This is a genomic window from Bradyrhizobium sp. Kon37 (assembly GCF_055807535.1).
This window is the reverse complement of the sequence record NZ_JBVVOY010000010.1, coordinates 163,469-214,460: the sequence shown is the minus strand read 5'-3', so window position 1 is coordinate 214,460 and position 50,992 is coordinate 163,469. Positions and strand designations below refer to the sequence as shown.

Annotated in this window: 55 protein-coding genes, 1 tRNA gene and 1 pseudogene (1 of these 57 only partly in view); 21 read left to right on the top strand and 36 right to left on the bottom strand. The window is 64.2% G+C overall.

The features are described 5' to 3' along the window. Nucleotides 1-510: 510 nt before the first annotated feature. Nucleotides 511-2,376 carry an alkaline phosphatase family protein gene (locus AC0L3J_RS20735; protein WP_473348222.1) on the top strand — a complete coding sequence of 622 codons (1,866 nt, stop codon included), beginning with the start codon at nt 511-513 and terminating at the stop codon, nt 2,374-2,376. Between the two features lie 88 nt (nt 2,377-2,464). On the opposite strand, the gene AC0L3J_RS20730 is transcribed toward AC0L3J_RS20735, so the two are convergent. Continuing rightward, nucleotides 2,465-3,037, bottom strand: coding sequence for a hypothetical protein (locus tag AC0L3J_RS20730; RefSeq protein WP_473348221.1), 573 nt, complete (start codon nt 3,035-3,037; stop codon nt 2,465-2,467). A gap of 392 nt (nt 3,038-3,429) precedes the next feature. Here AC0L3J_RS20730 and AC0L3J_RS20725 point away from each other — a divergent pair, with 392 nt between their 5' ends. After that, nucleotides 3,430-4,089 (top strand): peroxiredoxin, encoded by a 660-nt coding sequence (locus AC0L3J_RS20725; protein ID WP_473348220.1) that lies wholly within the window; start codon nt 3,430-3,432, stop codon nt 4,087-4,089. A 56-nt stretch (nt 4,090-4,145) separates the two neighbouring features. On the opposite strand, the gene AC0L3J_RS20720 is transcribed toward AC0L3J_RS20725, so the two are convergent. Then, nucleotides 4,146-5,876, bottom strand: coding sequence for a methyl-accepting chemotaxis protein (locus AC0L3J_RS20720; protein ID WP_473348219.1), 1,731 nt, complete (start codon nt 5,874-5,876; stop codon nt 4,146-4,148). 121 nt (nt 5,877-5,997) lie between these two features. Here AC0L3J_RS20720 and AC0L3J_RS20715 point away from each other — a divergent pair, with 121 nt between their 5' ends. Next, nucleotides 5,998-7,464 (top strand): cryptochrome/photolyase family protein, encoded by a 1,467-nt coding sequence (locus AC0L3J_RS20715; RefSeq protein ID WP_473348218.1) that lies wholly within the window; start codon nt 5,998-6,000, stop codon nt 7,462-7,464. A 66-nt stretch (nt 7,465-7,530) separates the two neighbouring features. After that, nucleotides 7,531-7,860, top strand: coding sequence for a histone (locus tag AC0L3J_RS20710; protein WP_473348217.1), 330 nt, complete (start codon nt 7,531-7,533; stop codon nt 7,858-7,860). A gap of 54 nt (nt 7,861-7,914) precedes the next feature. Here the strand turns inward: AC0L3J_RS20710 and AC0L3J_RS20705 are convergent, their stop codons facing one another. The 3 genes from AC0L3J_RS20705 to AC0L3J_RS20695 all read right to left on the bottom strand — a co-directional run bounded on the left by AC0L3J_RS20705 (nt 7,915) and on the right by AC0L3J_RS20695 (nt 10,176). Then, nucleotides 7,915-8,658: a hypothetical protein gene (locus tag AC0L3J_RS20705; protein WP_473348216.1), complete on the bottom strand. Its 744-nt coding sequence runs from the start codon at nt 8,656-8,658 to the stop codon at nt 7,915-7,917. A gap of 97 nt (nt 8,659-8,755) precedes the next feature. Beyond that, the gene (locus AC0L3J_RS20700) at nt 8,756-9,628 is read right to left on the bottom strand and encodes a DMT family transporter (protein WP_473348215.1); all 873 of its coding nucleotides are present in this window, start codon (nt 9,626-9,628) and stop codon (nt 8,756-8,758) included. Nucleotides 9,629-9,729: 101 nt separating this feature from the next. Further along, on the bottom strand, nt 9,730-10,176 hold the full coding sequence (locus AC0L3J_RS20695; protein WP_007603109.1) for a hypothetical protein: 447 nt from the start codon (nt 10,174-10,176) through the stop codon (nt 9,730-9,732). Between the two features lie 288 nt (nt 10,177-10,464). Between AC0L3J_RS20695 and AC0L3J_RS20690 the strand changes: the two genes are divergently transcribed. Further along, nucleotides 10,465-10,728, top strand: a complete 264-nt coding sequence (locus tag AC0L3J_RS20690; protein ID WP_027567447.1) for a hypothetical protein — start codon at nt 10,465-10,467, stop codon at nt 10,726-10,728. A 26-nt stretch (nt 10,729-10,754) separates the two neighbouring features. Here AC0L3J_RS20690 and AC0L3J_RS20685 read toward each other — a convergent pair whose 3' ends face one another. Further along, entirely contained in the window at nt 10,755-11,216 is a 462-nt protein-coding gene (locus AC0L3J_RS20685; RefSeq protein WP_473348214.1) for a host attachment protein, read from the bottom strand. A 313-nt stretch (nt 11,217-11,529) separates the two neighbouring features. Here AC0L3J_RS20685 and AC0L3J_RS20680 point away from each other — a divergent pair, with 313 nt between their 5' ends. The 3 genes from AC0L3J_RS20680 to AC0L3J_RS20670 all read left to right on the top strand — a co-directional run bounded on the left by AC0L3J_RS20680 (nt 11,530) and on the right by AC0L3J_RS20670 (nt 13,516). Further along, a complete protein-coding gene (locus AC0L3J_RS20680; RefSeq protein ID WP_473348213.1) occupies nt 11,530-11,802 on the top strand; it encodes a hypothetical protein in 273 nt (90 codons plus the stop codon). Between the two features lie 437 nt (nt 11,803-12,239). Further along, the gene (locus AC0L3J_RS20675; protein WP_473348212.1) at nt 12,240-13,205 is read left to right on the top strand and encodes an AraC family transcriptional regulator; all 966 of its coding nucleotides are present in this window, start codon (nt 12,240-12,242) and stop codon (nt 13,203-13,205) included. Nucleotides 13,206-13,363: 158 nt separating this feature from the next. Continuing rightward, nucleotides 13,364-13,516, top strand: a complete 153-nt coding sequence (locus AC0L3J_RS20670; RefSeq protein ID WP_473348211.1) for a hypothetical protein — start codon at nt 13,364-13,366, stop codon at nt 13,514-13,516. 50 nt (nt 13,517-13,566) lie between these two features. On the opposite strand, the gene AC0L3J_RS20665 is transcribed toward AC0L3J_RS20670, so the two are convergent. From AC0L3J_RS20665 to AC0L3J_RS20655, 3 genes are all read right to left on the bottom strand, one after another. Next, nucleotides 13,567-13,643: transfer RNA gene (locus tag AC0L3J_RS20665), tRNA-Arg, on the bottom strand. Between the two features lie 152 nt (nt 13,644-13,795). After that, entirely contained in the window at nt 13,796-14,344 is a 549-nt protein-coding gene (locus AC0L3J_RS20660; protein ID WP_473348210.1) for a hypothetical protein, read from the bottom strand. A gap of 160 nt (nt 14,345-14,504) precedes the next feature. Then, a complete protein-coding gene (locus tag AC0L3J_RS20655) occupies nt 14,505-15,074 on the bottom strand; it encodes a hypothetical protein (protein WP_456769474.1) in 570 nt (189 codons plus the stop codon). 179 nt (nt 15,075-15,253) lie between these two features. Between AC0L3J_RS20655 and AC0L3J_RS20650 the strand changes: the two genes are divergently transcribed. Next, nucleotides 15,254-15,637, top strand: a complete 384-nt coding sequence (locus AC0L3J_RS20650; RefSeq protein WP_473348209.1) for a VOC family protein — start codon at nt 15,254-15,256, stop codon at nt 15,635-15,637. A gap of 50 nt (nt 15,638-15,687) precedes the next feature. On the opposite strand, the gene AC0L3J_RS20645 is transcribed toward AC0L3J_RS20650, so the two are convergent. Further along, nucleotides 15,688-16,185, bottom strand: coding sequence for a hypothetical protein (locus tag AC0L3J_RS20645; RefSeq protein ID WP_473348208.1), 498 nt, complete (start codon nt 16,183-16,185; stop codon nt 15,688-15,690). 257 nt (nt 16,186-16,442) lie between these two features. Between AC0L3J_RS20645 and AC0L3J_RS20640 the strand changes: the two genes are divergently transcribed. After that, on the top strand, nt 16,443-16,793 hold the full coding sequence (locus AC0L3J_RS20640; protein ID WP_085395594.1) for a GrlR family regulatory protein: 351 nt from the start codon (nt 16,443-16,445) through the stop codon (nt 16,791-16,793). A 103-nt stretch (nt 16,794-16,896) separates the two neighbouring features. Here the strand turns inward: AC0L3J_RS20640 and AC0L3J_RS20635 are convergent, their stop codons facing one another. From AC0L3J_RS20635 to AC0L3J_RS20595, 9 genes are all read right to left on the bottom strand, one after another. Further along, nucleotides 16,897-19,584, bottom strand: a complete 2,688-nt coding sequence (locus AC0L3J_RS20635) for a PAS domain S-box protein (RefSeq protein WP_473348207.1) — start codon at nt 19,582-19,584, stop codon at nt 16,897-16,899. Nucleotides 19,585-19,708: 124 nt separating this feature from the next. Further along, nucleotides 19,709-20,623 (bottom strand): DMT family transporter, encoded by a 915-nt coding sequence (locus AC0L3J_RS20630; RefSeq protein ID WP_473348206.1) that lies wholly within the window; start codon nt 20,621-20,623, stop codon nt 19,709-19,711. A gap of 80 nt (nt 20,624-20,703) precedes the next feature. Continuing rightward, nucleotides 20,704-21,501, bottom strand: a complete 798-nt coding sequence (locus tag AC0L3J_RS20625) for an NUDIX hydrolase (protein ID WP_473348205.1) — start codon at nt 21,499-21,501, stop codon at nt 20,704-20,706. Nucleotides 21,502-21,505: 4 nt separating this feature from the next. Further along, the gene (locus tag AC0L3J_RS20620; protein WP_247396731.1) at nt 21,506-22,459 is read right to left on the bottom strand and encodes a dihydrodipicolinate synthase family protein; all 954 of its coding nucleotides are present in this window, start codon (nt 22,457-22,459) and stop codon (nt 21,506-21,508) included. 28 nt (nt 22,460-22,487) lie between these two features. Beyond that, complete coding sequence (locus tag AC0L3J_RS20615) at nt 22,488-23,366, bottom strand: SDR family oxidoreductase (RefSeq protein WP_018455294.1); 879 nt, start codon at nt 23,364-23,366, stop codon at nt 22,488-22,490. A 74-nt stretch (nt 23,367-23,440) separates the two neighbouring features. After that, nucleotides 23,441-24,301 (bottom strand): MaoC family dehydratase, encoded by an 861-nt coding sequence (locus AC0L3J_RS20610; RefSeq protein ID WP_473287531.1) that lies wholly within the window; start codon nt 24,299-24,301, stop codon nt 23,441-23,443. Between the two features lie 216 nt (nt 24,302-24,517). Continuing rightward, the gene (locus tag AC0L3J_RS20605) at nt 24,518-24,907 is read right to left on the bottom strand and encodes a Zn-ribbon domain-containing OB-fold protein (RefSeq protein ID WP_473348204.1); all 390 of its coding nucleotides are present in this window, start codon (nt 24,905-24,907) and stop codon (nt 24,518-24,520) included. Further along, nucleotides 24,907-26,064, bottom strand: coding sequence for a thiolase domain-containing protein (locus AC0L3J_RS20600; protein WP_473348203.1), 1,158 nt, complete (start codon nt 26,062-26,064; stop codon nt 24,907-24,909). Before AC0L3J_RS20600 ends, AC0L3J_RS20605 begins: the two co-directional genes overlap by 1 nt. A gap of 395 nt (nt 26,065-26,459) precedes the next feature. After that, nucleotides 26,460-29,951, bottom strand: coding sequence for an indolepyruvate ferredoxin oxidoreductase family protein (locus tag AC0L3J_RS20595; protein ID WP_473348202.1), 3,492 nt, complete (start codon nt 29,949-29,951; stop codon nt 26,460-26,462). Nucleotides 29,952-30,231: 280 nt separating this feature from the next. Between AC0L3J_RS20595 and AC0L3J_RS20590 the strand changes: the two genes are divergently transcribed. Continuing rightward, nucleotides 30,232-31,458, top strand: coding sequence for a c-type cytochrome (locus AC0L3J_RS20590; RefSeq protein ID WP_473348201.1), 1,227 nt, complete (start codon nt 30,232-30,234; stop codon nt 31,456-31,458). A gap of 1 nt (nt 31,459) precedes the next feature. Here AC0L3J_RS20590 and AC0L3J_RS20585 read toward each other — a convergent pair whose 3' ends face one another. Next, entirely contained in the window at nt 31,460-32,110 is a 651-nt protein-coding gene (locus AC0L3J_RS20585) for a trimeric intracellular cation channel family protein (RefSeq protein WP_473348200.1), read from the bottom strand. A 164-nt stretch (nt 32,111-32,274) separates the two neighbouring features. Between AC0L3J_RS20585 and AC0L3J_RS20580 the strand changes: the two genes are divergently transcribed. Further along, the gene (locus AC0L3J_RS20580) at nt 32,275-32,667 is read left to right on the top strand and encodes a hypothetical protein (RefSeq protein ID WP_473348199.1); all 393 of its coding nucleotides are present in this window, start codon (nt 32,275-32,277) and stop codon (nt 32,665-32,667) included. Between the two features lie 59 nt (nt 32,668-32,726). On the opposite strand, the gene AC0L3J_RS20575 is transcribed toward AC0L3J_RS20580, so the two are convergent. The 3 genes from AC0L3J_RS20575 to AC0L3J_RS20565 are packed head-to-tail and all read right to left on the bottom strand — an operon-like array spanning nt 32,727 to nt 34,284. Next, entirely contained in the window at nt 32,727-33,536 is an 810-nt protein-coding gene (locus AC0L3J_RS20575; RefSeq protein WP_473348198.1) for an isocitrate lyase/PEP mutase family protein, read from the bottom strand. Between the two features lie 51 nt (nt 33,537-33,587). Beyond that, nucleotides 33,588-33,938, bottom strand: coding sequence for an antibiotic biosynthesis monooxygenase family protein (locus tag AC0L3J_RS20570; protein ID WP_007603077.1), 351 nt, complete (start codon nt 33,936-33,938; stop codon nt 33,588-33,590). Nucleotides 33,939-33,975: 37 nt separating this feature from the next. Beyond that, nucleotides 33,976-34,284 carry an NIPSNAP family protein gene (locus AC0L3J_RS20565; protein ID WP_473348197.1) on the bottom strand — a complete coding sequence of 103 codons (309 nt, stop codon included), beginning with the start codon at nt 34,282-34,284 and terminating at the stop codon, nt 33,976-33,978. A 148-nt stretch (nt 34,285-34,432) separates the two neighbouring features. Here AC0L3J_RS20565 and AC0L3J_RS20560 point away from each other — a divergent pair, with 148 nt between their 5' ends. From AC0L3J_RS20560 to AC0L3J_RS20550, 3 genes are all read left to right on the top strand, one after another. Then, entirely contained in the window at nt 34,433-35,131 is a 699-nt protein-coding gene (locus tag AC0L3J_RS20560; RefSeq protein WP_473348196.1) for an ArsR/SmtB family transcription factor, read from the top strand. Between the two features lie 159 nt (nt 35,132-35,290). Continuing rightward, on the top strand, nt 35,291-36,298 hold the full coding sequence (locus tag AC0L3J_RS20555) for an alpha/beta fold hydrolase (protein WP_473348195.1): 1,008 nt from the start codon (nt 35,291-35,293) through the stop codon (nt 36,296-36,298). A gap of 206 nt (nt 36,299-36,504) precedes the next feature. Further along, entirely contained in the window at nt 36,505-36,756 is a 252-nt protein-coding gene (locus tag AC0L3J_RS20550; protein ID WP_007603074.1) for a GCG_CRPN prefix-to-repeats domain-containing protein, read from the top strand. Nucleotides 36,757-36,899: 143 nt separating this feature from the next. Here the strand turns inward: AC0L3J_RS20550 and AC0L3J_RS20545 are convergent, their stop codons facing one another. Both AC0L3J_RS20545 and AC0L3J_RS20540 read right to left on the bottom strand, forming a co-directional pair. Beyond that, nucleotides 36,900-37,178: a twin-arginine translocation signal domain-containing protein gene (locus AC0L3J_RS20545; RefSeq protein WP_473348194.1), complete on the bottom strand. Its 279-nt coding sequence runs from the start codon at nt 37,176-37,178 to the stop codon at nt 36,900-36,902. Between the two features lie 137 nt (nt 37,179-37,315). Then, nucleotides 37,316-37,630, bottom strand: a complete 315-nt coding sequence (locus AC0L3J_RS20540; RefSeq protein ID WP_473348193.1) for a hypothetical protein — start codon at nt 37,628-37,630, stop codon at nt 37,316-37,318. 130 nt (nt 37,631-37,760) lie between these two features. Here AC0L3J_RS20540 and AC0L3J_RS20535 point away from each other — a divergent pair, with 130 nt between their 5' ends. Further along, a complete protein-coding gene (locus tag AC0L3J_RS20535; protein ID WP_473287542.1) occupies nt 37,761-38,411 on the top strand; it encodes a glutathione S-transferase family protein in 651 nt (216 codons plus the stop codon). 178 nt (nt 38,412-38,589) lie between these two features. Further along, entirely contained in the window at nt 38,590-38,742 is a 153-nt protein-coding gene (locus AC0L3J_RS20530; RefSeq protein WP_018456483.1) for a hypothetical protein, read from the top strand. Between the two features lie 10 nt (nt 38,743-38,752). On the opposite strand, the gene AC0L3J_RS20525 is transcribed toward AC0L3J_RS20530, so the two are convergent. Then, nucleotides 38,753-39,100 (bottom strand): hypothetical protein, encoded by a 348-nt coding sequence (locus tag AC0L3J_RS20525; RefSeq protein WP_106944298.1) that lies wholly within the window; start codon nt 39,098-39,100, stop codon nt 38,753-38,755. A gap of 121 nt (nt 39,101-39,221) precedes the next feature. Continuing rightward, nucleotides 39,222-40,754, bottom strand: coding sequence for an acyl-CoA carboxylase subunit beta (locus AC0L3J_RS20520; protein WP_007603066.1), 1,533 nt, complete (start codon nt 40,752-40,754; stop codon nt 39,222-39,224). 148 nt (nt 40,755-40,902) lie between these two features. Between AC0L3J_RS20520 and AC0L3J_RS20515 the strand changes: the two genes are divergently transcribed. The 3 genes and pseudogenes from AC0L3J_RS20515 to AC0L3J_RS20505 form a co-directional block, all read left to right on the top strand. Beyond that, nucleotides 40,903-41,307 carry a DUF4260 domain-containing protein gene (locus AC0L3J_RS20515; RefSeq protein WP_473348192.1) on the top strand — a complete coding sequence of 135 codons (405 nt, stop codon included), beginning with the start codon at nt 40,903-40,905 and terminating at the stop codon, nt 41,305-41,307. A gap of 149 nt (nt 41,308-41,456) precedes the next feature. Beyond that, nucleotides 41,457-42,050, top strand: a complete 594-nt coding sequence (locus tag AC0L3J_RS20510; RefSeq protein ID WP_473348191.1) for a hypothetical protein — start codon at nt 41,457-41,459, stop codon at nt 42,048-42,050. A 153-nt stretch (nt 42,051-42,203) separates the two neighbouring features. Then, nucleotides 42,204-42,311: pseudogene (locus AC0L3J_RS20505) on the top strand (dienelactone hydrolase family protein); the annotation flags it as partial. 138 nt (nt 42,312-42,449) lie between these two features. On the opposite strand, the gene AC0L3J_RS20500 reads toward AC0L3J_RS20505, so the two are convergent. The 5 genes from AC0L3J_RS20500 to AC0L3J_RS20480 all read right to left on the bottom strand — a co-directional run bounded on the left by AC0L3J_RS20500 (nt 42,450) and on the right by AC0L3J_RS20480 (nt 46,766). Further along, nucleotides 42,450-43,106 carry a carboxymuconolactone decarboxylase family protein gene (locus tag AC0L3J_RS20500; RefSeq protein WP_473348190.1) on the bottom strand — a complete coding sequence of 219 codons (657 nt, stop codon included), beginning with the start codon at nt 43,104-43,106 and terminating at the stop codon, nt 42,450-42,452. Between the two features lie 62 nt (nt 43,107-43,168). Further along, the gene (gene blaOXA / locus AC0L3J_RS20495) at nt 43,169-43,987 is read right to left on the bottom strand and encodes a class D beta-lactamase (RefSeq protein ID WP_473348189.1); all 819 of its coding nucleotides are present in this window, start codon (nt 43,985-43,987) and stop codon (nt 43,169-43,171) included. A 68-nt stretch (nt 43,988-44,055) separates the two neighbouring features. Next, nucleotides 44,056-44,316: an EscU/YscU/HrcU family type III secretion system export apparatus switch protein gene (locus tag AC0L3J_RS20490; protein WP_473348188.1), complete on the bottom strand. Its 261-nt coding sequence runs from the start codon at nt 44,314-44,316 to the stop codon at nt 44,056-44,058. Further along, nucleotides 44,313-45,917 carry a flagellar hook-length control protein FliK gene (fliK, locus tag AC0L3J_RS20485; protein WP_473348187.1) on the bottom strand — a complete coding sequence of 535 codons (1,605 nt, stop codon included), beginning with the start codon at nt 45,915-45,917 and terminating at the stop codon, nt 44,313-44,315. The genes AC0L3J_RS20490 and fliK overlap by 4 nt, the downstream gene beginning before the upstream one ends. 54 nt (nt 45,918-45,971) lie before the next feature. Beyond that, on the bottom strand, nt 45,972-46,766 hold the full coding sequence (locus AC0L3J_RS20480; protein ID WP_473348186.1) for an ATP12 family chaperone protein: 795 nt from the start codon (nt 46,764-46,766) through the stop codon (nt 45,972-45,974). A 73-nt stretch (nt 46,767-46,839) separates the two neighbouring features. Between AC0L3J_RS20480 and AC0L3J_RS20475 the strand changes: the two genes are divergently transcribed. Next, nucleotides 46,840-47,286 carry a hypothetical protein gene (locus AC0L3J_RS20475; protein WP_473348185.1) on the top strand — a complete coding sequence of 149 codons (447 nt, stop codon included), beginning with the start codon at nt 46,840-46,842 and terminating at the stop codon, nt 47,284-47,286. Nucleotides 47,287-47,838: 552 nt separating this feature from the next. Here the strand turns inward: AC0L3J_RS20475 and AC0L3J_RS20470 are convergent. The 4 genes from AC0L3J_RS20470 to AC0L3J_RS20455 form a co-directional block, all read right to left on the bottom strand. Beyond that, nucleotides 47,839-49,056 carry an RluA family pseudouridine synthase gene (locus AC0L3J_RS20470; protein ID WP_473348184.1) on the bottom strand — a complete coding sequence of 406 codons (1,218 nt, stop codon included), beginning with the start codon at nt 49,054-49,056 and terminating at the stop codon, nt 47,839-47,841. Continuing rightward, nucleotides 49,053-49,370 carry a HigA family addiction module antitoxin gene (locus tag AC0L3J_RS20465; RefSeq protein WP_473348183.1) on the bottom strand — a complete coding sequence of 106 codons (318 nt, stop codon included), beginning with the start codon at nt 49,368-49,370 and terminating at the stop codon, nt 49,053-49,055. Before AC0L3J_RS20465 ends, AC0L3J_RS20470 begins: the two co-directional genes overlap by 4 nt. Nucleotides 49,371-49,448: 78 nt before the next feature. Further along, nucleotides 49,449-50,783 (bottom strand): replication-associated recombination protein A, encoded by a 1,335-nt coding sequence (locus tag AC0L3J_RS20460; protein WP_027518575.1) that lies wholly within the window; start codon nt 50,781-50,783, stop codon nt 49,449-49,451. Further along, nucleotides 50,780-50,992 carry the final stretch of a DegQ family serine endoprotease gene (locus AC0L3J_RS20455; protein WP_027567482.1) on the bottom strand. The gene runs 1,194 nt beyond the window's last position, so only the last 213 of its 1,407 coding nucleotides appear in the window; the start codon falls outside the window, past its right edge — the gene reads right to left on this strand; it ends in the stop codon at nt 50,780-50,782. Before AC0L3J_RS20455 ends, AC0L3J_RS20460 begins: the two co-directional genes overlap by 4 nt.

Here is a 50,992-nt window from a genome sequence, read left to right as displayed (position 1 = left end):
TGTGTTGGGCTTCACCTGTATGCCGCTGTGCATTGTTCTTACGACAATCTCGCACAGTGGACCGCGGGTGCCAGCCGGCACCCGGTCTTCCCTGCGCCCTCTTTCAATTGAGGGTGAGACGACGAAGCAAAGCTCGGGCGAACAAGCCGCGAGATGGCGAGGTGTGTCTGCGAGTGAGATGCGAATTTAAAGAGCGACGCGCTTGCCTACACTCCGTCATTGCGAGCGCAGCGAAGCAATCCAGTCTGCCGCCGCGGAAAGATTCTGGATTGCTTCGCTGCGCTCGCAATGACGATGCTGAAGCAGCTGCCCGCCAAAACTCCTGTCTCGTGCCCCGGACGCTGCGCAACGCCTCTTGGCCGTGCGCTACAGCGCGTCCGGGACACGCGGACCGTCCCTACCCTTCTTTGCATGGCGCTCCGCTCTTGTAACAAAACCGTCATGCAGCGAAACTAAACGAAGCCGGGGGCCGCGGTTGGCGGCCAAGCCGCCTCGCAGGGAGAGATTTTGATGCGCCGTTCACTGGTGTTGCTGTCAGCCGGACTGACAGTGTTGTCCGCCGGGCTTTCGACCGGACCTGCCTCCGCAGAGAACAATACGCCCCGCAACCTGATCCTGTTCATTCCGGACGGTCTGCGGGCGCTGAAGGTCACACCCGAGACTGCCCCCGCAATGGCCGAAATCCGCGATAAGGGTGTCAATTTCAAGAACTCGCACTCGCTGTTCCCGACCTTCACCATGGCCAACGGCTCGGCGATGTCGACCGGCCATTATCTCGGCGATACCGGCGTGTTCTCCAACACGATCTGGACCAACTACACCTCGGTGCCCGCCGGCGACACCGTGGTCCCCTTCATCGAGAACGACGCCGTGCTCGGCGACATCGACGAGCATTTCAAGGGCGATTATCTCAACGAAGACACGATCCTGAAGCTGGCGCGGGACAAGGGCTACAGCACCGCCGCGCTCGGCAAGCATGGTCCGACCTATCAGTTCGACCACACCGACAAGCCCGAAAAGGCCGGCCTGCATTCGGTCGTGTTCGACGACGCCACCGGCGGCAAAAATGGCGTGGCGCTGTCGGACGAGATCAAGGCTGCTCTCACCAAGGCCGGCCTGCCCCTCGCCACGCCGCCGCGCGGCGACAACTCCAAGGCGGGCGATGCCAAGACGCCCGGCACGACCGTCGCCAACGTCGCCCAGCAGGCCTATTTCGCCGACGTCGCCGCAAAGGTCGTGCTGCCGATGTTCAAGGCCCGCAACAAGCCGTTCGTGCTGGTGTTCTGGTCGCGCGACCCCGACGGCAGTCAGCACAACACCGGCGACAGCCTCAACCAGATCATGCCCGGCATCAACGGGCCGACCTCGATGGCCGGCATCAAGAATGCCGACAACAACCTCGCCCAGCTCCGCAAGGCACTGGACGAGCTCGGCCTTGCCGCCAACACCAACATCATGGTTCAGGCCGACCATGGCTTCTCGACCATCTCGAAGGAAAGCAAGACCAGCCCCTCGGCCAAGCTCAGCTATGACGACACCCCGAAGGACTTTTTGCCGATGGGCTTTCTGGCGCTCGACCTCGCCAAGGCGCTCGACCTGCCGCTGTTCGATCCCAACGACAAGAATGCGAAGGTCGAGGGTAACAAGCATCCCAAGGCCGGCAACGGCGTGCTCGGCAAGGATCCGGAAAAGCCCGATCTCGTCGTCGCCACCAATGGCGGCTCCGATCTGATCTATCTGCCGAACAAGGACAAGAAGCTGGCGGCGAAGACCATCAAGACGCTGCTCGAGCAGGATTACGTCTCCGGCCTGTTCGTCGACGACTCGCTCGGCCGCTTCCCCGGTACCCTGCCGCTGTCGAGCATCAATCTGCGCGGCAAGGCGGCGACGCCGACGCCGGCGATCGTCGTCAACTTCCGCTCCTATGCCAGCGATTGCGGCGAGGCGCCGACCAACTGCTCGGTGCAGGTCGCCGACACCGTGCTGCGCCAGGGCCAGGGCATGCATGGCAGCTTCAGCCGCGGCGACACCATGAACTTCATGGCCGCGATCGGTCCGGACTTCAAAGCCGGCTATGTCAGCGATATCCCGGTCAGCAACGCCGACGTCGGCATGACGGCCGCCCAGCTCCTCGGCCTGCGCGGTTCGCAGAACGGCGGCCTCGTCGGCCGCGTGATGTCGGAGGCGTTGCCCAACGGCGTCGTTCCGAAGGCGTACAAGGGGGTCGAGAAGTCGAAGAAGTCCGAAAACGGCCTGCAGACCGTGCTGAACTTCCAGCGCGTCGGTAGCCAGCGCTATTTCGACACTGCCGGTTTCCCGGGCCGCACGCTCGGGCTGGAGCCGGACGCCGGCAAACAAAAAACGGCGGGGAAATAACCCCGCCGTTCAAATGCGTCCTCGTGAGAGGCGCAGAATTTTACATGCCCAAAATCTTACATGCCCAAAATCTTACATGCCCAAAATCTTACATGCCGATGTCGAACACGTTCGGCAATTGGCCCGCCAGAGGCAGCGCGGTGGCGCCCAGGAAAGTCGCCACCATCGCCATCAGGCGACGGTTGTTGTGGCGCTTGCCGCGCATCTGGCCGGCGATCCACTCCAGCATTTCGCTGTTGACCTTGGAGGCATAGGACGGCGCCCAGCTCTCGATGTCGGACTCGGCCGACAGCGCGACGCTGCGCGGCGGCACCTTCAGGCCGGAGGCGCTCGCCGCATAATGGGCGACCGCCTTGGCCAGCAAATCGTCGAACCGGCCACCATCGGTGCGTTCGGTCGCGGCTTCGTTGATCTCGAACAGCACTTCGGCTTCAGCACGGCTGACCGGCTGGTCGTTCACGGCTGTGGCGGTGAGAATGCGGGCGCACCACGCGGTGTCATCGGCATCGAGCGAGCGGGAGAAATGCACCCTTCCCTTGGTGGTCGGGCCTTCGCCCGTGATGACGCCGTCGCGCACGATGGTCAGTGCATGGGCCGAGGTATCGCGGCAGGACGGTTCGAGGGACGGCGACTCAACAGACTTATGCGCAGCGGCAGACATAGTTCACTTCCAGATTTCTTCTGATCGGCCAGCATTTTCATGCCGGCGTAAAGGGGTGGTTAATGATTCGGTACGGGGAGCGCGACTTTTTGAGATAGTTGCCAATTGGTCGCTGTCAGGACCAGTTTGGTTCTGGGAAGCGACGGGCGAGCGTGATGGAAGTCATAAAAGGCTTTCTCGGGGCAATCGCGCCCGTATAGCCCCGGTGGAGATGTTTCGCCGCAGGCGCCGCTGTAACAAAAAGGTGCTAGGAAATCAGGCCTTCAAAGAAGGAATTCACATTTTACTTGAAGCGGTTCAGTTAGCGTTCACTTGGGATCGCGGAGACCCTATAATGGTCACGACGGTCAAAGATGAATTCACAAGTAAATTCAATAACATGAGGTAGAACCATGACACTTCCGATCGGCGCCACCGCCCCCGACTTCGAAGCCGAGACCACCGAAGGGAAGATCAAGTTCCACGACTGGATCGGCAATAGCTGGGCGCTGCTGTTCTCGCACCCGAAGGACTTCACGCCGGTTTGCACGACCGAGCTCGGCGCGCTCGCCAAGCTCAAGCCGGACTTCGACAAGCGCGGCGTCAAGCTGATGGGCCTCTCGGTGGATCCGGTCGATCGCCATTCGAAATGGTCGGAGGACATCAAGGAGACGCAAGGCGCAGCGCCGAACTTCCCGATGATTGCTGATACCGACTACAACGTCTCCAAGCTGTACGGCATGCTGCCGGCTGCCATCTCAGGCGACCCCCTTGTCCGCACCGCCGCCGACAACCAGACCGTCCGCAACGTCTTCGTCATCGGGCCGGACAAGAAGATCAAGCTTGTGCTGGTCTATCCGATGACGACCGGCCGGAACTTCCAGGAGATCCTCCGCGTGATCGACTCGCTCCAGCTCACCGCCAAGCACCGCGTCGCGACCCCGGCCGACTGGTCGCAGGGTGACGACGTCATCATCGCGGGCTCGGTCTCCAATGACGAGGCCAAGACGATCTATCCGCAGGGCTGGAAAGAGCCGAAGCCCTACATCCGGATCGTGCCGCAGCCGAAATAACGGAACTGTCATTCCGGGCGATGCGTCAGCGCCGCCCGGGATGACGATGTCAGCTCTTACGCCGCGCGCACGCGTTCGAGGAAGCCCTCGACCTCGGCCTTCAGATGCAGGCTCTCGCCCGACAACGCCTGGGCGGAGGCAAACATGCGGCTCGACGTCTCACCCGTCTCGTTCGCACCCTCGGCGGCCTGACGGACGTTGACGGCGACATCGGCCGTGCCCGATACCGCCGCGCGAACGCTGGCGACGATGTTTTGGGTCGCGCTCTTCTGCTGCTCGACTGCCGCCGAGATCGAGCCCGCGATGCCGCTGATGCGCTCGATGGTCTGGCTGATCGCCTTGATGGCGACAACCGATTCCTCGGTCGCAAGCTGCATGCTGGCGATCTGGTTCGAAATCTCGTCGGTCGCCTTGGCGGTCTGGCCGGCGAGCGTCTTGACCTCCTGGGCCACCACCGCAAAACCGCGGCCGGCATCGCCGGCGCGCGCGGCCTCGATGGTCGCGTTCAGCGCCAGCAGGTTGGTCTGCTCGGCGATCGAGGTGATCAGCTTGACGACATCGCCGATGCGCGCGCCCGCCTCGGAGAGCTGCGCGATGCGCTGATCGGTCGCCTCGGCCTGCCGCACGGCCTCGGCGGAAATGACGTTCGATTCCTGCACCCGCCGGGTGATTTCGGAGATCGATTGAGACAGCTCGTCCGAGGCCGACGCCGCCGAACGCACGTGCTCGGAGGCATTTTCGGAAGCTCCCGCCGACCGCGCCGACAGATCGGCGGTGGAGCGCGCGGTGTCGGTGAGCTGCCGCGCCGCCCGCTCGAATTCGCCTGACGATGTCAGCACCTTGTCGAGAATGCCGCCGACGCCGCCGCGGAACTCCTCGACGAAATTGCGCAGGTCGGATTTGCGCTGCTCGACGGCTGCGGCCGAAGCCGCCGCCTGCTCGCTGCGCATCCGCGCCCGCTCCTGCGAATTGCTCCTGAACACCGCGACCGTGCGGGCGATCTCGCCGATCTCGTCGGCGCGATTCTCGCAATCGATCTCGACGTCGCTTTGACCTTCGGCGAGCGCCGTCAGCGAGCGCGTGACCGAGGTGAGCGGTTTGGTGACACGGCGGACGACCAGCAAGGTCAGGACCAGCACCAGCAGCGCGGCGAGCCCGGCGGCGATCGCCATACTTTCGATGGTGTGGGCCAGCATGCTCTCGAACTGCGCCATCGGGATGCCGACATAGAGGATGCCGGCGACCTTGCCGCTGGCGTCGGCGATCGGGAAATAGGCGGTCATGAAGGACTTGCCGAACAGGGTGGCCGGGCCCTTGTAGGCCTCGCCACGACGCAGCAGCGCCTGCGCCGGGTGATCGGCGGCAAGCTGGGTCCCGACGGCGCGGTCGCCATTTTCCTTCTTCACGTTGGTCGAACGCCGCACGAACTGCCCGCTCGCATCGTCGAACACGAACAGGGTGGCGTTGCCGCCGACATAGGACACCGCGCGATCGACGATGGCGTGATCCCTAAAGTCCGGCATCTTGGGAATCTCGGCGCGCGCCACCGCGCCATCCTTCATGGTGATCTTGGCATCGGGAACGATCTCGGCGAAGGCCAGCGCCAGCGTGCGCAAGCTCACCTCGATGTCGCGCAGCGCACGATCGTTGAAAGCGGAGCTGAGCGACCAATAGCCGGCGCCGACCACGAGCGCCGTATTCATGGCGATCAGCAGCACCGCGCACAGGAGCGCCTTGGTGCCAAGTTTGAATTGCGGCAGAAACTTCGCCGTTGCTCGTCCGTACATGAATGGATGACTCCTGTAATTCCTGCATATTCGTGCAATCGGCTTACGGCCACATTAACGCGGTTCCCATCGCGGCATGCTTTCCAAATCGTTAACGAGGACACCCCTGACCACGCCCAGAATGACGCTAAGGACTACGCCAGGCGCTCCGCCCATCATCGTCTGGTTTCGCGATGACCTCCGCCTGTCCGATCACCCCGCCCTCCACGCTGCCGCCAAGACCGCTGCGGAGACCGGCGCGCCGGTGATATGCCTCTATGTGCTGGACGACACGGCCGGGCGAGCGCCGGGCGCCGCGGCGCGCTGGTGGCTGGCGCAGTCGTTGCGGGCGCTCGGCGCCGACATTGCCAGCCGGGGCGGATCGCTGATCCTGCGTAAGGGGCCGGCGGCCAGGGTGATCGCGGAGGTGGTGCGTGAGAGCGGAGCGCGTTCGGTCTACTGGAACGGGATCGCACAGGCGCCGCATCAGGCGATCGAGCGGCAGCTCGAAGCGGCACTGGCAAAGAGCGGCGTGGACTCGCAAAGTTTCCAGGGCGACTTGCTCGTTCCGCCCGCGGCGATCCGCAACAAGGAAGGCCGCGGCTTGCGCGTGTTCACGCCGTTTTGGCGGCGCGTGCTGGCGCTCGGCGATCCGCCGAAGCCATTGCCGGCGCCGAAGGAGCTGCGTCCTGCGCCCACTGTCGCCAGCGAGGCGCTGGAGACCTGGAAGCTCGAGCCGGACAAGCCCGATTGGGCCGGCGGCCTGCGCGAGACATGGATCCCGGGCGAAGCCTCCGCCCGTGCCCGCCTGCGCGACTTCCTCAAGCACACCGCACAAGGCTATGTCGGCGATCGCGACCGCCCGGACCGCGAGGGCACCTCACATTTGTCACCGCATTTGAGGTTCGGCGAGCTCAGCCCGCGCCAAGTCTGGCACGCCGCGCGGTTCGCCGCGGCGGAAAATCCCGCGATCGGATCCGGCATCGACAAGTTCCTGAGCGAGCTCGGCTGGCGAGAGTTCTGCCAGCACCTGCTGCACGACCATCCCAACCTTGCCACCGAAAACCTGCAAGCGAACTTCGACGGCTTCCCATGGAAGCCCGACGCCAAGGCGCTCGCAGCCTGGCAGCGCGGGCGCACCGGCTATCCCCTCGTTGACGCCGGCCTACGTGAGCTCTGGCACACCGGCGTGATGCACAACCGGGTGCGAATGGTGGTCGCCTCGTTCCTGGTCAAGCACCTCCTGATCGACTGGCGCGACGGCGAGAGCTGGTTCTGGGACACACTGGTCGATGCGGATGCCGGCAGCAATCCCGCCAACTGGCAGTGGGTGGCCGGCTGCGGCGCCGACGCGGCGCCCTATTTCCGCGTGTTCAATCCGGTGCTCCAGGGCGAGAAGTTCGACCCGGATGGAGCCTATGTCCGGCGCTGGGTGCCCGAGCTAAAGGACGTGCCGGCCAAGCTGATCCACAAGCCTTGGGAGGCGACGCCGATCGAGCTTGCGAGCGCCGGCGTCACGCTCGGCAAGAGCTATCCGCAGCCGATCGTCGATCATGCCAAGGGACGAGAGCGCGCGCTCGCGGCCTACGCCAAGATCCGCAAAGGTTGAGCGTTGCTTTGACACAATTATGAAACGCGCTATCGTCATCGCTCCATGCAAACCGTGGGGGACAATATGGACGACGACAAGCCGATCACCGAACAGGCGATGGACACGATCACCGCCGCCGTGGAAGCGACCAAGGACGCCGCTGTCACTGCGGTGAAGAAGGTCAGGAAAGCCGCCAAGAAGGTCGCGAAGAACGTAGCGCCGAAGAAGGCTTCCAAGAAGCAAGCCAAGAAGGCTGCGAAGAAAACTTCGAAGAAGGCCGCCAAGAAGACTTCGAAGAAAGCTGCAAAGAAGTCGTCGAAGAAGGCGGCCAAAAAGTCGTCGAAGAAGACCGCAAAGAAGGCGACGAAGAAAGCTGCCAAGTCGAAAAAGAAGGCCAACAAGGCCAAGCGCTGATCGCAACGCCGAGGTCTCCGGGGGCGGACGCGCCCGGAGACCTCCAGCGATGCCCTACCCCCGCCGCTTAGCCGCGCGCCGGCCCGGGTGATGCTCGCCCTGCGGATCGCGGAATTCGCTGCGATGACCGCGCCGGTCCTCGGCGTTGAAGCGCCGCCGTTTCTCGGGCGAGCCGAACGCCTTGATCACCTTCCTGCCGTTGACCTTCTTGATGACGTAGCCGCCCTCGGTCATCGAGAACGGCTCTTTCAGCGTTCCCTTGTGGTCGAACTTGGTGCCCGGGCGGTGCTTGAACGGTTCGAACCAGGACGGATAGACGAAGTTCGACATCTCGAAGCCGGCGACGAAGAAGGTGTCCTCTTCCACGGCGTCACAGACCTCATAGGCATATTGGGTGTTCCGGTTTTTGTCGGCCCAGAGATTGGCCATGGGATCGAGCACCATCTCGAACAGCTCGTGCGAGGCCGCCACGCTGACCGGCTCCTCACCCAGCGCCTTGACGAAGATCTTTGAGATCGGCTGGCGGCGATGCGTCAGCTCATGGCGGCCGAGCATGTTCTTGTGGGAGGCCTCGTCAAAATAGACCAGCTGCCACTCGCCCGGCTTCGGCTTTTCGCTGACATAGAGGTCGACCGGATAGCCCCACACCGGCAGGAAGTGCTTGTCGTAGCATTTCTGGAGCGCCGCTGTGAGCCTGGCCATCTTGCGGCCGCTGATCGTCGGCTCCGCGTAGTTGATGCAGGCAATCCGGACCGGCTTCAGGGACCTACCAAGCAATGCGCGTCTCGCCTTCTTCATGGAAATCACCTGTGAAAGAGCCACTGAAATGCGCCGACCCTAGCACGATCTTGCCGCGCACGTCAGGGATGTATTCCGGCGGCCCGGCTCGCCGGTCCTAGAAGCGCCGGTTGACCACGAACACCGCGGCCGCGCATATCACCATGCCGGCGATCGCCAGCGCATCGAGCTTTTCTCCAAACAGCAGATAAGCCATCAGCGCCGTCACGGCGGGCACCAGGTAGAACAGGCTTGCAACAGACGTGGCGGCGGCATGGCGGATCAGCCAGTACAGCAGCCCGATCGACCCGATCGAGAGGGCTACGGCGAGCCAGGCCAGCGCGAGCATGAACTCGCGCGTCCAGTGCACCACGCGGTCCTCGAACAGGAAGGCGCCGATCGCAAAGAAGATCGTGACGGACACGTACTGCACGAGATTGCCGGCGCGCCAGTCGATGTGGTTGCAGTAGCGGCGCTGATAGAGCGTGCCGAGCGTGATGCTGATCAGCGAGACCACGGAGGCGAGCCAGCCGAGCCCGGCTTCGCCGGTCATGGGACGGCCGTGCAGGATCAGCACGACGCCGCCGAGGCCAAGCACGAGCCCCGCCCATTGCACCGGCGTCACCTTCTCCCCGAGCCAGCGGTTGGCGATGGTCGAGGTCAGGATCGGCTGAAGGCCCGGAATGAGCGCGGAGAGCCCGGCCGGAATCGAGTGCGCGATCGCGATTGCGGTGCCGCCGAGATAGAAGCCATGGACGAGAATGCCCGCGACGGCGCTGTGCGCGATGCCGATCCGGTCCGGCCATTTCGGCCGCGCAATCGCGACGATGATCGCCATCAGACCGACCACGAACGCCATGCGGATGGCGAGATAGGTCAGGGGATCGGCATTGTTGACGACGTATTTGGTGCCGATGAAGCCCGTGCTCCAGAGCAGGACGAACAGGATCGGCGCGGCGCGGGCGGTCAGGGTTTCTTGATTATGATTCATTGCCGCCTCATTGCCCCACCGGGGGCCAATGCGGCAATGCGAATTTCGGCCAATTTCGTCCGGACGATGCTGCGCTGCGACGGACCGGGCGGCTCAGCCGCTCACCATTCGTCCGGACAGGGATCGATGATCTTCCAGAGCTCGACGCCGTTCTTGATCTTTTTCATGTCGGTGGTGAGCCCGCCATTGCGACGGATCCAGTCCTTCACCGTGTCGGGGTAATAGGCCATCAGGTCGGACGTCCCCTCCGCGCTGGTGACCTTGATGCCGAAGGTGAAGGCCTTGTCGTAGTAGGCTTGATGGAAGCCGAGGCTGGCGCGCGGCGTCACGCAGATCTTGTTCATCGGCACGATGCCAAGCACCAGGGTGCAGGCCGAGTTGCAGATGCCGTCGATGATGACGCGCTCGCCCTTCTCGCGGACGCGCTTGTACTTGGCCTTGTACTCCTCGACATAGCCGCCGTGGTCGCGGGTAATGTGCAGCTCGGCCCGCGCCGGCGTGGCGGCGACGACCGAGAGCAACAGTAGGCTCAGAAGCGTGATGCGCATGGCGAGGTGACGGCGAAAGCCTTCGGAATGGACCGGCCTATGGACCCCAAGGAGCCGGCAACAGGAGTCTTGAGCTAATTCTCTTTGGTCACACTTGTGTGGGGAATTCGTTAAGCATCTCGAAAAGGCCAAAAATGGGCAAGTCCGGACCACAGAACCGGCAATTCTGTCACACCCACCCGGGAATCTGCGGGATTGGCCCCGATTTCCGGGCTGCAGACGGGTGTTCCGGCCGCCCGAACTGGCTATAAACGGCTGACCTATTCGTGCGGGTTCCGGAGATTCGAGATGAGCAAGTTGAAGCTTGTAGCCGCGATTGCTGCCCTGTCGGCCGCAATCCTTGCCCCTGGCCTCGCGGAGGCACGGGGACATCACCGGTACCACCGCTATACCACGAACCCGCTGCCCTACCCGATCAGCTATCTCCACAATTACGGGCCCGGCATGACTCCCGGGACGTTCGCCTTTTACGACGGCCCGTCGACCAACCATTGCTACCAGAGCGCAGCCGCCTATGTCGGTCAGGACCGCCGCCGGCACCCCTGCTACTGAGGGGCGCAGGCGCGTCCCGGGGGCCGCTATTTGGCGGCGCCCGACAGCAGCAATTGCTTCTCGATTTCGTAGACCGGCAGTTTGACGAGGTCCTTGCCGACCTCGCCCTGGAGTGCCTTGCGCACCACATCCGAATAGTCGGCGCGGATCATCCCAAGCGCACGCGGCGAGGCCACCATGGTCAAGGCCGAGGTCTCGCCTGAGCTGACGGCGGCATCGAGTCGTCCGGCCAGGCTGCGCAGGAAGGCGCGCTCGGCCTCGTCGTGCCAATTCGTCTGCTCCACCGAGCTGCGCGCGGTGCCGGCCGCACCATGGAGCCTGCCCGGCGCGTCGCTCCCTTGCGCGCTGGTCGAGGAATTGGGCTGCTCATGCACCTCCCTGGTGTGGAGGTTCGGAAACATCTCGTCGCCGAGGTTTTCGAGAATGAGCGCCTTGCGCCCGTCGCACACGACCAGCCAGTCACCCTTGTCGATTCTCATTTTGCCCATTGCACAGCTCCAAAGCGACCTCGCGAGCCTGCTCTTCGAATTGCTCGAAAGGCTGGCCACAAGGCTAGCTTAAGGACGAAGCCGCATCGGAGAATTGCGCGGGATCAAGGATGGTGGCGATGTCCTGCGGAGGCGCAAACGCAAGCGCAGCATTGGTCAAGAGCGCGAACCTGGGATAGTCTGCCGGAGCTAAAGGTCAGGCCTGCGGCGGGCTGGCTGAAGACCTGTTCATCAGCATTACATTTCGCCCCCGCCACAATTTGATCAGAACAAACTTCGATATCCCTGTATTGCGTAAGCGGAGAAAGACATCATGAAGCTTAGAATTGGCCTCGTCGCCGCGACCCTGCTGGGTGCGTTGGTCGCATCACCGGCGGCGTTCGCCATGCCCATCGCGCCTGCTCCTGCGACGCCGCAGGTTTCCGACGTCGAGCAGGTCCGCATGGTCTGTGACGCCTGGGGACGCTGTTTCTGGCGCCCGAACTACTATGGATACTACGCGCCGCGGCCCTACTACGGTCCCCGGTATGCACCGCGCTTTTATGGCGGGCCTCGCTATTACGGACCACGCTATCGCCGCTGGTGATTCTAAAGGGGCCCTCCGGGGCCCCTTCGCTTTTGCGAGATCAAGGATGTTGGTCTGGAGTCATTCCAAAACTGATCTAGATCAAAGACGAAATCCGCCACTCCGTCATTCTCCGACGATGGTCGATTTGATCGTTTTTCGATGTCCCCAGACGGGCATGAACGTGCAGACACATCTTGAGAAGCAACAGAGACAGGAGGCACAGAGCTTTGCCTCCTTCGCCTGTCCCGCCTGCACGCGGCTGCATTTCATCGACCTCGCCTCCGGCCAGCCGATGACTCGAGACCGTTGACGACGACATCGATCCGCCGGCTTCATGCCATGATGTCCGCAATACTACGGCCCGGAATCCGGTTTACTGAAGCGCGATGTTTCGCCATTGATGGCGATGTTCCGACGTTCATTTGATTGTCATATTGCGGCAGCCGGCCACACGCATGTTGTTCGACGCCCTCGCCCCATCCTCGGCGCTTCAATTGATCGGCTTTGCCGACATCGATGCGTTTCGGCCGATCGAGTCGATGGAGGATGCGAGAAGCATTCCGCTCGACGTCCGGAATTTCGCGGCGGCTCGCGCTATCGTCTCCCTGCCCGGCTGCCGCATCGTCATGATGCGCTCGTTCGCGCGCATCCTCGACGGCGCCTATCGGATGCCGGGCGGGATGGTGATCCTGCCCATGACGGACGACCTTCAGGTCAATTCCAAGGGCATGGATCTGGACGCGCGTTTCTTCATCGCGCTCCGCGGCAGCGATGAATGCCATTTCGTCGAGCGCCGGACCAATCATCATGCGATGATCATCTTCTCACCCGGCATGAGCGACCGGGGCTGGTTCGATCGGGCGGACGATTTGCGAGCCTATGGCGCGAACCGCCCCGCTTTGCTCCACATACGGCAGCTCCTGCTCGACATTCTGCGAACCGCGTCGGTGCAGCCGGCCCTGTTCGAAACGACCGAGGTCGCCGCCCATCTCCAGGAAGGCCTGCTGCTCGCGCTCGACGATCTGTTTCGCATCGATCAGCTCTCGGACCGGAGTGCCTCCGTCCGGGGCGAGCGGTCGATCAAACTTGTGCAACGGATCGACGATTACGTCGCAGCACATCCGACTGCTCCGATCTATACCGCCGATCTCGCCGGCGAGTTTGGCGTCTCGATCCGCACGCTCGGCGGCGCCGTCAGCAAGGTGCGTGGCATGAGCCTGCACCAGTACATTCGCCTGAAAAAATTGTGGGAGACTCGGTCTCGCCTTCTCAAGGGCAGCGGCGCCACGGTCGCCACATGCGCGCGCGCCCAAGGCTTTCACCATTTGGGAGAGTTTTCCGCAGCTTACCGCGCGATCTTCCACGAAGCGCCGTCCGACACGCTGGCACGAGGCCGGCAAGCCGGTCCGACGGCTGGTTGACCGGACACGGCTCCAGTCTTTTCCAGTGCGGCGCGCGCCTCAAGGGAACCAGTTCCCTTGAACTGCATTATCCGAGCGGTGCGCCGGCAGCGCACTGAAGCACCCCGCGCGTCCTCCGCGCGGGGTTTTTCTCGCCGTCAACAAGTGGTCCAGGAAAAATGCCTATTAGCCGCAACGTATTGTTTCTGATTATCGGTGCTCTGGTCGTCACGGCGGCCGTGCTCGGCTACAATCTCTACCAGACCAAGAAGCAGCCCGATGGCCTGCAAATCAATGTCGGTCCCAACGGACTGAAGATCCAGGGCAAATAGAGGCGGACCGCGGCCTCGCCGTCAGATCCGAAATACTCTGGCCTGATCATTGGCGCGCTCGGAGAGATTCGAACTCCCGACCCTCGGAATCGAAATCCGATGCTCTATCCAGCTGAGCTACGAGCGCCCTGGCCCAGATCTTGGGCTGTAACCGAGACGCCCCAGATCGCTGCTGGCGGGCCAGCAGGCCGGACGACGTTCGGATGGGTTCGAATTAGCAGAGAGGCCGTCCAATAAAAAGCCCTTCCCGCCCCGATTCGATACGGGTCAGACCCGCCCTTACCAGGTGCTGTTGAAGAAGCCGAAATGCGGCTGCTGCGCCATCACCATCATCGGCCGCCCTTGCTGCGGCACCGGATGCGTTCTGGCGACCTTGCGCTTGGGCTGCTGCGCCGAGATCTGGGAGGATTGGGTCTGAGCGGGCTGGGCCTCCAGAATCTGGGCTTGCACCTGAATCTGCGTCCTGGCTTCGGTCTTCTTGACCGCAGCGGTATCGGCCTTCGCAGCCGGCGTGAATTGGGCGAACGTCTCGCGGACCCGCGCCTTGGCTGATATCTCGGCCAAAGCGGGTGACATGCCCTCCACGGGCGGCTGGGGAGCCGCGACGGCGGCGATCTTCACCGCAGGGGCGGCAAGCGTCGGCTGACTGGTGTCGAGTACGACACGCTCCGGCAGGTGGCGATCGGACCGGATCCGAATCAACGGCTGTTCGTTGCTTGCGGTTGCGATAGCCTGCGTCACAGGCGAAGTCGGCAGAACGTAGTTCGCCGCGAACAGCAGTGCGAGCAAGGCTCCACCGACAAAGAAGAAATACCGAAAGATGGGCATTGGCCACGCTCCGCCCGCCGCATCCCCGCGTGGGCTCTCCGCCTTAACAGGCGATCATTTAATTGGTTCCTGGCCCAGCCGTTCGGTTCAAATGGCGACGCCAAGTTTTTCGGCCAAGCCCCCAAGACAGTAACTTTTCCGCTACCCGGCACTGCCGGCCTTATGTCCGATGTGCTGCCACAAGCGAGCACTTTGCCTGATCGGCATTCACGTTGACGAAGCCGACAGGAATGCGCGCAAAAGTCTTGCGGCTCTTCATGCTGACCGGATCCGCCAGAACGCGGGCGCGGTCGGTGAGATGACTGCCATCGCGCCGCGCAAAAGCGCAGACGATCTCGACATCCTTTACGGCATAGTCGTTGTCGTTGCGCAGCGTGAGCGTCACCAGCGCCTTCGAGCCAAGGCCGCCGCGGCGCCAGGTCTGAGATGAAATCCTGATCCGGCCGAGTTCTGCCATTGTCGGAATCGAAGCTTCGGAAGGCGGCGACACGGCGGTCGCATCGGCCGAAGGCGCCGTCTCCACCGCTGCCACGTCAGATCTCACCGGTTCGGCGCTGTTGCCTTTGGCAAGAGGGAGCAGCATCCAGATGCCGCAACCGACGATGATGGCCGCCAACAGCCACAGCAGGCCTCGCCCAAATGAAACGCTCGCGATCGTCACCGCCCTCGCCAGTCGCTCGCCGGTTCCGGCGAGACGCCCTATCCCGATGCGGTCAAACCCAGCGCTCATGGTTGCCTCACCGATCGCGGCGGAAGCACGTTCGACAACGGATTCGGCCACTGCTTACCTTAATCCGGAAGGCGAACTAAGGTTCCCGCGCAGCTGCCGAGTCGGCAAGAGCGGTGGCGGTCACGGGCCGAGGCCGCTAACATGCGCTGCAACATCAAAATCCGTCGGGAGAACACGAAATGCCAGTCGTCACTTGGGATCACGTCCATCTGCGCAGCCCCAATCCGGAGGCCACGGCGGCCTGGCTGCGGGACATCCTCGGTGGCGAGATCGTGCAAGCGCCCGGACGGATCGACGTGAATCTCGGCGGCGCAAGGATCTTCATTGCGCCACTCGAGGGCGACAACGCGGTCAACCCGCCGCCGCCGCACCCGCATCAAGGCCTCGACCATTTCGGTCTCACGGTGAAGGACATCGACGCCGTCGCCGCCGAGATCAAGGCCAAGGGCGTCACCTTCACGCGCGAACCGACCACGATCCGCCCCGGCGTGCGCATCTGCTTCATCCGTGGCCCCGAAGGCATCTCCATCGAGCTGCTCGAGCGCGACAAGAAATATACCTGAGACGGTGCGCGCCGCATCGGTTCGCCGGGCGACGTGCCGCCCGGCGTGCCTCAAGTCATGCTGCCGGGCATGAAGCAGCGGACGGCGACGCCCATGTAGCCGTAGATCGGCCAGACCATGGTGCGCCCCACCCGGTTCGGCTCCGAGATCACGGCCTCCTCGGGCACGTCGACCCAGACGAGCTCCTGCGGTCGGCCGTCGATCATGTAGCCATAACGCGGGACGCGGACCCGATAGTGCCCGTCCTTGCTATCCCAGTCGGTGTCCGAGAGCGCCGAGCCGTCGGCATCGGAGCAACAAGGCCCCTTGCCGCTTCGCAGTCCGTCGAACCAGGCCTTCAATTCGGCATTGGTGTTGACGAACTGGCCGCGGTCGCGCGCGTGGCCGAAGGGGGCCGCGAGTGCGATCAGGGCCAGGACGCATGCTAGGCTCGCCACGGTTCGCCACCGCGCCGCGCCGCCGATCCGCCGTTGTCGTGTTTCGCAAATCGTGGAACGCACTCTGTACAGACGCGGCTTCTCGCCGCCGGAATCGATCCAGTTGCTCACGTTTGTCTTGCTCCAGCACCCCGCGGCCAGTGCAACAATGGTTATGCATTTCGCGGGCCAACTTGATTCGCAACGACTGGCCTCGCTTCATGATCAGACCGTCATGGCGGTGTCACAGACAAGCCGGGACAACTACGGCTCACCGGCAGGCTCGCAAGGTCGGCGGCCAAACTGCCGCGTTGCGTGGGCGCATGCGCTTTGGCATAAATGCGCTACCGGTTACGCCATTGGGCGATGGCGGCCGGCCTCGGGACGTTATGAAGAACGGCCTCTATTCGATTCACGTGAACCTGCTCGATGGTCGGGTCGGCAAGGGCAGCGGCGTGATTCTGTTTCGCGACGGCAAGATTCTTGGCGGCGATGCCTACCTCTATTACACCGGCAGCTACACGGTGAAGGACAACACCTTCAAGGGCGAGGTGCTGGTCCAGCGTCACACCTCGCCGCGGGGTGACGACAATCCGCTGTTCGGCGGCCCTGCCGCGGTCGGCATCGGCCTCAGCGGCACCTTCACGGAGACGCGCGGGGACATGACGGGCACCGCGCTGGTCGGCAAGGCCAGCCAGATTTTCGGCGCGACACTGCACAAGCTTGCAGAGGCCGACTAGAGCATTTTCGGTTCTGATTGAATCAGAATCTCAGCTCTCAATTGTTGTTTCGACGTGTTTTCTTCACCCGAGCCGGCATCCACTTCGCTCGAAAACGCGTGAGCTATTCCGCGGCCTGCTCGAGCGGCGCCACGCGCGGCAGGATGATCTGGATACGTGTGCCGCTGCCCGGTTCGGAATCCAGATCGAGCCGTCCGCCGAGCCTGTTCGTGACGATACTGTAGACGATGTGCAGCCCGAGACCGGTGCCGCCCTGGTCGCGCCGCGTCGTGAAGAACGGATCGAAGGCACGGCGGCGGACATCGAGCGACATGCCGCAGCCATTGTCGGAGAAGATGATCTCGACATTGTCCTTGCCGGACTCGCGCACCTGGATGTCGATGGTCCCCGGGCGGCCGTCCGGAAAGGCGTGCGCCACCGCGTTGAGAAACAGATTGGTCAGCACCTGGCCGTACGGTCCGGGATAGCTGTTCATGGTCAGATCAGGCTGGCACTCGACATTGAGCGTCAGATTGTGCTTGCGAAGGCCCGGCCGCAGACTCATCACCACCTGCTCGGTGAGGTCACCGAGATCGAAGCTGCGCTGGTCCGAATAGTTGCGGTCGGCGGCGACCTGCTTGAACGACTGGATCAGCTCGGCGGCGCGATTGAGATTGGAGACGAGCTGCGAGGACGCATCGCGGCTGGTGTGGAGAAAGTCGTTGAGCGCAGAGCGGCGCAGCTCGCCACGCTCGACCTCGGCGGTGAACATCGAGGTCTTGCGTTCCAGTGCGGAGGCGACCGTGAGGCTGATGCCGACGGGATTGTTGACTTCGTGCGCGACGCCGGCGACGAGGCGTCCGAGCGCCGCCAGCTTCTCCGCCTCGATCAGCGAGGCCTGGGTCTCGCGCAGATTGCGCAGCGCGGTCTCGGCGGATTCCTTGGCTTTCCGCATCTCCTGCTCGCCGCGCTTGCGCTCGCCGATGTCGAGCGCCACGGTGACGATCCGCTCGATCTCGCCTTCGGCATCGAGCAGCGGCAGCTTGTTGACGAGCCATTGCCGCATGTGGCCGGACGAATCAATGTACTCCTCTTCGTAGAAGCCGAGACCTTTTCGCAGCGTCAGCACGCGCTTGTCGCTCTCGTCGGACTTGGCCGCGCCGTAGCGCGACATCAGGTCGGCCGTGGTGCGGCCGAGCGCATCGCCGGGCTCGATGCCGAAGATGCCGGCCATGTAGCGGTTCATCAGCACGTAGCGCAGGTCGCGGTCCTTGACGTTGATGACCGCGGGCACGGTGTCGATGACCTGCTGGAGCAGGCGCCGCCCTTCGGCGATGGCGTCTTCCGCGCGCTTCTGGTCGGTGATGTCGCGCAGCGTGCCCTCGTAGCGGACGATGTTGCCCGCCTCGTCGCGGACGCCGGTGGCACTGTCGGACAGCCACAGGATGTCGCCGCCGCGCTGGCGCACCTGATATTCGAACTCGCGCACCATGCCGTCGCGGGCCATCAGCCGCTGGTATTCGACGCGCGCCTCGGGATTGAGATAGATGGTGTGGGCGATGTCGTTGATGCTGTCGATCAGCTGCTGCGGACTGTCATAGCCCATCATCCGCGCCAGCGCCGGATTGGCGTTGAGGAGGTCGCCGGCCGGCGTCGTGACATAGATGCCGTCGACCGAGCCCTCGAACAGTTTCCGGTAGCTCTCTTCGGCGAGGCGCTGCTCGGTCAGCGCGCGCACCGCCGCCTCGCGTGCCGTGTCGGCCTCCTCCAGCGCGCGGCGGAACACTTCGGCAGCGCGTGCGATATCGCCGATCTCATTGTCGAGATCGGCGGACGGGATCGACGTGTTCTTCTCGCCGGCTGCGAGCGCGCGGATCGACCGCGCGATCTGGGCGAGCGGGCGGACCGTCCGCCGCACCACGAAGCCGGCCGCGAGAATGCCGATCAGCACGCCGATGGTACCGAGCACGATGCTCTGCCAGCGCGCCTCCGTCAGCGTGCGGGCGAAGTCGCGCGACAGCACGTGGCCGCGCCGGGCGCTGACCTCGCGCAGCAGCTCGGTGACGCGGCCGATCAGCCGGCCCTCGGTTCCCAGCACCTCGCGATCGATGTCGGCGATCTGCCGTTCACGGACCGCGACCGCGATGATCGCCTCGGCGTAATTGTTGACGGCCGATCTGAGATTGGGATCGGCGACGCCCATCGCCCGCATGCTCTGCGCCGCCTGCTCGGCCGCGGACGGGTTGCGCGCAAGCAAACCGAGCGCGATCCGGCTCTGCGCTTCCGACAGGCGGGACGCCAACTCTCGGTCCCCGGTGCCGGAGACAGCCGCGTCGAACTGGTCGCGGAGTGGCGGCAGGCCGGCAAGCAGCTGGGCGCGGCGGTCGATCAAGGTCGAGATCCGCTCCAGGCCGCTGCGATAGGTCGCAAGCCGCTCGCTGACCCCGTCGATCATGTCCTGCTGCTCGGGCACGAGCTCGATGCGGGTCTTCTTCAGGATGTCACTGAGCGTCGAGGCTGCCTCGCCCACCTGCTTGAACTGGATGCCGGCGCCGGGATCAGTGACGAAGTCGCGCGCGGCGAGCCGCAGCTCGTTCATGCGGCGGTCGATGTCCTCGGCGAGGTCGCCGACGCTCTGCAGCCGCTGCAGCTCGGCAAAGGTCGTGTCGATGTGCCGGATCGCGATCACGCTCGCGGTCGAGGTGACGATAATCACCGCCAGCACCAGAAGGAAGCTGCCGAAGGTAAGCTGGCCGATGGAGAGCGAGAATGTTCGCTTTTTCTCAGGGGTCGGCGTCAATTCGGCGGACATTGGTGATGTGAGGACCGGGCTATTGGAGCTCCAATATACGACGTATTGCGGTCCCGGGGGAACATGCCTCTCGCCGCCGAATATCCTTAATATTGAAGCCCTGCCGCCCTCCTTAGCTCCGGTTTTATGACGTTTTGACGCCGGCCGGCCGCCGGGCCGGGATGGTCATGGCGGCGACGCCGAGGACGACGCAGGCAAGGCCGATCCAGGCGGTCCGGCTCAGGCTCTCGCCGAGGAAGGCGACGCTGATGGCAACCCCGATCGGCACGCGGAGATAGGCCTGCGCGGTGGTGCCGACCGAGCCCAGGGTCTGGATCAGGCGGAAATAGATCACGAAGGCCGCGGCGGTCGAGAAGGTCGCCAGCGCGAGCAGCGCCAGCACGGAACTCAGCGAGGGCGACAGCGTCCAGGGCTGCTCGACGATGAGCGAGGCCGGGATCAGCGCCGCCGCGCCCGCCAGCAGCGAGCCGGCCGCCGGCGCCATGGGATCGAGGCCCTTGAAGCCGCGACCGAAGATGGCGGCGCAGGCGTAGCAGATGGTGGCGGCAACGATGGCGGCCTCCGCGACGAGGCCGCTTCCGACATCATGGACGGCATCGACGCCGACGATCAGCAGGATGCCGGCCATGCCGGCGACCACGCCGACCAGCTTGCGCGGTGTCGTCGCCTCGTGACGCGTCACGACCGCCGTGAGCAGGAAGGTGAAGATCGGGCCTGCCGAGTTGAGGATGGTCGCAAGCGCGGCATCGACGTGGCGCTCGCCCCAGGCGATCAACGTCCAGGGGATCACGCTATTGAGCACGGCCTGGAAGGCGAAGCGTTGCCAGGTCGCGGCATCATTCGGCATCCTGATGCCCCGCGCCCACATGATCGCGAGCAGCAGCAGGCCCGCAATCGTGGTGCGCGCCGCGATCAGCGTGATCGGCGGAATGGTGGCGACGCCGAGCTTGATGAAGGTGTAGGAGCCGCCCCAGAGCGTCGCCAGCGCGAGCAGCAGCGCCAGTTCGACGGCGACGTTGTTGTCCTGCCGGTTGTGCATGTCGCGCGCTCCGTCCCGTTGTCAGGGACGGAACCTAGCGCGTCTGCCCTCGCCGATACTTCGTTGTGTGTCGAAGTGTTCTAGCCGAGCGCCCCGACCTCGAACACCTCGCCGTCATAGCCGGCCTCGCGGGCAATGCGGAGCTGACGGCCGGTTTCGGTCTTGGTCATGACCGGCATCACCGTCACGACGGACATGCCGCGGGCGTGCTCGAGCGCGGCACTCACGCTGCCCTGCTTGGCGAGCCGGATCAGATTGCGCGTGGTCGGGAACGGCAGCTTGAAGCGGCCACTCTCGCCGCCCTCCACAGCCTCGCGCGGCGAGACCCAGATCGAATCGGTCGACTCCCGGCCATCATGCGCGCCGAGCTGGTCGGGCGGTGCCGCCGCAAGGAAGAACCAGGTATCGAAACGTTTTGGCATGCCCTCGGGCGTGATCCAGTGCGCGTAAGGCACGAGCGTATCGAGCGCCAGTTGAAGTCCGTTGTCAGCCAGAATGCTCAGGAAGCTGACCTTGTGCTCGTTGAGCGCGACGCGATGCGCATCGGCGATCTCGCCGGCGCGCTTGGCATCGACCGGAGTGCCCGAAACCTTCGAGCGCGCCAGCAGGATGCCGCTTTCCTCAAAGGTCTCGCGAATCGCGGCGATCCGAAATCCGCGGTCCGCTTCGCTCAGGCCCTCGCCGCCCGAATACAGATCGGAGCGGGCGACGATCTCCTGATCGCCGGCATCGACGCTGCCGCCGGGAAACACCAGCGCGCCCGAGTTGAACTCGATCTGATGATGGCGCACCATCATGAAGACTTCGATTTCCTTTGCGGCGCCGTCGCGCAGCAGAAGGATCGTCGACGCGGGGCGTGATGCTGATGCCTCGGCCATTCGACTAACCTGCGGCGCTGGATTGCGGGCCGAGATTGGCGCGCTTGTCGACGCGGGCCACGCGCGACAGCAGGTACTCGACCTCCGCCTTCGCCGCCGGCGTGATGGTGGCGCCGGGCTTGCGCTGGGCACTGGAGGCGATGATGCCGCGCTTCTGCAGCACGTATTTGCGCACGGCAAGACCCGCGCCGGGCTGCTGCTCGTAGCGGATCAGCGGCAGATGCGCGTCGAACAGATCATGGGCGGCGTCGCGCTTGCCTTCCTTCGAAAGCCGCACGACGTCGATCAGAAGCTCGGGGAAGGCATAGCCGGTCATGGCGCCGTCGGCGCCGCGCTCCATCTCGAAGTCCAGAAAGAGCCCGCCATTGCCGCAGAGGATCGAGAGCGGCCGCAGCGAGCCGTCCTTCTGGAAGTTGCGCAGCGTCGAGATCTTCTCCAGCCCCGGCCAGTCCTCGTGCTTGAGCATCACGCAATTGGGATTGTCGGTGACGATCTTGCGGATCACGGCGGGAGTGAACACCACCGACAGGGTCAGCGGATAGTCCTGGAGCACCCAGGGCACGTCGGGGCCGATCGCCTCGGCCGCCTGCTTGTAATAGCCGATGATCTGGTCGTCGGTCCGCAACGACGGCGGCGGCGCAATCATCACACCGGCCGCGCCTGCCTCCATGGAGGCCTTCGCCAGCGAGCGCATGGTGGCGAAACCGGGCGCGGAGACGCCGACGATCACCTGCATTGTCTTGGCGCGCTTGACGAAGCGTACCGCCACCTGCTCGGCCTCGGCGGCATCGAGCTTCGGCGCCTCGCCAAGAATGCCCAGCACCGTGACGCCGTCGCAGCCGACCTCCTCGTAGAAATCGGTCAGCCGGTCGATCGAGCGCTCGTCGATCCGGCCGTCATCGTGGAACGGCGTCGGCGCGATTGCGAAGGTGCCCTTGGCGTCGGCGGTGAGTTTCATCGTTGTCCTTGTTTCTCTCTGTCAATGGCTAAAACCGCCGCGCCCCCATCTTGATCTGCTCTTCGGAGAAGAAGATCTCCTTGGCATGATCGGCGATGTCCTGGGCTTTCCAGCCCGTGTGCGGCGGCTTCCAGCCGTCCATTTCCATCATCCGCATTTCGCGCACGCCGCGGGGCCCGGACACGCCCAGCACCTTGCCGGTCTGGTCGCCGGACAAGTCGCTGACCATGTATAGCACGGCCGGCGCGATGCCGTCCGGCCCCAGCGCCGCGCCGGGGTTCTCCTTATAGCGGGGCAGGTCTGCGGTCATGCGGGTCAGCGCACCCGGCGCAAGCGTCCAGATCCGGATGTTGTATTTGCGTCCCTCGATCGCCAGCACGTTGGACAGGCCCCAGATGCCGCCCTTGGCCGCGCCGTAATTGCTCTGGCCGAAATTGCCGATCAGGCCCGAGGTCGAGGAGGTGTTGACGATGACGCCGCCGCCATTTTCCCGCATCCAGCGAAACACCGGCATGGTGCAACAAAAGGTGCCCTTCAGATGCACCTTGATGACCTTGTCCCAGTCGGACTCAGAGGCCTTGGCAAAGGTCTGGTCGCGCAGAATGCCGGCATTGTTGACGAGGATGTCGGCGCGGCCGAAATGCTTGATGGCGTCGTCGAACACCGACTGACCGCCTTCCATCGTGGAGATGTCGGCGCCGTTGGCGACCGCCTTGCCGCCTTCGGCCTTGATCGCATCCACCACGAGCTGCGCCATCGATGTGTCGGCGCCGGAGCCGTCACGGGGGCCACCGAGGTCGTTGACGACGACGGAGGCCCCTTCCCGCGCGAACAGCTTTGCGTAGGCCTCACCGAGCCCCCCTCCCGCGCCGGTGATCAGCGCAACCTTGCCGTCGAGTAGTCCCATGGTGGCGTCTCCCTGTTTTGTTTTTTTACCTCGCCCCGCTTGCGGGGCGAGGGAGACCACGGCCGTCCCGTGTGCTAACCCAGCACCGTCTTGCCGTTCTTGATCACGGTGACGCCGCGCGACTTCACCTTGGCTTCGAACGAGATCGTGCTGCCGTCCTTCCAGAGGTCCATGGTCACGGTCTCGCCGGGATAGACCGGCGAGGAGAACCGCGCGACATGCTGGCGGAAGGCGGAGGCGTCGTAATCGGCATAGGTCTGCAGCACGCCGCGGCAGGTGATGCCGTAGGTGCACATGCCGTGCAGGATCGGGCGCGGGAAGCCGGCCTTCTTCGCGAACTCAGGGTCGGAGTGCAGCGGGTTGCGGTCGCCGCAGAGACGATAGACCAGCGCCTGGTCGGGGCGGGTGACGATGTCGATCGTCGTGTCGGGTGCGCGCGACGGGATCTTGTGCGGATCCGGCTGGGTCAGGTTCGGCCCGCCAAAGCCGCCATCGCCGCGGGCGAAGCGGGAGGCGACCAGAGTTGCCAGCTTCTCGCCCTTCTCGTTCTTGAGCACGGTCTGGTGGCTGATGACGACGCCCTTGTCCTTGCCCTTGTCGTAGACTTCGACCACGGAGGAGTCGGCGGTGATGTGCGCCGCCACCGGCAGCGGCTGGTGGAAGGTGATGTCGCGCTCGCCGTCGACCACCATCACGCGGTTGAGGTTCATCTCGCCGGGACCCGCGCCCCACGCCGCGACGGATGCGAAGGTCGGCACCACCTTGAGCGGCCGCGGCGTCAGCGTGCCCTCGTTGACGAAGGCGAGCTCGTTCTCGTCCATCGGATCGGCGCCGAGGCCGATACCGTAGGCATAGAGCATCACTTCGCGATCGGTGTAGGAATATTTCTGGCCGAGGTTTTTGAGGCCTTTGAGTTCGTCGTATCTGGCGGACATTTTTGTTGTTTCCTCCCGGCAGTTTCAGCGGATGGCGGCGCCCATTGATGCGCCCTCTCCCCTTGCGGGAGAGGGCTACAAGGTGCTCGCAACGCACTCGTTTGGGTGAGGGGTTCGCTCCGCATCAAACAATCTCTCTGTGGAGAGATACCCCTCATCCGGCGCTTCGCGCCACCTTCCCCCACAAGGGGGGAAGGGAAGAACTCGCCGCGCGTCCTAAGCCGGCGTGAAGAACGGCAGCGGCGCGCCATCGGTCGCCTTGAACACCACTTTCACCTTCTGGCCGATCTTCAACGTCGTCAAATCGCAATCGACGAAATTGGTCTGGAGCGACGGCCCCTCCTTCAGCGTGACGTAGCCAATCGCGTAAGGACCGGTCGGCGACTTCCGCATCAAGCTGTAAGTGTAGATCGTGCCTTCGCCCGAAGACTCCTCCCACACCGTCTTGTCGGAGTAGCAGAACGGGCAGATCGAACGCGGGAAGTAATGCGCTTCGCCGCAGGCGGTGCAACGCTTGATCATGAACTTGCCCTGCTTGGCCGCGTCCCAGAACGCGGCCGTCTCGGGGTTGGTCAGCGGGGCCGGATATTTCTTGGCTTCGCTCATCACACGCGCTCCAGAATGGCCGTCGAGGCGGCGTGGCGAACACCCAAAAGCCCGCCGGTGCCGTGGGCGATGGCGAGATCGCAATTCTTGACCTGCACCTTCGGATGCGCCTCGCCGCGCAGTTGCCGCACGGCTTCGAGGATCTTGGTCATGCCGCCGCGGTTGACGGGATGGTTGCTGCAGAGACCACCGCCATCGGTGTTGAACGGCAGCTTGCCGACGCCCGAGATCAAATTGCCGTCGGCGACGAACTTGCCGCCCTCGCCCTTCTTGCAGAAGCCGAGGTCCTCGAGCTGCATCAGGACGGTGATGGTGAAGCTGTCGTAGATCGAGGCGTATTTGATGTCCTTCGGCGTGACGCCGGCTTCCTCGAACGCGCGCGGGCCGGACCAGATGCCGGCGGAGTAAGTGAGATCGAGATCCTTGCCGCCGCGCGGGCCCTTCATCGCCTCGCCGTGTCCGATCAGTCTGACCAACGGCTTCTTCAGGCTCTTCGCGATCTCGGGTGTCGTCACGATCAGCGCGCCACCGCCGTCAGAGACGACGCAGCAATCCATGCGGTGCAAGGGATCGGAGATCATCGGCGAGTTCAGGACGTCCTCGACGGTGACGACGTCCTTGAGCATCGCATGCGGATTGTATTGCGCATGGTGCGAGGCCGCGACCTTGATCCAGGCGAGCTGCTCGCTGGTGGTGCCATAGTCGTGCATGTGGCGCATGGCACACATGCCGTAGGCATTGTGCGTGGTCGCGCCGTATGCCGTCTCGAAATCGGCCTCGGCGCCGGCCGCGCGCGGCGGCATCGCCCCGGTGCGCGGCTTGCCGGCCAGCGTGATCAGCGCGATCGAGCACTTGCCCGCGGCGATGGCTTCGGCGGCATGGCCGAGATGGATGATATAGGAGCAGCCGCCGGTCTCGGTGGAATCGACATGGCGGAGTTTCTTGGTGTTCAGCCCGAGATAATCGACCATCGGCCAGGCGCCGCCCGGGGCGTCGCCCGCGCAGAAATAGCCGTCGACATCGTCCTTGCTGAGTCCGGCATCCTCGATCGCGCCCTTGGCGACCTCGGCATGGAGCTGCGCGGTGGATTTGTCCGGCGCGTGCCGGGTCGGGTGTTCGTAGATCCCGGCAATGTAGGCCTTGCCCTTGATGGTCAAATAAGGTCTCCGCTGGCGTGTCTTCTTGCCTCTTTTTTCTGAACCGCAGTGGGATGATTGGCAAGCGCGGAAATATTCCGCCGGGCGAGAGGGCAGCGGGTTCGCGCAAATCACCGAGGTGCGGTGGGAGGGCCTCTGCTTCCGGAATCGTCATTGCAAGCGCAGCGAAGCAATCCAGGAATCTTTCCGCGGACGCATTTCTGGATTGCTTCGCTGCGCTCGCAATGACGGGGGGCGACGGGCAGAACCCTAAAGGTGTTTTGCCCGACGGCACAAGCTGTTTCGTTTTATCGGAACACCCTTTTCTGCGAAAACAACCCCATGCACAGTAGACCGATGGTTGATTTCAAACAGGAATTTGGTGGGTGGATTAGCGAACCCCCACCCAACAAATTCTACTCCGCCGCGATCTGCCTTGGTGCCGGCGGCGGGTTGGCCAAATCGGCGGCGAGCTGGGCGTAGCGGGCCTTGGCGTCCGCGACGGCCTTCTCCTTCACCGGGCCATAGCCGCGGATGCGGTCGGGCAACGACAGCAGCTCCACCGCGGTGTCGATCGTGAGCGGCGACAGCAGGCCGAGCACGGTGGCGACGTCCTTCTCGTAGCCGGCGATCAGATCGCGTTCGAGCTTGCGGTCGGCGCTGCGACCGAAGATGTCGAGCGGGGTACCGCGCAGGAATTTGAATTTTGCCAGCACGCGGAACACCGGAAGCATCCACGGGCCGAACGCGCGCTTCTTCGGGCGGCCGAGCGCGTCGACGCCGCGGCTGAGGATCGGCGGGGCCAGGTTGAAATTGAACTTGAAGTCGCCTTCGAACTGGTCGCGAAGCTGTTTTTCGAAAGCGCCATCGGAGTAGAGGCGCGCAACCTCGTATTCGTCCTTGTAGGCCAGCAGTTTTGCGTAGTTGACCGCAACGGCGCGCGTCAGCGCCTCGTCGTAGCCGCCCTGCCTGGCGGCGTCGCTGACCTGGTCCACCAGCTTGCGATAGCGTTTTGCGAGGCGGCCGTTCTGGTACGCCGTGAGATGCCTGGTGCGATGCTCGATGACCTCGTCGAGCGTCATCGCCTCCAGCGTCTTCGGCGCAACTACCTCGTCGGTGCCCTTCAGCATGTCGGCAAGTCGTGCGGGATCGGCGACCGCGAGGCGGCCGAGCCTGAAGGCCTCCTTGTTCATCTTGATCGAGACGCCGTTGACCTCGATCGCTTGCTCGATCGATTCCGCCGACAACGGCAAGAGGCCCTTCTGATAGGCGTAGCCCATCATCATCATGTTGGTGGCGATGCTGTCACCGAGGAGCTGTTCGGCCGGCTTGGTGAAGTCGAAGAACACAGAGTCCTTGTGCAGCGCGGTTTCCAGCAACCCGTTCAGCTTGCGGGTCTGGAAGTTGAAATCGCGGTTGAGAACGAAGTCGGCGGTGGGAATGACGTGGCTGTTGATGATGCCGTGGGTGCGGCTGCTGTCGCAGAGCGAGATGGTGTCCTTGGCGACCGCGACCACCTCATCGGCTGCGAGCACGACATCGGCCGTGCCGGTGACGATGCGCGAGCAGGTCACCTCGGCCGGATGATCGGACAGGCGGACATGGCTCAGCACCGCTCCACCCTTTTGCGCCAGGCCCGACATGTCGAGGATCATCGAGGCCTTGCCCTCGATATGGGCGGCCATGCCCAGCAGCGCGCCGATGGTCAGCACGCCGGTCCCGCCGACCCCGCCGACCGCGATGTTGTAGGGCTTGTCCAGGTTCGGGCGCGATGCCGGCTCGGGCAGCGCGCCAATATCGCCGACGCCGGCCGGCGCACGCTTGCGCATCTTGCCGCCGTCGACGGTGACGAAGGACGGGCAAAAGCCTTTGACGCAGGAATAATCCTTGTTGCAGGTCGACTGGTTGATGGCGCGCTTGCGGCCGAACTCGGTCTCCAGCGGCTCGACAGAAATGCAGTTCGATTGCACCGAGCAATCGCCGCAGCCTTCACACACCGCGGGATTGATGAGCACACGGCGCGCCGGATCCTCCATCGTGCCGCGCTTGCGGCGGCGGCGCTTCTCGGCAGCGCAAGTCTGCACGAACACGATCGCGGACGCGCCCTTGACCTTGCGCAGCGTCTTCTGGACCGCGTCGAGCTCGTCACGATGCGCTGTCTTGACGCCGGGCGCGATCTCGTTCGCCGGATAGGCGTCGGGATTTTCCGAGACCAGATAGATCTCGCGGATGCCTTCGCTGTGGAGCTGGAAGGTGATCTGCTGCGGCGACAATTCGCCGTCGACATGCTGGCCGCCGGTCATCGCGGTCGCGTCGTTATAGAGGATCTTGTAGGTGATGTTGGCGCCTGAGGCGATCGCCTGGCGGATCGCGAGGCTGCCGGAGTGGAAATACGTGCCGTCGCCGAGATTGGCGAACACGTGCTCTTCCTTGGTGAAGGGGGCAACGCCGACCCACGGCACACCCTCGCCGCCCATGTGGGTGAAGGTCTCGGTGGAGCGGTCCATCCACAGCGCCATAAAGTGGCAACCGATGCCGGCAAAGGCGCGACTGCCTTCGGGCACCTTGGTCGATGTGTTGTGCGGGCAGCCGGAGCAGAAATACGGGGTGCGGGCGACAGGCGCGGTCGCTTGCATTTGCGACGCCTGGCGGCCGTTGAACCAATCGGCCTTGGCGCGCAGCATCGTTGCAATTTCGGGATTGAGATCAAGTCGAAGCAGCCGCTCGGTGAGCGAGCTGGCCAGTGAGGCGACGCTGAGTTCTTCGGCAAAGGGGAGGAAGCGCTTGTCGTGATCGTCCATCTTGCCGATGATCCGAGGACGGACATCGTCGCGCCAGTTGAACAGCTCCTGCTTCACTTGATTTTCGACGATCTCGCGGCGCTCTTCGATGATGAAGATTTCCTCGAGGCCCACGGCGAACTGCCTGACGCCTTCCGGCTCCAGAGGCCAGGGCATGCCGATCTTGTACAATCGAAGTCCGATCTTGGCGGCGACCTCGGGCGTGATACCAAGCTCGCGCAGCGCCTGACGGATATCCTCGTAGCTCTTGCCGGACGCCATGATGCCATAGCGGGCATTCGGCGAGTCCATGGTGATGCGATTGACCTTGTTGGCGCGCGCAAAGGCGATCGCGGCAAAGCCCTTGTAGTCCTGCAAGCGGCGGTCCTGGGCGAAGCGGTCGTCGGGCCAGCGCAGATTGAGGCCGCCTTCGGGCATCTCGAAATCGGTCGGGATCACGAACGGCGTCATCTCGTCGGTGAGATCGATCTCGGCGGTGGTCTCCACGGTCTCCGTGATCACCTTCATGCCGACCCAGCAGCCCGAGTAGCGCGACATCGCGATACCGAGAAGACCCATCTCGATCATCTCGTGGACGCTCGAGGGGTAGAGATAGGGCATCAGCGCCGACATGAAGGCGTGGTCGGACTGATGCGGGACCGTCGAGGATTTTGCGCCGTGGTCGTCGCCGGCGAGACACAGGACGCCGCCGTTTTTGGCGGAGCCCGCGGCATTGCCGTGGCGGAAGACGTCGCCGCAGCGATCGACGCCGGGGCCCTTGCCGTACCAGATGCCGACCACGCCGTCATACTTGGCGCCGGGCGAGAGGTTGAGCTGCTGCGAGCCCCAGACCGCGGTCGCGGCCAGGTCCTCGTTCACGCCGGGCTGAAACTTGATATTGTACTGCTCGAGATGTTTTCGCGCGGCGAACAGCTGCTGGTCATAGCCGCCGAGCGGCGAGCCGCGATAGCCGGAGATGAAGCCGGCGGTGTTCAACCCCGCGGCACGGTCGCGCCGGATCTGGGCCATCGGCAGCCGGACCAGGGCCTGAATGCCGGTCGTGAAAATATGTCCGGTGTCCTGGGTGTATTTCTGATCGAGACTGATCGGACCCTGGTTGATGCCCATTATGTCCTCTTCCGCCCTTTTGAGCGCTTGGCTGCTTAAGCCGTTGCCTGCCCGTTGTTTTTAGCTAGGGCGCGCCGACCATTTCCGCCACTCTATGTCGGATATTTCACGCTCCGCATCACAATTCTGGAGCAAAGGCAGCGCCGGGTAAAAATCGCAATTTCGTGGCTGCATTGGCATCCGCGATTTTCATTTTGTGTCACCATACCCCCGCCGTCGCGCAACGAATTGACGCCTGGTCATCCGGGACGGCGTCGATGGGTCGCAGGAGAGGCTTTCGATGCGGACGATTCTGGCTGGCCTGGCTCTCGTGGCTCTGGCGTTGTGCAGTGCGGTTGCGAACGCGGCCGTCGCTGCCGAGCCGTCACCGGAGCTGATCGCCACCGGCAAGGCGCTGGTGGAGGCCGGCGACTGTGGCGGCTGCCACACCGCCGATCCGGCAAAACCGTTCGCGGGCGGAAAGCGTATCGACACGCCGTTCGGCGCGATCTACGCGCCGAACCTGACGCCGGACCGCGACACCGGCATCGGCGCCTGGACCGACGCCGACTTCACCCGCGCCGTGCGCACCGGCGTTGCGCCCGACGGCTCCAACTATTACCCGGCCTTCCCCTACCCCTATTTCACGCGGATGACGAAGGACGACACGCTGGCGATCCGGGCTTATCTCGGAACGCTCGCGGCCGTCACGAGCCGCAACAAGCCGCCGGAACTGCGCTGGCCGTTTGGCTATCGCGGCCTGATGCGGATCTGGAACATGGTGTATTTCAAGCCCGGCCTGTTCGAGCCGGACCAGAGCCAGAGCGCGGCGTGGAATCGGGGCGGTTACCTCGTCACCGGGCTCGGCCATTGCGGCGCCTGCCATACGCCGAAGAACTACTTTGGCGCGGACAAGCAGGCGCAGGCCCTCGCGGGCAACGAGGTCGGCGGCTGGTACGCGCCACGGCTCGATGGCGCCGCCCGCACCGGGCTGAAATCGTGGAGCGTCGAGGACGTCACCGAATATCTCCAGAGCGGGCGCAACGCCAGGAGCCATGCCAGCGGGCTGATGGCGGAGGTGGTCGTCAACTCGACCTCGAAGATGAGCGATGCCGACGTGCGCGCGATCGCATTTTACCTGAAGAACCTGCCGCCGGCGCGGCGTGAGACGATCGTGACGCCGCCTGACGATGCCGAGATGAAGGCCGGCCAGGCCGTCTACGCCAAACTCTGCATCGCCTGCCATGAGGCCGACGGCACAGGCGCACCGCGCATCTATCCGCCGCTGCCCGCCAACGCGCTGCTGCAATCGGTCAATCCGTCCTCGACCTTGCGCATCATCCTCGACGGCGCCCACACCGTGACGACCCCGCGCGCGCCCAATACCGGCGAGATGCCGGCCTATTCCAACCAGCTCTCCGACCAAGAGATCGCGGCGGTGACGAACTACATCCGCAATGCCTGGGGCAACGCCGCGCCGCTGGTGACGCCGGCGCAGGTGGCAAGGGCGCGGAAGCAGGAGCCGTAGCTCAAGGCTCCCGCTCCTCCTCTTCCGTGAACACGAATTTCGGCATTTCCCATTTGTAGCGCACCGCCAGCAGGCGGAAGCTGATGCCGAGGACAAACGTCAAAATGGTCCAGAGCTCGGCGTTCAGCTTGAGACCGAACGCGGTGGCATAGAACAGTCCCGTCACCACCGAGACGCTGGCGTAGAGCTCGGAGCGGAACAGCAGCGGCACGTCGTTACAGAGCACGTCGCGCAACACGCCGCCGGCGCAACCGGTCACCATGCCGGAGACGATGACGATCGGCAGCGTGGCATCCATCTGCCAGGCGATGTCGCAGCCGGTCATGGTGAAGACGACGAGGCCGATGGCGTCGAGCACGATGAAGGCCAGTTTCAGCCGATGCACCAGCCGCGCCATCAGAATGGTGAGGAAGGCGGCGCCCCCGGCCATTGCGAGGTAGATGGGGTTTTGCACCCAGGCCAGCGGATAGTGCCCCAGGAAGAGATCGCGCAAGGTGCCGCCGCCGAGCGCCGTGATGCAGCCGAGGAAGCAGACGCCGAGCCAATCCATGCTGCGGCGACCGGCAGCGAGCGCCGCGGTCATACCTTGCGCCGCGACTGCGACCAGCGACAACAGATGCAGCACGCTGTCGCTCGGCGGCAAGCTCCACATCGCTTTGTTCCCTTCCGTCAGCGGAGCTTACGCTTCAGGTTCCCCAGCGAACAGGTTCCCGATTCCCGCCGCGGGCGCAACATACGACGAAAGCAGTAAGGAGGGCGGAACAGAAGCTCGCATCTATGGGTTGTCCAGCCGCAATAATCGAGGAGAACCAATCGATGGCTGACGACCGTTTTACCAACGATCCGTACCGCCCGAATCTCGCCGATGATGAGTATCGTAATGCGGCGCGACGGGATGCCCAGCTTCAGGTCGACCCTGAGCTTGGCGAAGGCCCCGCCTCCAGCGGCAAAGTAGCCCTGTTCGCAGTGGCCATTGCCTTGGTGCTGGGTGCCGTATTCTACGGCCTGAACAACACCGGCACCAGCAACCAGGCCAGCACTACGCCGGCGACGCAGACCGCGCAGCAGGCACCGGCTACCAATCCGGCCGCACCTCCCGGCATGCGCGACGTGACGCCGCGCACCAACACCGGACCGGGCGTGACCACGGGCGCCGCGCCGAGCAAGCCGGCACCGGACACGCCGGCACCGGCTGAGGGCGCGAAGTAACGATTTGCAACAATATGCGACAGCGGCGGGATTTCAGATCCCGCCGCTTTCGTCCGTCTCTAGCTGAACATCTTGTTGAGTTCGCCCCCGGGGTAGCCGGTACCGAGCTCGGTGAACGTCCCCTTCTCCGCCATTTCCTTCGCGGCCCGCATGAAGCCGCCCCAGGCGGCGCGTGCGAGCGAACCGCCGACGCTGATCCGGCGCACGCCGAGATCGGCAGCTTCCTGCAATGACAGCCCGGAGCCGCCGATCAACAGGTTGAACGGTTTGGGTGCGACAGCGTTCACCACCGCGGCGATGTCCTCGCGGCTCTTCAGGCCCGGCGCGTAAAGGCAATCGGCGCCGGCATCGGCGTAAGCGGTGAGCCGGTCGATGACGAGCTTGAGGTCGGTCACGCCCCAAAGGTACGCCTCGCAGCGGCCGACCAAGAGCACGCCGCTATCGCCGATCGCCTTGCGCGACGCCTGGATGCGTTCGACTGCGAGCGCGCGCTCGTAGATCGGCTTGTCCTTGTCGCCGGTGGAATCCTCGATCGACAGGCCGGCAACGCCGGTGCGCACACAGCGCTCGACATTGTCCGCGACCTTGTCCGGCTCGACCGCAAAGCCGCCCTCGAAATCCGCGTTCACGGGGATGTCGACGGACGTGCTCAATACCGCCAGATGCTGACATACGTCCTCGACGGAGACGCGGTTGTCGGCCTTGCCGATGGTCCAGGCAAAGCCCGCACTCGACGATGCGAGTGCCCTGAAACCGAGATGCTGCAACGCTTTCGCGCTGCCGACGTCGACCGGATTGGGCAGGATGAAGCAGCCGCTCTCGTGCAGCTTCCTGAAGGTCGCGCGCTTGTCAGCAGTTGTCACATGCATGTTTCTCTCCCTTGTTGGCCGCGCAGAGATGGGGACGTGCCGTCGCACGCGCTAGTGCGCGTCGTGCACCGCGCGGCTGTCCTTGGGCGCCTGCTCGCGATCATTCATGCTGTAGTCGCGGATGACGCTGGCGATCCGCAAGTGATAATCGGCGAAGATTTTTGCGCGGCCCTTGGCCTGGGTGCGGCGGTGCTCCATCGTGTTGCGCCAGGCTTGCACGGCCGCCTCGTCCCGCCAGAACGACACCGACAAGATCTTGCCCTTGTCGGTCAGGCTCTCGAAACGCTCGACCGAGATGAAGCCGTCGATGGTTTGCAGGATCGGCTTGAGGTCGGCCGCGAGGTCGAAATAATCCTGGCGGTGTTCCGGCTTCGGCCAGACCTCGAAGATCACGGCGATCATGGGCATCTCTCCTGTCGTTGATGGCCTACGATACCACTTACAAAACCACTTGGCGTAGAAACGTGCGCTCTTCCGCGAGGATGAATTTGTGCTCCTCGGCGAAGTGGAAGTTCGCCATGCCGTCCGTATCCTGACGCAGCCGGGCGCGATAGGCCTCATACGCAGCCAGACTCTCGAAGGTGATCAGCGCAAACGCGATATTGTTGGTGCCCTCGTGCGGCATGAAATAGCCGATCAGATCGCCGCCGCATTTCGGGATGATGGTGAGCCAGCGCTTTGAATACTCCTCGAACTGCGCGCGCTTGAAGGGATCGAGCTGGTAGCGGATGAAGACAGTGATGGGCATGATGGGCTCCTGATTTATCGTTGCGAAACGCGTGAGCGACACCGCCGCCGCTAAAGCACTGGATTGCTTCGCTTCGCTCGCAATGACGTGTTTACGGGAGACACGGTACGCGCTTGCCCCACCGCGATGCTTCGGCTACCATCGAAGCATGAAATCAGGTCCTGACATCGCCATGATCGCCTCGCTCGTCGGCGATCCCGCACGCGCCAACATGCTGACGGCGCTGATGAACGGCCGCGCGCTCACCGCGAGCGAGCTGGCGCAGGAGGCCGGCATCACACCGCAGACCGCGAGCTCGCATCTTTCCAAGCTCGAGGCCGGTGGCCTGATCGAGCCGGAGAAGCAGGGCCGCCACCGCTACTACCGCCTCACCGACGACGATGTCGCCGGGGTGCTGGAGGGCCTTGCAGGCCTCGCCGCGCGGACCGGCCATATGCGCGTGCGCACCGGGCCGAAGGATCCGGCGCTGCGGCGTGCCCGGATCTGCTACGACCATCTCGCCGGCGACCTCGGCGTGCAGATGCTAGACACCCTGCGCGCGCAAAACCTCGTCAGGCAGAAGAAGCAGGAGATCGAGCTGACGACCGAGGGCGAGCGCTTCCTGGCCAAGCATTTGCAGATCTCGCCCGACATGCTCACTCATCCGCGCCGGCCGGTGTGCAAGGCCTGCCTCGACTGGAGCGAGCGGCGCCACCATCTCGCCGGCACGCTGGGCGCTGCCATGATGCAGCGTTTTGCCGAGCTGAAATGGGCCGCCCGCGACGCCACGCCCGGCAGCCGCGTGGTGAATTTTACGCGCACCGGCGAGAAGCAGTTTGCGGCGTTGTTCGGGACTGCGAAGGACTGAACACAAGCGCGTGTAACCGTCTCTCGTCGTCATGGCCGGGCTTGACCCGGCCATCCACGTCTTTAGTGCAGTTTGCGCGGGCACCACGTGGATGCCCGGGACAAACCCGGGCATGACGGAGAATGTGTCTCCTCGCGCCAACATGACTCAGAGCCTTCAATGATCCGCCTCCTCCCGGCCGTGCTTTGCACGGCTCTTCTCGCCGCACCTCTCGCATCTCGCGCCACCGACACCGCCCCGCGCGAGCCTTACGGCATCGCGCTCGAAGGCTTTGCCTATCCCTATCCCGTGCACCTGCTGCCTGTTGTCAATGACGGCGAGCAGCTCAGTATGGCCTATATGGACGTGCCGCCTGCGCAGCCGAACGGCCGCACCGTGGTGCTGCTGCACGGGCGCAATTTTCCGTCGAGCTACTGGGCGCCTGTCATCAAGATGCTGAGCGAGGCCGGCTTCCGCGTCGTGGTGCCGGACCAGATCGGCTTCGGCAAATCCTCCAAGCCGACGGGCGAGCTGCATTTCGACAATCTGGCGCGCAACACCATCGCGCTGCTCGATCACCTCAAGATCGACAAGGCCGAGATCGTCGCCCATTCGCTCGGCGGCATGCTGGGCGTCCGCATCGCCCGCGCCTATCCCGACCGCGTCGCTCACCTTGTTCTGACGGCCCCGATCGGGCTGGAAGACTACCGCCTCTATGTGCCGCCGACGCCGACCGAGAAGATCATCGAGACCGAGGACAAGCTCACGGCCGATGGCTATCGCAAGCAGCTCCAGACCAACTATGCGATCAAGCTGCCGGCGGAGGCGATCACGCCGTTCATCGACGCCCGCTTCAACATCAAGGGCAGCCCTGATTATTCGCGCTGGCTGCGCGCCTTCGTCAGTTCCGGCCAGATGATCTATCGCGAGCCGGTGGCGCACGAGATCGCACTGATCACCGAGCCGACGCTGTTCATCATGGGCGCCGACGACCACAACGCGCCGGGCCGACTGAGCGCGCCGGAAGCGCTGCGCGCCAAAATGGGAGAGAACGCCGAGCTCGCGAAGGCGCTCGCCGCGAAGATGCCGAACGCGCGGGCCGAGGTGATCCCGGACACCGGCCATCTCGTCTTCCTGGAGGCGCCTGAGAAGTACAAGGAGCTGGTGCTGGGCTTTCTCGGCCGCTAGCGACATTGCTGTCGTCCGGAGCCGCGTGCGGGGAATGTTCATGCCGCATTCAGGTCATGATTGGCAGATTTGGCTGGCGTCGTGTCGGCATGTTGCGATTTTAACGTGTCGAATCGTGTCTTTTGATTCATGGTGCGCCGAAAGCGCCAAGCCCTCCTAGAACCCGCCCCCAAAGCCTACCCCCCAAGGACGAGAAGGAAGATCAAATGAAATACCTGTTCGCCGCCGTGATGCTCGCCAGCGCGGTCGTTGGTTTCAGCGAGGCGGCCAGCGCCGCCGGCGGTTGCGGTCCCGGCTGGTATCGCGGCGCCTATGGCGGCTGCCGCCCGATGCGTGGTCCGGTCGTTGTCCGTCCGGGTCCGATCGTGGTTGCGCCGGCCCCTGTCGTGGTCGTGCCGCGCGCGCGCGTGTGCCCCTATGGCTTCCGCTGGTACGCCGGCCGCTGCCGCCCGTTCTGATCTCGTTTTTCGCATAGCGAAATGGCCGCGCGGCGAAAGCCTGCGCGGTCATTTTCTTTTTGAGCGCCGTCGCACCGGGATGTTTCGAATCAGAACGGGGACCGTGATCGCGGTCCCCGTTCAAGCCTCGCTTAGCGCGACGCTTACCAATGGCGGCGGTGCCAGCGCCGGCGATGCCAGCCCCAGTGACGGCGGCGCCAACCCCAATGACGGTGATGGCCGTGCCAGTGCACCTGCTCCGGCTTCAACTGCGCGGCTTCATCGCTGCTCGTGACTGCGGGATGAGCGTCGGGATTGCCTTGCGGCTTGCTGGGATCACCGAGCGGCTGCGGCGCCAGCGGCACGGCCTGTGCGGCGGTCGTGAACGCGGCAGCTCCGGCCGCGACACCGATTGCAAATTTCAAAAAGTTCCGGCGCTCCATGATTTCTTTCCTCTTGGACGGTCGTGCCAGTGATGCAGAGGAAGTGTCGCGGTGACGACATGAACCGAAGCTGAATCGCGCGTTCAGCTTCGTTGCGCAGGTGACAGGAGAATTCGCAGCGCAGTAAGCCCGGTGCTCTATTTCCCGAACTCCTGCGCCAGCACCAGCAACTCGCGCGTGCGCGTCACGTCGGGCCAATCGCGCTTGAAATCCGCCACCAGCTGCGTCAGCGCATCGCCCTTCAGCATGGCGTGCAGCGCAGCCTCGCTCTCGAACTGATACATCGCCTGATGCAGTGACGGATCGTCGAGGCTCCAGAACCGCCAGGCCTTAGCCGCACCGAACGCCTTCGTCGCGTCGGGCAGATGTTCCGTCTCGTACCACCTGTCGAAGGCGGCGCGCCTGCCGGCATCGGTGATGATGGCGCGGACGACGAAGAAGGCTGACGGCATCTGATTTTCCTCCTGTTGTTTGGGGTGAGACTAGCCGGTCACGTCGCGGACAACAAAAAAGAGTGGCACCGGTGTCGGAATGTGCGCCCTTCGCTCGTCCTTTGCTTCGACCAGGACACGGAGACAGCAAATGGCCGACCTCACCCTGACCACTTTCAATTGGGTTCCCGAACCACCGCGAGGCTGGGTGCGCGATCTTCGCGTGCGCTGGGCCCTGGAAGAAGCCGCCTTGCCCTATCGCGTCGCCAGCGTGCCGTTCGACGACCGCGGCGCTGCGCATCTCGCGCACCAGCCGTTCGGCCAGGTGCCATGGCTGACCGACGGCGACATCTCCATCTTCGAGACCGGCGCGATTCTGTTGCATCTTGGCGACCGCAGCGAGAAGCTGATGCCCAAAGACCCGCGCGGCCGCGCCGAGACGACGAAATGGGTATTCGCGGCGCTCAATTCGGTGGAGATGGCCAGCCTGCCTTGGGGAATGTCGAAGTTCATGGGACATCCGACCGACACGGCGGCCTGGAAGTTCGTGGACGACTTCCTCAAGCTTCGGCTCAAGCATCTCGAGCCGGTGCTGGCGGCGCGCGAGTGGCTCACGGGCTCCTTCTCCGTCGCCGACATCCTGATGGCCGACGTGCTGCGCCTCGTCGATCATTTTGACGGGCTCACGGAGCATCCGGCCTGCCGCGCCTACGTCGCGCGCGCCACCGCCCGCCCGGCCTTCGCCAAGGCCCACGCCGACCAGATGGCGCATTTCGCGGCGGCGGACGCGGCCCGCTCGTAGCTCGTAGGGCGGATTAGCGAAGCGTAATCCGCCACTTCCCTATCCGATGAGGCAGACCTTGGTGGATTACGCTGTCGCTAATCCACCCTACGCACCGAACGTGATGCTCCGCACATAACTAACCCGACGGTGGCCCTAGGCTCACAGCCATCAAATCAACCCCTGCGGAAGGTGACACATGGCCCGCATCGCATATCTCAGAGACCAGCTTGCCCGCGCTGAACGACTGGCAAAGGCGATCCTCGACCGCCAAACCGCGGAACAGCTTCAGGCATTTGCGGCCGAATGCCGCGAGGAACTGCAGGTGCTGTCGCGCAGGGCTGCGGCGTAAGGCTGCTCGGTTACACCAGCTTCATCGGCGTGTCGGCGACCACGCGAAGGTCGATGCGGCTGATCAGTTGAGACCGAAGCGCCTCCGCGTCACCAATCGCGCTCTCTGTCTGCCGCAGCGTGCTGACGTTCGATCCGAGCGAGACGATGCCGCCGAGCACCAGAGCGATCGATCCGAGCGCGGCGGTCTGACCCATCCCGAGCAAGCCGAGGATCGTGATCAGCAATAGCGCAGCACCGCCACCGATCGCGAGCTTGGATGCCAGGATGTACTTCCGACATCGCTCGGCAATCTCGGCCAAAGCCTCGATCCGCGCTTCGATGTCTGAGATCTCGTCGGTCGGATCGTCTTCGGTCATTCGATTTGGATCGAGGATGCCAAGTCAGAAACAGAATCTGTAGCCCGCATGAGCGAAGCGACATGCGGGAGTTGGATGGAAAACCCGGATGTCGCTACGCTCATCCGGGCTACAAGTCCGCTTACAACGGCAAATTGTCGTGCTTCTTCGCCGGCGTTTCCACTTTCTTGTCCTTCAGCATCGACAGCGCCCGCGCGATCCGCTTTCGGGTCGAGTGCGGCATGATGACGTCGTCGATGTAGCCGCGCTCGGCGGCGATGAAGGGGGAGAGGAAGCGGTCTTCGTATTCCTTGGTGCGCGCGGCGATCTTGTCGGGGTCGCCGATGTCGGCGCGGAAGATGATCTCGACCGCGCCCTTGGCGCCCATCACCGCGATCTGGGCGGTCGGCCAGGCATAGTTCATGTCGGCGCCGATCTCCTTGGAGGCCATGACGTCGAAGGCGCCGCCATAGGCCTTGCGGGTGATGATGGTAACCAGCGGCACGGTGCACTGCGAGTACGCAAACAGCAGCTTGGCTCCGTGCTTGATCAGGCCGCCATATTCCTGCGCGGTGCCGGGCAGGAAGCCCGGCACGTCGACGAAGGTGACGATCGGGATGTTGAAGGCATCGCAAAAACGAACGAAGCGCGCGGCCTTGCGTGAGGCGTCAGAGTCGAGCACGCCGGCCAGCACCATCGGCTGGTTGGCGACGAAGCCCACCGTGCGGCCCGCGATGCGGCCGAAGCCGGTGACGATGTTCTTGGCAAAAGCGTCCGCGATCTCGAAGAAATCGCCCTCGTCCACGACCTTGAGGATCAGCTCCTTCATGTCGTATGGCTTGTTCGGATTGTCGGGGATAAGCGTGTCCAGCGACATGTCGACGCGGCCGATGTCGTCGAAGCTCGGCCATTCCGGCACGCCGTCGGTGTTGTTGGACGGCAGGAAGTCGATCAGGCGCCGCATCTGCAACAGCGTCTCGACGTCGTTCTCGAAGGCGCCGTCGGCGATCGAGGAGCGCGTGGCGTGCACGGAAGCGCCGCCGAGCTCTTCCGCCGTGACGACCTCGTTGGTGACGGTCTTCACCACGTCGGGGCCGGTGACGAACATGTAGCTGGTGTTCTTCACCATGAAGATGAAGTCGGTCATCGCGGGCGAATAGACGTCGCCGCCGGCGCAGGGGCCCATGATGACGGAGATCTGCGGGATCACGCCCGAGGCGAGCACGTTGCGGCGGAACACGTAGGAATAGCCGGCGAGCGCAGCGACGCCCTCCTGGATGCGGGCGCCGCCCGCGTCATAGAGGCCGATGATGGGCGCACGCGCCTTCATCGCCATGTCCTGGAGCTTTGTGATCTTCAGCGCGTGCGTTTCCGAGAGCGAGCCGCCGAACACCGTAAAGTCCTTGGCGAAGACAAACGTCTTGCGGCCGTTGACGGTGCCCCAGCCGGTGACGACGCCGTCGCCGGGCACCTTGTTCTTCTCCATGCCGAACTCGGTGGAGCGGTGCTCGACGAACATGTCGAATTCCTCGAACGATCCCTTGTCGAGCAAGAGCTCAATGCGCTCACGCGCGGTCAGCTTGCCGCGGGCGTGCTGCGCCTCGATGCGCTTCTCCCCGCCGCCGAGCTTTGCGCCGGCGCGACGGTCTTCAAGGGCGTCCAGGATATTCTTCATTTGCTCCCGCCAGTTCTTAGCCTAAATGCGATTGCCGGGGTTCTAACACGGCATTTTGCAGGCCGGGAAGCAGCTTTCGGCCCCGCAGGGCTGCCTTGCCGCAGCGGGAAAGCGCAAGGAATTTCAAAGTTTTGCCTGGGAGACGAGCATGACCGAAGGAACGGCCGAGACCGGCGCTGCGACCGGCGGCGTCAACATCCTGCTGCGGCTGGAGGGCCTGACCCTGTTTGTGGGGATGGTGATGCTCTACTGGGCCTGGGACGGCTCATGGCTGGTGTTCGCCCTGCTGTTCTTCGTCCCCGATCTCAGCTTCCTGGCATACCTGTCGGACGCAAAACTCGGCGCGATGGTCTACAACGCCGCCCACAGCTACATGGCGCCGGTCGCGCTGCTGACGCTCGGCTTCGGCCTCGCCTCGCCGCTCACCCTGTCCATCGCCTTGATCTGGCTCGCCCATATCGGCATCGACCGGGCGCTGGGCTATGGCCTGAAATATTCGGCCGGCTTCGGCTTCACCCATCTCGGCCGGATCGGCCGGCAGAAAGATACCTGACACACGCGCTGCCCGTAAATTTGGCGGCCCGCTCCGGTTGACCGGACCTGCCGATTCAGGCTTGCTCACGTTTACGATCAGGCGCCGAATGTTGCGTGAGCTCAGTCGGTACGGCGGCGGTCATCATTTCCGGCTGCAAGCATCACCCCATGTCCGCGACGGTCGTTCCCCTGCCGCCGAACTCGTCGTCCGAAACCACTGACTTCCTGCGGCGCATGGCCAGCATGGTGTCGGGGCGGAACGGCGAGATGCTGCTGCGCGCCGCCGCGCTGATCGAGTCGTTGGCGCAACGGGCGATGTCGGCGGAACGCCTCTATCACCGGGAGCACGAAGAGAACACGCGCAACAGCGAGTTGCGGGAGGCCGGTGAGATGGCGTCCGACGCCATGGTCAAGCAAATTGACGCGCTGCGCAGCCAGCTTGCCGAGGTCACCGCGGCCGCGGCGGCCGAGCGCGCGGCATTCGATGCCGAGCGCGGCAAGCTGCTCGGCCTGATGCAGCACGCCGAGAGCCATATCGGCCAGCTCACAAGCGAGCTGGAAACGCTGCACGCCTCGGTCGACAGCTTCAACGAGACCGCAATCTCCGTGCCGATCGAGGTGCTGCGGCTGGCGCGCACCCAATTCGATTTCCTCTCCGCCGGCTTTGCCCGCAAGGGCGACGTCATCTCGCAGGCGATGAGCGAGATTGGCGGTTTTGCGATCGACCAGGCGCTGACGGTGAAGAAGGCCGGTCCCACCTGAGGCCCGCGCAATCACATTCACGATTGGGCGTCATGCCCGGGCTTGTCCCGGGCATCCACGTGCTTGAAGCGGATGAGAAAGGTCGTGGATGGCCGGGACAAGCCCGACCATGACGCGGGAGCGATCCGCGCGCATCAAATTGCCGTCGCGCTAGACGCTTGCGTCGAGCTCGATCCGCATGTCGGCGGTAATCCAACGACTGCCGCCGAGTCGCGCAAGGCCGTGGAGGGATTTTTGCAAGCGCTGTTCAAGCTGGGGTAGCGCTGGGAAGCAGTTGGCCTTGAGAGCCGGCGTCGGCGCGACATACTCCGTCATTGCGAGCGTAGCGAAGCAATCCAGAATCTCGCCGCCGAGGCAGTCTGGATTGCTTCGTCGCTTCGCTCCTCGCAATGACGGAGGCTACGGCTCGCCCGGCTTGAACGGCTCCTGCTTGTCCGGCGGCACGGTCTCCTCCGCCATTGCCAGCAGCATCGCGACCATCACGTAATTGCCGGCGACTGCGGTGAGGTCGACAATCTGCTGGTCGTTGAAGACCTTCTTCGCGCGCGCATAGGTTTCGTCGCCGACCTTCCTGGTCGTGGTGAGCTCGGTGACGAAGTCGTACACGACGGCCTCGTCCACGGCCATGTTCGCAGGCCGCTTATTGGCCTTGAGCTGCGCGATGATGTCGGGCGACAACCCCGCCTTCGCCGCGAGCGGCGCATGGGCGTACCACTCCACCTGGGAGCGCCATTGCCGCCCGATGATCAGGATCGCGAACTCGTTGAGCTTGGTCGGGACCGAGGTCTCCCAGCGCAGATAGTGGAATAGGTCGAACAGGCGCTGCCCGAGCACCGGGCTGCGGATCATCGGATTGTAGGGACCGCCGATGCCGACGCTCGAGACCTTCATGATCTGCTCGCCGAGCGGTTTCTGCTTGGCGTCGAGCTGGTCCATGGTGAGCTGCGGAAAGCGCGGCTCCTTGCTGGTGGCGGGGCCGGCAAACATCGTGGCGGCGAGCCAGCCGCCTGCGGCGGCGAGCGTCAACGACGACAGCCAGAGTGGCGTTGAGTTCATGTTGTCCCTCCCGGTTTTTCTTGACCGGGGGATGCTAGTCGAGCAACGCCAGCGTGATAGCGCTAGATCGCGCCGATCTCGGCAAGGCAGGCTTGCGTCAGGGGCATGCGCTCGCCGACCAGACGCGGCTCCTTGCAGTCCATATTGAGCGCGAACACGGTGTGCGCTTCGCCCTTCTCGGCCCAGCCCACCATCCAGCCAAGTGACGGCTCGCCGCGCTCGGCGCCAAGCAGCCCGGACTTGGCGCGAATGACGCTATCGCCGACCTTGGTTACCGGCAGGATGTCAGCGACGAGATCCTGGCTGCGTTTGGAGATCGGCAGCGCGCGGCGGCGCAGCCTGTCGACGAAATCGACCTGCTCGACCGGATCGATGCGCAAAGCGCCAGTGAGCCAGAACTGGTCGATGCCGCCGCCGATGTCGCGATTGCCGTAGTCGAACAGATCGACATACTTCTGCATGCGCTCTTGTCCGATCCGGCGCGCGATCTCCTGATAGACCGGCACCGCGCTCACGAGAATCGCGCTGCGCAGCGTGTGATCCTTGTTCCAGGCCTCGATCGGACGCTTCACGCCATCCCAGGGAAATACGTCCTTGTCGGGGTCAGTGACGACGCCAGTTTCGAGCGCGATCAGCGAGTTCGGAATCTTGAAGGTCGAAGCCGGCAGCTTCGCCTCGCCCGAACGTTCCTTGTCGCTGGCGACGACCAGATAGTCCTCGACCTTGTAGCCAACGAAGGTGCCTGATGTGCCGAGGTCGGTGAAGCGCTTTGCCAGGCTGTCACGGATCTCATTTCGCGGCGGCGCGACGTGAGCGAGTGCGCGCGACGGCAGGATCGCGGTTGCGGCGAGAAGACCGAGAGTCGAACGGCGGGTGAGCAAGAGCGATGTCCGTTGAACGATAAAATGGACCCGACCATGAAGCCGTTATCGTGGTGAAACGATGACAGCTACCGCCTGCCCGACAGCCGCAGTACGAACACCAGCACTTCGGCGACGGCCTTGTAGAGGTCGGGTGGGATCTCCTCGCCGAGTTCGACCTTGGAGAGCGCACCGGCCAGGATCTCGTTCTCCTCGATCGGGATGTCGTTGGCCTTGGCGATCTCGACGATTTTTTCACCGATCGTGCCCTTGCCCTTGGCCACGACGACAGGCGCGTTGCTGCCCTTCTCGTAATGGAGCGCAATCGCAAGCTTCGACGCGTCGCTCATGTGGCGCGATCCAGGAAGTGGCCGGCGCGGGCTGGTGCGGGCTGCGGCGGGGTGCCATCGCGGACCAGGATGTCGCCGGGCTTGAGTTCGGCCCTGGTCAGGGCCTGGTTGAGCTCGCCGATTCCGGCGCGGAGCTGCTGTGCGGTCGTCGGCCGCTCCGCCCACATCCGCACGAAGGTCTTGTCACCGTTGAGCGTAATCAAAGCGTGCACGGGTCCGGCCGGCTCGACATTGAGTGTGAAGCGCGCGCGCCAGGCGCGCCTGGCGGGATCGGCGGATTCATTGCCGCCGTCGCGCGAGATCTCGAACTGCGCCATTGCGGTGCCCTGCGGCGTTGCGAACGGAATCTCGAAATTCCACTGCGGCACAGTCGGATCGATCCTGTGACCGCTGGCGTCAGTGCGATCGGGGAGCGAAGCGACCTGGAGCAAGGTCTGGCGCGCGATCGCGGCATCGGTATCGTCGAGCAGGCGGTGCACGGTCGCGGCGAGCGGCGTATCCGGTACGAGTGACGGCGAGGCGATGGATTGCGACGACGGCAGCGCGCCGCGAATCGGCGGTGGCGTCGCGCGCGCGGCGGCTTCGAAAATATGTCCGTCGGGCACAGCCTTGTTCGAGCCCGGCACGTTCCCCATCATGCGCGGCAGGTTTTGTGTGATCTCTTGCAGGAGGCTCGCAGCAAGGCCCGCAGATATGGTTCGCGGCATCGCAGGTTGCGGCGCACCGCCAGCGATGTCCGCCAGCACAGCGGCCGCGAGATTGGCGCTGCGCGGCATTTGCGGTGATTGGGCGATCTCGGGTTCGGTTGCGGGCAATGCGGTCGGTGCAGCCTGCGTCTGCGCGGCAGCGACTTGCGGTGTCGCCACGGTACCAGCTGGAAGGGTGGCACCTTGCGTCTGTGGCGCCGTATCGAGCGTTGCCAGCGTCTGCCGCAGCACCAGCAGCGCGGCTTTCAAATCCGGCATCGTGCCGGCGGACGGAGTCGCGCCTGCGGCGAGCGAGGCTTCGAGGAGCAGTCCGGACTTCTGGAAAGCGGACTCGATGTCGCCACCTTCGAGGCCGGTGTTGAGCGGCGTCTGCTGCGCCAGCACGCCCAGCATCGCCTGCTTCAGCCCCGCCGGAAGATCGCTACCGGTGACCACCGCGGCCAGATTGGCGAACAGCGGCGCCTGGCTGCCCTGCTTCGTCACGGCCTCGGCCGAGGCTTCTGTGACGGCGACCTGCTCGGTCGGTGTGAGGGCATTGCGGGCCGCGCCCGCTGACGGCACTAGCGGCGGGCTGTCCACCAGCGAGGCCGCGGCCGGCGTCAGTGTGACCTGATCGGCGGCCGCCTCGCCTGCCGCGCCCATGACGGCGAGCCGGATGGTGCCGCCGTTTTGCGACACCGCAAGCTGAAGATTTTGTCCTGGTGTCAGCGCCACCTCGGACATCACATCCATCGAGAGGTTGGCGATCGCGATCCGCACCAGATTGTCGGCGAGCACGCTGACGACTCGGGCGTCGACCACGCTGCCGGCCTGCAGCACAAGATCGGGCGTCGCCGCGTCAGCAACAGGGCTGGCGGCACTGACAGGAAGAATCGAGCTTATCGGCGTCGGCATCGCGAGGGGCCCAGGAGCACGGGCCAACCTAACGCCTGCGTCGTAAACCTCTCGTTAAGGACCTCCGACCGAGGGCGGCTTTACCGCCGCCAGGACCGCGACCGCAGCCTCGAAATCCCGCAGGCGGGCGGCGCGGCGGCCGGCCGCTTCCTCGTCCACGCCCCATTTCTCGGCGTTCCAGTCCTCATCGACATAGGCTGCCGCCCAGACCTGGTCGGCGTCGCGCACGCCATGGGCAAGCGCCAGCGCCAGCAGCGCCGAGCCGGTCAGGGTGGTGATCACGTGGAGGGCGGCGACCGACCAGGCATCATGGGGCAGCGCGGCGCGCGCGGCTCGGAGTGCCTCATCCGGCTGCGTCACGTGCATGATGCCTTCGGACAGGATGAAATGCGCCCCCAGCGTCTCCGCCGCCCAGAACAGCACGGGGTCCCAATGCGCGGCCTCGCGGGCGACAAGTCCCTCGGGATGGCCGGCGCGATAGAACAGCAGATCGGACTGGAGGTATTTTGCAAGGTCGTCCGTGACGAGATCGACGCGGTCGACGACGCCCTCGACCACACTGTTGGCGATCCGCGTCAGCGGCATGGTCATGGGCTTGATCGTCTCGTCCTGATCCGCCCACTCCGCAGCCACTGCGTCGGCCAGCGCGCGCGAAGGGATGATCACCTGGCGGCCGGACGGCGTGCGGATCGCCTTGCCGTCGAGCATGATGGCAAAACCGCCCTCAGCCTCGGCCACCCCCACCTCCTTGTAGAAGCGCTTGCGCAACGGCACGCGCGCGGCCTGGCGGACCAATTCCTGCGGATCAAGCGGGGATCGCCCCGCAGCTTCATCGAACAATTCGCGCATCTCGTTCCGGTCCTGATCACTCAATGCTAGCCTTGTAAGGTAAGAGCGGCGACCGATAAAGCGAGCGGCAGGTATGAGGGAACTTGCGGGCATTTTGGCTCTGTTCGCCGGGTTTTGGCTGGCCGCTGCGCAGGCCGGCTTTCGGACTCCGGAATCGGTCGTCCGGAACGTCTACGCCCATTACGGCCAGGGCGCGCCGGAGCTCTCCAACGGCCTACCACGGGATGCCGCCACCGCCCGGCAATTCTTCGACCCCTCCTTGCGCAAGGTGTGGTCCGCGCCGCCGGTCGCGCCCTACGATTTCCTGGTGCAGAGCCCGAGTTGGAAGCTCGGCCCCGTCGCGATCGCGGTCATTCGCAGGCAATACGACAAGACCTATGTCGCGGCGAATTTCGACAATCGCGGCCGGGCGGTGACTCTGAACTTTATCCTGGTCAGCGGGCCCGAGGGCTGGTTGATCACAGATGTCGAGAGCCCGCACGATAGCCTGCGGATGTTTCTGGAGCAGTTTCGGAATTGAGGTAGTCTAGCCGATCTGGCGTTTCGTTCGCCGGCCGTGGATTTGCAGGAGGCAGCAATGGCTACATGCGACCATTGCAGTGGGACTTATAGAGGCTGGGCGATAAAGGACGGGCCGTATCGCTATTGTAACGGGCTTTGTCACTCAAGAGGGAAAGCATTGCTCAGCTGCCTCGACGGGTTTTCCTCCGACAAGTTGGATGCAATCATTGCGCAGGAGCACGCGGGACCGTGCCCGAATTGCGGTCAGAACCGTACTGTCGATATCTATGAGTCCCACAAGATACAGTCCTTCTTCGTATATTCATCATGGCAAACAAGTTCTTTTGTTGCTTGCCAGACCTGTGCCCGTCAGCGGCAAAGGGGAGATTTGTTGTGCTGCCTCTTGATGGGATGGTGGTCTCCAAGAGGAATTCTCACAACCCCGTTCTTTCTAGGATTCAACATTGTCGCGATGTTTCGTCGTCAGAATCCCGCAGTGGCGTCTGACCGGTTTCGTAAATTGATAAGAATGAACCTGGCCCGCCAGGTGGCGAGCCGATAACAAACTCAACTACTCTTCCGGCGCGTTCTCGATCGGATCAAACCGGCTCGCATCGAGCCCGAGCAGGTTCCAAGACTGCTGCATGTGCTGCGGCAGCGGCGCGGTGGCATCGATGAAGCCGCCGCGCGGATGCGGGATGACGATACGGCGCGCGAGCAGATGCAGCCGGTTTTGCAGGCCGCCCGGCAATTGCCAGTTCTCGATGTTGAAATATTTGGGATCGCCGACGATGGGGTGGCCGATATGTTCCATGTGGGCGCGCAGCTGGTGGGTGCGCCCGGTCACCGGCTTCAGCGACACCCAGGTCAGCTTGTTGCCGGCGGTTTCGACAACCGCATAGTATGTCACAGCGTGGCTTGCGCCCTCGTCGCCATGCTGGGCGATGCGCATGATGGTGTCGTCCTCGCTCTCCTCTTTCGCCAGGAAGGTCGAGATGCGGCCCTGCTTCGGCTTCGGTAGGCCCGGCACCAGCGCCCAATAGGTTTTTCGCGCCGACCGCGAACGGAATGCGCCGGTGAGATGCGAGGCGGCAAAGCGGGTCTTGGCGACCAGGAGACAGCCCGAAGTCTCCCTGTCGATGCGGTGCACGAGGCGCGGCTTCTGGCCCTTGGAATCGCGCATCACCTCCAGCATCTGGTCGATGTGTCGCGTCATGCCCGAGCCGCCCTGCACGGCAAGTCCGGCCGGCTTGTTCAGCACGAGAACGTCGTCGTCCTCGTAAATCGTCATTTCCTTCAGCGCGGCAAGCGTCTTTTGCACCGCCTCCGACTGCGGGTTGGGTGCCTTCGGCGTGTCGAGCTTCAGCGGCGGAATGCGGACGCTCTGGCCCTCCTCCAGCCGGTCCTTGCTGTCGACGCGCTTGCCGTCGACGCGCAGCTCGCCTTTACGAACGACGCGCTGGATGTGGGAGAACGACAGGCCGGGAAAGTGCGCTTCAAGGAAGCGGTCGACGCGCATATTGTTCTCGTCGGCCGTCACCTTGACGGTCTGCACCTTGGTCGGCAGCAATGCCTCGACGGGAGGCTCTGCCGGCGCAGCCTTTTCCGGTTCGGCTTTGGGCGCGCGCCGCTCGACGCGCTCGCTCGCAAAGCGCGGCGGCTTCGTGCCCGGCTTGCCGCCCGGCCGCAACCCAGCCGTCTTCGCGCTGCGCGCCTTGAACGGGCGCGCCTCCTTGCGCTCGTCGCGCTCGCGGGGTTTTGGGTTCATTCTCTTGATGCGGCGGCTCATGCGGTTTTTCCAAACTTTGGTGTCGACTGCGCCGTCGCGCGGCGCGGCAGCGACGCAACCTGCGCCCCCACCTCTTTTTCCGCGAGGCGCAGCTCATATTGCTGCTGCAGGTTCATCCAGAACTGCGGGCTGGTGTCGAACCAGTGACCAAGACGCAACGCCGTATCGGCCGTGATGCCGCGCTGTCCATTGATGATGCCTGTGATCCGGTTCACGGGTACCTCGACCTGACGCGCGAGTTCTGCGGCGGAGATGCCGAGTTGTCGCAGTTCTTCGGCAAGGTGTTCACCGGGATGTATGGGCGTGCGGGGCATGGCGATTTCTTGGCCGGACTAGCGTGAATTACGCGTTACGTAAACCGTAAATCGAACCCTACGGCAAGCCCGAAAGGATTAGGCCCCACCCCGCTCCTTCCGCAACTTCGCCCAATAATCCAGCCGCTTGCGGATCTCCCGCTCGAACCCGCGGTCGGGCGGGTCGTAGAAGGTCTGGCGGCCCAGCGCTTCCGGGAAGTAATCCTGTCCGGAGAAGGCGTCGGGGGCGTCATGGTCGTATTCGTAAGATGCACCGTAGCCTTCCGACTTCATCAGCTTGGTCGGCGAGTTCAGGATATGTTTCGGCGGCAGCAGCGAGCCGGCCTGCTTTGCGACCTGCATCGCCTTGCCGAAGGCGGTGTAGACGGCATTCGATTTCGGCGCGGTGGCGAGATAGACCACGGCTTGCGCGATCGCGAGCTCGCCCTCGGGATGACCGAGGAAGTCGAAGGTGTCCTTGGCTGCGTTAGCAATGACCAGCGCCTGCGGATCGGCAAGGCCGATATCCTCGACCGCCATGCGCACGACGCGGCGGGCCAGGAACAGAGGGTCCTCGCCGGCGTCGAGCATGCGCGCGAGATAATACAGCGCGGCATCGGGATCGGAGCCCCGCACCGACTTATGCAGCGCCGAGATCAAATTGTAATGGCCGTCGGCCGACTTGTCGTAGATCGGCGCGCGGCGCTGCAATATCTCCTGCAACTGCGCGGCGTCGAAAATCTCGTCCTTGCGCGCGGCGCGCCAGACTTCCTCGACGAGCGTCAGCGACGCGCGGCCGTCGCCATCGGCCATGCGCACCAGCACGGCGCGCGCTTCCTCGTCGAGCGGCAGCTTGCGGCCCTCGACCTCCTCGGCATGCGCAAACAGCTTTTCGATCGCGGCCGCGTCGAGCGAGCGAAACACCAGCACGCGCGCCCGGGACAGAAGCGCCGCGTTGAGCTCGAAGGAGGGGTTTTCGGTGGTGGCGCCGACCATCACCACCGTGCCGTCTTCCATGACGGGCAGAAACGAATCCTGCTGGGCGCGGTTGAAGCGATGCACCTCGTCGACGAACAGCAGCGTGCCCTTGCCCATCTCGCGGCGTGCACGCGCGGCCTCAAAGGCCTTCTTCAAATCGGCGACCCCTGAGAACACCGCAGAGATCTGCTCGAAATGCAGATCAGTGGCGTCCGCGAGCAGCCGCGCCACCGTGGTCTTGCCGGTGCCGGGCGGGCCCCAGAACACCAGCGAGCCCAGCGTGCGCGTCTCCAGCATGCGCGTCAGCGCGCCGTCGGGACCCAGGATGTGATCCTGGCCGACGACCTCCGAGAGCGCGCGCGGCCGCAGCCGATCGGGCAGCGGATGCGGAGCCTCGTGATCAAGCCCCGCCGCGGCGAAGAGAGTTGGCGTCTCCTGTGGTCGCTTCGGACTCATCCGCCCAGCGTGACGTTGATTTGCTGGCCGCCGCGCACCAGCGTGATGCGCCAGATGCGCTGGCGCTCGGCCGCCGCCTTTTCGAGATCGCTGGTCTTGCTGATCTTTTGGTTGTTGACGGCCAGGATGACATCGCCCTTCTGGAAGCCGACATTCGCGGCCGCGCTGTCGCCGCCGAGATCGGTGACCACGACGCCTTCGGTATCGGC

Coding starts and splice junctions, on each gene's coding strand:
- AC0L3J_RS20735 (WP_473348222.1), top strand. CDS start 511: ATGCGCCGTTCACTGGTGTTGCTGTCAGCCGGACTGACAGTGTTGTCC.
- AC0L3J_RS20730 (WP_473348221.1), bottom strand. CDS start 3,037: ATGTCTGCCGCTGCGCATAAGTCTGTTGAGTCGCCGTCCCTCGAACCG.
- AC0L3J_RS20725 (WP_473348220.1), top strand. CDS start 3,430: ATGACACTTCCGATCGGCGCCACCGCCCCCGACTTCGAAGCCGAGACC.
- AC0L3J_RS20720 (WP_473348219.1), bottom strand. CDS start 5,876: ATGTACGGACGAGCAACGGCGAAGTTTCTGCCGCAATTCAAACTTGGC.
- AC0L3J_RS20715 (WP_473348218.1), top strand. CDS start 5,998: ATGACGCTAAGGACTACGCCAGGCGCTCCGCCCATCATCGTCTGGTTT.
- AC0L3J_RS20710 (WP_473348217.1), top strand. CDS start 7,531: ATGGACGACGACAAGCCGATCACCGAACAGGCGATGGACACGATCACC.
- AC0L3J_RS20705 (WP_473348216.1), bottom strand. CDS start 8,658: ATGAAGAAGGCGAGACGCGCATTGCTTGGTAGGTCCCTGAAGCCGGTC.
- AC0L3J_RS20700 (WP_473348215.1), bottom strand. CDS start 9,628: ATGAATCATAATCAAGAAACCCTGACCGCCCGCGCCGCGCCGATCCTG.
- AC0L3J_RS20695 (WP_007603109.1), bottom strand. CDS start 10,176: ATGCGCATCACGCTTCTGAGCCTACTGTTGCTCTCGGTCGTCGCCGCC.
- AC0L3J_RS20690 (WP_027567447.1), top strand. CDS start 10,465: ATGAGCAAGTTGAAGCTTGTAGCCGCGATTGCTGCCCTGTCGGCCGCA.
- AC0L3J_RS20685 (WP_473348214.1), bottom strand. CDS start 11,216: ATGGGCAAAATGAGAATCGACAAGGGTGACTGGCTGGTCGTGTGCGAC.
- AC0L3J_RS20680 (WP_473348213.1), top strand. CDS start 11,530: ATGAAGCTTAGAATTGGCCTCGTCGCCGCGACCCTGCTGGGTGCGTTG.
- AC0L3J_RS20675 (WP_473348212.1), top strand. CDS start 12,240: ATGTTGTTCGACGCCCTCGCCCCATCCTCGGCGCTTCAATTGATCGGC.
- AC0L3J_RS20670 (WP_473348211.1), top strand. CDS start 13,364: ATGCCTATTAGCCGCAACGTATTGTTTCTGATTATCGGTGCTCTGGTC.
- AC0L3J_RS20660 (WP_473348210.1), bottom strand. CDS start 14,344: ATGCCCATCTTTCGGTATTTCTTCTTTGTCGGTGGAGCCTTGCTCGCA.
- AC0L3J_RS20655 (WP_456769474.1), bottom strand. CDS start 15,074: ATGAGCGCTGGGTTTGACCGCATCGGGATAGGGCGTCTCGCCGGAACC.
- AC0L3J_RS20650 (WP_473348209.1), top strand. CDS start 15,254: ATGCCAGTCGTCACTTGGGATCACGTCCATCTGCGCAGCCCCAATCCG.
- AC0L3J_RS20640 (WP_085395594.1), top strand. CDS start 16,443: ATGAAGAACGGCCTCTATTCGATTCACGTGAACCTGCTCGATGGTCGG.
- AC0L3J_RS20635 (WP_473348207.1), bottom strand. CDS start 19,584: ATGTCCGCCGAATTGACGCCGACCCCTGAGAAAAAGCGAACATTCTCG.
- AC0L3J_RS20630 (WP_473348206.1), bottom strand. CDS start 20,623: ATGCACAACCGGCAGGACAACAACGTCGCCGTCGAACTGGCGCTGCTG.
- AC0L3J_RS20625 (WP_473348205.1), bottom strand. CDS start 21,501: ATGGCCGAGGCATCAGCATCACGCCCCGCGTCGACGATCCTTCTGCTG.
- AC0L3J_RS20620 (WP_247396731.1), bottom strand. CDS start 22,459: ATGAAACTCACCGCCGACGCCAAGGGCACCTTCGCAATCGCGCCGACG.
- AC0L3J_RS20615 (WP_018455294.1), bottom strand. CDS start 23,366: ATGGGACTACTCGACGGCAAGGTTGCGCTGATCACCGGCGCGGGAGGG.
- AC0L3J_RS20610 (WP_473287531.1), bottom strand. CDS start 24,301: ATGTCCGCCAGATACGACGAACTCAAAGGCCTCAAAAACCTCGGCCAG.
- AC0L3J_RS20605 (WP_473348204.1), bottom strand. CDS start 24,907: ATGAGCGAAGCCAAGAAATATCCGGCCCCGCTGACCAACCCCGAGACG.
- AC0L3J_RS20595 (WP_473348202.1), bottom strand. CDS start 29,951: ATGGGCATCAACCAGGGTCCGATCAGTCTCGATCAGAAATACACCCAG.
- AC0L3J_RS20590 (WP_473348201.1), top strand. CDS start 30,232: ATGCGGACGATTCTGGCTGGCCTGGCTCTCGTGGCTCTGGCGTTGTGC.
- AC0L3J_RS20585 (WP_473348200.1), bottom strand. CDS start 32,110: ATGTGGAGCTTGCCGCCGAGCGACAGCGTGCTGCATCTGTTGTCGCTG.
- AC0L3J_RS20580 (WP_473348199.1), top strand. CDS start 32,275: ATGGCTGACGACCGTTTTACCAACGATCCGTACCGCCCGAATCTCGCC.
- AC0L3J_RS20575 (WP_473348198.1), bottom strand. CDS start 33,536: ATGCATGTGACAACTGCTGACAAGCGCGCGACCTTCAGGAAGCTGCAC.
- AC0L3J_RS20570 (WP_007603077.1), bottom strand. CDS start 33,938: ATGATCGCCGTGATCTTCGAGGTCTGGCCGAAGCCGGAACACCGCCAG.
- AC0L3J_RS20565 (WP_473348197.1), bottom strand. CDS start 34,284: ATGCCCATCACTGTCTTCATCCGCTACCAGCTCGATCCCTTCAAGCGC.
- AC0L3J_RS20560 (WP_473348196.1), top strand. CDS start 34,433: ATGAAATCAGGTCCTGACATCGCCATGATCGCCTCGCTCGTCGGCGAT.
- AC0L3J_RS20555 (WP_473348195.1), top strand. CDS start 35,291: ATGATCCGCCTCCTCCCGGCCGTGCTTTGCACGGCTCTTCTCGCCGCA.
- AC0L3J_RS20550 (WP_007603074.1), top strand. CDS start 36,505: ATGAAATACCTGTTCGCCGCCGTGATGCTCGCCAGCGCGGTCGTTGGT.
- AC0L3J_RS20545 (WP_473348194.1), bottom strand. CDS start 37,178: ATGGAGCGCCGGAACTTTTTGAAATTTGCAATCGGTGTCGCGGCCGGA.
- AC0L3J_RS20540 (WP_473348193.1), bottom strand. CDS start 37,630: ATGCCGTCAGCCTTCTTCGTCGTCCGCGCCATCATCACCGATGCCGGC.
- AC0L3J_RS20535 (WP_473287542.1), top strand. CDS start 37,761: ATGGCCGACCTCACCCTGACCACTTTCAATTGGGTTCCCGAACCACCG.
- AC0L3J_RS20530 (WP_018456483.1), top strand. CDS start 38,590: ATGGCCCGCATCGCATATCTCAGAGACCAGCTTGCCCGCGCTGAACGA.
- AC0L3J_RS20525 (WP_106944298.1), bottom strand. CDS start 39,100: ATGACCGAAGACGATCCGACCGACGAGATCTCAGACATCGAAGCGCGG.
- AC0L3J_RS20520 (WP_007603066.1), bottom strand. CDS start 40,754: ATGAAGAATATCCTGGACGCCCTTGAAGACCGTCGCGCCGGCGCAAAG.
- AC0L3J_RS20515 (WP_473348192.1), top strand. CDS start 40,903: ATGACCGAAGGAACGGCCGAGACCGGCGCTGCGACCGGCGGCGTCAAC.
- AC0L3J_RS20510 (WP_473348191.1), top strand. CDS start 41,457: ATGTCCGCGACGGTCGTTCCCCTGCCGCCGAACTCGTCGTCCGAAACC.
- AC0L3J_RS20500 (WP_473348190.1), bottom strand. CDS start 43,106: ATGAACTCAACGCCACTCTGGCTGTCGTCGTTGACGCTCGCCGCCGCA.
- AC0L3J_RS20490 (WP_473348188.1), bottom strand. CDS start 44,316: ATGAGCGACGCGTCGAAGCTTGCGATTGCGCTCCATTACGAGAAGGGC.
- fliK (WP_473348187.1), bottom strand. CDS start 45,917: ATGCCGACGCCGATAAGCTCGATTCTTCCTGTCAGTGCCGCCAGCCCT.
- AC0L3J_RS20480 (WP_473348186.1), bottom strand. CDS start 46,766: ATGCGCGAATTGTTCGATGAAGCTGCGGGGCGATCCCCGCTTGATCCG.
- AC0L3J_RS20475 (WP_473348185.1), top strand. CDS start 46,840: ATGAGGGAACTTGCGGGCATTTTGGCTCTGTTCGCCGGGTTTTGGCTG.
- AC0L3J_RS20470 (WP_473348184.1), bottom strand. CDS start 49,056: ATGAGCCGCCGCATCAAGAGAATGAACCCAAAACCCCGCGAGCGCGAC.
- AC0L3J_RS20465 (WP_473348183.1), bottom strand. CDS start 49,370: ATGCCCCGCACGCCCATACATCCCGGTGAACACCTTGCCGAAGAACTG.
- AC0L3J_RS20460 (WP_027518575.1), bottom strand. CDS start 50,783: ATGAGTCCGAAGCGACCACAGGAGACGCCAACTCTCTTCGCCGCGGCG.